A 57,671-nucleotide genomic window follows, 5' to 3' on the forward strand; every position below is an offset into this window, starting at 1 on the left:
TCAAGGGTTCGAGTAGCGGTTTCAAGGACAAATTATCTTATCAATCATCGCACTTATTAAAGTGCGATGCCGATATCATCTAAGACATTTACAATTTAACTTAATCAATTAAAAAGTATGGATTTTTCGCAAATTTCCCACCTTGTGCTAATACTTAGATAACGCTTTTCTCAAATTGAGAATATTCAGCACTAGAGAGCACTAAGCCATATAACTCGCTCATCACGCCAAATACAAATAATAGTGCTGACAAAAATCATAAAAGTGAAACGAACTACGTTGGGATAGGACTATGAGACCAAGGGTGTTACTGGTAGAAGACTCTACTTCACTAGCCATACTTTATAAGCAGTATGTCAAAGACGAACCTTATGACATTTTTCATGTCGAAACAGGTCGCGAAGCAATTCAATTTATTGAAAGAAGCAAACCTCAGCTCATCATTCTCGATTTGAAACTGCCCGATATGTCTGGTGAAGACGTATTGGATTGGATCAACCAGAATGACATTCCTACCTCAGTTATTATTGCTACAGCGCACGGCAGCGTAGACTTAGCCGTTAACCTAATTCAAAAAGGTGCGGAAGATTTCTTAGAAAAACCTATTAACGCCGATCGCCTAAAAACTTCTGTTGCATTACACCTCAAACGCGCCAAATTGGAAGATTTAGTAGAAAACATTCAGTCCAAGTTTGATCGCCATAACTATCACGGATTTATCGGTTCAAGTCTCCCAATGCAGGCGGTATATAAAACCATTGATGCCGTTGCTCCAACATCTGCCAGTGTCTTTATTGTGGGTGAAAGCGGCACAGGTAAAGAAGTCTGTGCTGAAGCCGTGCACCGTCAGAGCGATCGTAAAGACAAGCCTTTTATTGCTATTAACTGCGGGGCTATCCCACGAGATTTAATGGAAAGTGAGATCTTTGGCCACGTTAAAGGCGCATTTACCGGAGCCACAACAGACCGAAAAGGTGCTGCGACGCTGGCTCACGGTGGTACGCTTTTTCTCGATGAACTGTGTGAAATGGAACTTGAGATGCAAAAGAAGTTGCTCCGTTTTCTTCAAACAGGAACCTACACACCGCTTGGTGGCACTCGAGAGATGAAGGTGGATGTTCGAATCATTTGTGCCACCAACCGAGATCCATTAACAGAAGTGGAAGAAGGTCGTTTTCGTGAAGATTTGTATTACCGCGTACACGTAATACCTATCGATATGCCCCCTCTGCGCGAGCGAGGAAGTGACATCGTCACGCTAGCCAAGCACTTTTTGACCACTTATGCCAAACAGGACAAAAAGAAATTCTCAACAATCGACAGCGAAGCTCAACATATCATCAAGCACTACGAATGGCCGGGTAATGTAAGGCAATTACAAAACATCATACGTAACATTGTGGTGCTTAATAATGACGAGAAAGTCACGGTGAATCACCTACCCGCTCAACTGACTAGAAAGTCTAAAACGGTGAGAACATCCACTCCCGCACATGTAACTCAAGAGCCAGCAAACCCTACAACAATAACATCCCAACCTGTGTATGTTGAGGAACAGTCGGCCCCCGCTAGAGAACCGTCAATACCGACACCGGAACCTAACATACAATCCTCAGCGGCTGCCTCGCCGTACTTTAACTCTGATGGAACCATTCGCCCTATGTGGCAAGTGGAACGTGAGGCGATTCAAAACGCAATCGCATACTGTGATGGCAACGTTCTCAATGCCGCCGTAATGCTGGAGCTAAGCCCATCTACGGTTTACCGAAAAAAGCAAGCGTGGGAAGCGGATGAAATTAATCTCGAACAATCTTAAGAAACCTGACGTTGGTGAAATTTGGATTTTTCTTGATAGCCGCCTGTTTGGCGGTATCGAAAGTCACGTCATAGAGCTTGCTCGTGGATTAATGACATTTGGGCACAAAGCACGTGTTGTCTTAACGACTGAGTACTCGCCACCAGCACAGATTGTAGAGAAAGCAGAAGAATCCACCATCCCTGTGAGTTACTTGAACCATTTGTCTGCTGAGCCACATAAGGCATTAAAGATCAAACACCTAACAAGCGCGGTCGCCAATCACCAACCATCGGTCATTCACTCCCACGGTTACAAAGCGTCAATCTTAGCGCGCTGTGCCAAGCTACTCACGCGCACATTTCCTCGCTTGATTTCAACTTATCATGCAGGAGAATCATCCTCGGGCAAACTGTGGCTCTATGATTGGCTTGATAGAAGTTCAGGCTACCTCTCTAACCACTGCTTTTCCGTCAGCCCAAGCATTCAGCGTAAAGTCATTTTCCCTTCGGAACTGCTGAATAACTTTGTGTCGATTCCCGATCGTAATCTCAACTATCAAGAAATCGCTTTCGTCGGCCGATTGAGCCAAGAAAAAGGGGCTGACCAATTTATCGAAATAGCTAAGCTCTGCCCAACACTGCATTTTAGTGTTTACGGTGATGGACCAGAAAGAGAATCACTCCCCCACATTGCCCCTTCAAATGTGACATTTTTCGGTCATCAAACTGAAATGGAGACCGTTTGGAAAAACATTGGCGTGCTGGTAATTTCTTCTCGCTATGAAGGCCTGCCTATGGCGGCGCTTGAAGCAATGGCTAGAGGAATAGTCGTGATGAGCCTACGCGTGGGTCGCTTGCCCGATATTATCCAAACTGGCGAAAATGGCTTTATTGTCGATGACGTCCCATCTCTCGCTCAATGCCTTAAACATTGGATGTCTCTCGATGAAGCGCAGCAATCTCTCATTCGTCAAAACGCTCGGCAGACCATTATTGATGATTTCTCGGCGCAAAGCGTTATTCCTGTATTGCTACGAAAATATCAAATTGAAACGGAGCAATAAGCCATATTGGTTCTCAATATGAGAATATTGCCTCTCCCCTTAAGTCCAAGCACAAATATCTAATAATATTCAAACACATAAACTAATGGCATATTTTGGCATCTCTGTTGCAACTCAGCAGTTAACACAAGTTAATGATGAGACAGAGGTGACTTATGACTACTCCAAAACGCATTCTATATGTTCATTATGGTGATAACTGGATTCGCGGCAGTGAAGTGGTACTTCTGGATCTCATCTCAGGGATTGACCGTGATAAGTTTGAGCCATTCGTGTGGTCAAACTGCCAGCCACTAATCGATAAGTGTCAATCGCTCGGAATTGAAGCGGAACATTCTGTTTTCAATCTCGTTGGTGGCTGGAGTGCACCTCGCTGGGATATTAGCGGATGGAACAGCCTTATCAAACAGGGCTCAGCACTGATCGAAAAACACAATATCGACTTGGTACACGTTAATAGCGGTGGTCCTTGTCAATGGATGTGTTTGGCTGCACGTATGAATCACATCCCACTTGTCACCCAACTTCATTGTCACTATACATTGCGAGATCGCTTCTCTCTTGGGCTACACCTCTCCCCAAAATTGATTTGCGTTAGTAAAGATGTCGGTCGTGAAATTATTCAGGACGGTTACCCAGAAGACCAACTTTATGTTGTGCACAACGGTGTATCGCTTCTGGACTCTGATACGCCCATTGATATCAAGGCTCACCTCGGAATACCTCCACAAGCGTTTACCTTTCTCTCGGTAGGTTCATTGATTAAAAGAAAAGGATTCGACCGCCTTATTCGCGCTATGCGCATGCACAATTACCATCACGATAATCCTCATCTTGTTATCGTTGGCGATGGCGAGGAAAGAGAAACATTGCAACAACTTGCTTCGGATCTCGGTATCCAAGACAGAGTCCACTTTGTCGGGGAAAAAAGCAATGCTGGTGCATGGATGTCTGGGAATGCAGACGCTTTTATTAGCGGCGCCTATGAAGAGGCCTTTGGTCTCGTGCTCGGGGAAGCGGCTTTAGCCCAATTACCTATCGTGGCTCCTAAAACGGGAGGTATTCCTGAGTTGTTCGAGCATAATAACTCTGCGCTACTGTACCAGAATCGCGGAATGGCAGGCTTATTAAACGCTATCCAACAAGTCATGCAAGATGTAGCTCTAAGAAACAAGCTAGCTGAAAACGCCTATCTTCATGCTAGCCAAAACCTCACGACTGCAGCATCCATAAGCGCCATTGAACGTATTTATGAAGGTGAGCTTGAGAACAACAGTATTACACCAATGCCAATGACTCACTGCATGAAGCCTCTTTCACGCTGGTTGAGCATCAATTGAGGAGGCCAGTCATGAAACGTGTATTAATGTTCGACGCAATCCCAATGCAAGGTGGTTCTAAAATTGCGAATGCAGAGCTCCTCAAACAGTGCGATAAACTGAACGTAATTGGTTATCTGCTGACCACGAATCCAGAGCATTGGGAGTCACTACTTAGCGATACGCCTCGTGTGCAGATTATCAAAATCAAACCATCACCACTGAGCTCCACTCATGGCCTCACTTACTGGTTAATGAACGCGTATTACTTTATCCAACTGATTTTTGCGTGCATGAAACTACCAAAGATAGATAGCTTTTTAGGTCTATCTTGCCCAAGTAATGATATGCCTTTGTACTTACTAAGATTAATCAGCAAAAAGCCTGTGGTACAAATGGTTCATGGTCCAATTGGTCGTTCAAGATCGTCCGGCTACTGCTTGGTAAAAGCATCCGCAATTTATTACTTGGCAAACACCCGAGAATCGATGCTAGAGGCCTTACAGGTTTACCTCAAAACCGAGAAGCCGGCCACTGAACGCTATTGGTGTGGTTTGAATGCTTCTACGTTTGTTAACGGACTATCGAGAGACCGCTGGCCAAAACAAGCAAATCCGATTTCAAACCGCGTCTTCTGGGCAGCTAGCTTACTAAAATGGAAGAACATCGATCTTTTTCTTGATGCTTTAACACTTGATAAGACACAAGAGATCAAATCTACCGTGTGTTACATCAAACCAAATGTGGCAGGTGTGGAATATTCAACACCAGACTTCACCACAAAAGGTGTTGAATGGCATGAATGCCCAGATAACCTCGATGACCTACGCTCTCAGTGTGGTGTGTTTGTTTCCACCAGTGTTAACGAACCTTTTGGGTTATCCATTTTAGAAGCTCTCGCAGCAGGCATGTGCATCGTCATCCCACATGATGATAGCTACTGGGATCGCGTATTAACGCACGGCCGCAATTGCATCAAGTACACACCAAACAATGTGGCGTCGTTACATAACGCAATTCGCCTTTTGAATGAGTCTCCATGGATGAAAGTGACAATGGGTATCGAAGCACTCAACGTTTCTCAACTTTATACGGCCGAACGTTGTTATCTGCCAATCGCTCAGCACCTTGCAGCAGAATCCGCACCGAATGGCGATTGTAAACTCAAAACACCGCGATACATCAAAGGATATGACCATGTCTAAAGCAATGACCAACATGTCGCTGTTCGCTATCGCGTTAGTGATAAACAAAAGCATCAGCTTAATCATGCTGCCTGTATTGCCCCACTTTCTCTCACCAGAACAAATGGGCAAGCTTGAACTGCTTACCACCTTTGGCGTTGTCACAACCTTATTCGTCAGTTTCGCTTTGCATGAAGCGCTGTATCGATTCGTCGGGGTTGAAAAGGATCATAATACGCGCACAAGCCTTCTAAACCAGCTGTACTCACTTGCTTTGTTCATCGCTGGTATCGTGGCTTTATGCCTACTCGCTATCATTATGCTCGCGCCTATTCCTGCACCTTTTACGCGAGTCGAGTTTGCTATTGTTATGTTTGCTATCGTTCTAGAAGGCAGTATCGCAATCGGCACAGCTTGGTTGAGAACACAGGACGACAAAGCAAGAACCCTACTTAACGTCATGGTGACTACCACTGTTTTTCAGGTTATTTTCATCATCACGGCGCTGTCTGTTCACCCACATGTTATTTCTGTTTTATGGGGTGGCTTGTTGGCTGCTATTACTCAGTTTGTCTGGCTGCACATCATTAACCGCTACAGCATGACTCTGCCAAATCTGACAGTGGCGAAACAATACCTAAATTACTGTCTGCCCATGATGATGGCTGGATTGGTTGCGTTCTGCCTCAATGGCGCTGAACGCTGGTTCATCGGTGCGAACGCATCACTTGCGACATTGGGGATTTACGCGATAGCCGTAAAATTTGCGGTTGGCATGTGTATTTTAGTTCAGCCATTTGGCATGTGGTGGATGCCACGTCGATTTAATTACCTAGAAGCGCGTAGGAGTACAGAAGCTGTGCGCATCACTCATCTAGGCATGATTTACATTACAGGTTTAAGTGTTGCAGTCGGCACATTAGCAATGGTGATGATCACTTACCTGTTACCAGAAACCTATCATGAGGCGGTACTGTTCAGCTTGTTCTTACTGCCTATCGCCATGCTAAAAGAGTGGAGCGAACTCATTAATATTTCCATTTTGTACAAGCGTCGTACTCGCTGGTTACTGGGTATTAATGTCGTCTCAGCATGCGTTGCAATTGCTTTGCTGTTTGGCCTATCGTCCCTGGGTATCTATGGGGTTTTCATTGCGCTTTATTACGCTCAACTGTGTAAGCTTGGCCTTACTTATGTGGTAGGCCAACAATGCATGCCGTTGCCTTTTCACCTAAGCCTGATGGTTTTATTGCAGATTATCTCCGGTGTGGCACTGTTCCTGCTTCACTCTTCACAATCAATAGGAATCGCCATCGCAATTTGCATTTTGACATGCACTTTGCTGGCAGGGATAGCCACTCGCTATATGAGTAAAGAGACGCTAAATGCGCTCACTCGATACATGGTGAAGTGGCGTGGACAGGTGAAGAGATACTCGTTATGACTGAAACCAAGGTGAGAAGAAAGCAGTCCATCGCAGCGCTGACGATTACCGTCTGTATCGGCCTGCTTTGGATTGTTATGCCTCACCCTATTTTGATTGTCGCACTATGTTTCGCCCCGCTGGCTTTACTGTTCGTTCTCAACCAAACGTTTTGGCTTGTCACGCTGTTCGTTATTTTTTCATTCTTCCGTATTCATGAAGCGTTTCCCGTTATCTATAACTTTAAGATCCCATTGCTACTATCATTGGGGGCTCTGGCCGCACTTGCTTTCCACCTTTTAATAAGTCGCCAGCTCACTGCTTTTTGGCACCCTTCATTAAAATGGCTGTGCATATTTTGGGGGCTGGTGATCATCGGCATCGTCTTTGCCTCCAGTCGTGACATTGCCATTACGGTTTTCAAAAATACCTATTGGAAAATCATCATTATGACATTGGCGATCACCTGGCTTATTACCAAACCGGCTCAGTTAGCACAAATGTCGAAAGCAATAATTTTCGCCGGATTGTTGATTGGTTTAGTCGCATTACAAAACGCAGCGAATGGCATTGATTTAGTCGAAGGGACGCGCGTATCGATTGGACGCTCCATAGGTTCAGTACTCGGCGATCCGAACGACTTGGCGCTGGTATTAATGTTTCCCCTCGCCTTTACCGTTAGTCAGTTAATGGAGAAACGTTCACCTAAGCATCTCCGACTCTTCGCACTTGTTACCTGTTTGGTGTTGTTTTTTGCGATTATTGAGACACAAAGCCGCGGGGGCTTGTTAGGCTCTCTATCGGTATTTGCGTACTTTGCCTTTAAGCACATCAAAAGCAAAACGTTAGTCTTAGTACTAGGCGCCGTCGCAGCCATCGTACTCTACGCATTTGCTGGTATCTCAGGGCGAGAATCGGGTGGCGCAGCCGAGGATGGTATAGATGCCTCTGCGATGGGACGACTTTACGCGTGGGAAGCCGCATTTAAAATGGCTCTCCACCATCCGTTAACTGGGGTTGGGCTTGATAATTTCTACTTCAATTACTATTTCTATAGCCCTCACTGGGATGGCATCAATCACGCCGTACACAGTACTTGGTTTGGCGTATTAGCAGAAACAGGGTTTGTTGGACTAGCTGTGTTCATTACATTGATTGTGTCATTGATTCGAACCTCTTTGCATTCTATTTCACTACTGACGCCAACATCGGATTACACCCTCTCTGTTGGAGCAAACGCAGTCTTAAGTGGGCTGATCGGGACCATCGTATCAGGCACTTTCCTCACTCAAGGTTTCACTTGGCCAATTTACATTCTGGCAGCATTAACGGTTGTCGTTAGCCGAATCGTTCAAAGTGATTGTCAAAATGAGAAATCCTAATTTCAAATACCAATAGAAAGTCCAATTACCTGTTTTATAACAAATAAATCCTTGGCACGTATTGTGATTACTCTCTTGATTAGTAATCAAATAACGAAGACTCAAGGAGAGCCACATGACAGACATCGTAGTATTTGGAGAAGATTTTGGTGGGTTACCCTCCTCCACTCAACACATTGTCAAACGACTAGCAACGAGCCACCGCATCCTTTGGGTTAACTCAATCGGTCTGCGTCAACCTAGGCTGACCGCTAAAGACATGCAACGTGCGTTAAACAAGCTCACTCGTGTATTTAATAACGCTGGATCGCATAAGCCAACGTTAGAGTCTGAAATAAACCCAAATATTCACACCATTAACCTACTCACTATTCCTGCTCCAAGTTCTGCGCTGGTAAGAAAAGTAGCGGCTAAGATGATGAAATACCAGCTCAATAAACAGTTACACGCTCTTGGTTTTGATAAGCCTATATTTTGGACATCGCTCCCGACGGCCGCAGATGTTTGTGCGGAAATGAATTCACGTGGGCTAATTTACTATTGTGGCGATGACTTTAGCGCTTTAGCTGGTGTTGACCACGACACGGTTGCCAAGCATGAACGTACACTGGTTAACGCGGCTGATGTGATTTTTACAGCAAGTGACAAACTCGCCACTCAATTTCCATCTGGTAAAACCGTCACTTTACTTCACGGTGTCGACTTTAGGCTGTTTTCTGAGCCAGCACCTAAGGCTGAAGATTTACCTAATAATGGTCGCAAAGTGCTGGGCTTTTATGGCAGTTTGTCTGAATGGTTAGACTACGACTTAATTGCCCAAGTCGCAGACCAAGCGCCTGACTGGGATCTCGTGTTCATCGGCCCCAACGAGTTCAGTGATAATCCACTTCCACAAAGAAGCAACATATACTACCTGGGCCCGAGAGCGCATCACACTCTGCCACGTTACTCTCAACACTGGGATGCCAGTTGGTTGCCCTTTGTTGATAACGCTCAAATCAAGGCATGTAATCCGCTTAAACTTCTTGAGTACTTGGCAACAGGAACCCCTGTTATCAGCACACCCTTTCCCGCATTAATGCCCTACAAACATATGCTCCATGTGGTTCAAGATGTCGAAGACGTGCGTGCCAGTCTCGATCACCTCCTACCGCCACCGACAGATTCAAAGTCATTTGTTCAACAGCAAAGCTGGGAAGCAAGAGCCAACCAAGTTGATAAATTAGTGAGGGCGCTATGAACGATTTAAGAGAAAACCTCAGTGTACTGTTACATGGAGCTTGGAGACGTCGCTACATGATCGTTATTCCTATGCTTGTATTGCCTGTGCTGGGTTTCATCGTAAGTAAACTGGTTCCGACGACTTATGTCGCTCATACAAGTATGCTTATCCAAGAGACAGCGAAAATGAACCCATTCCTTCAAGATCTTGCCGTCTCAACCATGCTGAAAGACCGATTGAGCGCACTCAGTACCTTGCTAAAAAGCCGACATGTTTTGTACTCAGTTGCCAAAGAACAAGCGCTGATTAGTGACGACATGAGTGCTAAAGAGCAAGAGTTCATCATTAAAGATCTCGCGTCGCGTTTGTCTGTTCAGCAGCTTGGTAAGGACTTCATTCAAATCCAACTACGAAGTGGCAAACCGAATGGCATGGAGTCGATGTTACTCTCCGTCAGCGAACATTTTGTCGAACAGCTTTTAGCTCCTGAACGATCTTCAATTAAAGATTCAAGTCACTTTTTAACCATCCATATTAATAAACGCAGAGAAGAGCTGGATAAAGCAGAGCAAGCGTTCGCGGAATACAAGAATACTTACTCTCACGCGACGCCTGAAATGCAAGCACAAAGCCTGACTCGTCTGGCAAGCCTTAAACAAACCTTGGCAGAAAAAGAAGCGGAGCTTGCTGGTGTTACCCGAAGCCTAGGTAGTTTGGACCAACAACTTTCTAAAACCAACCCGGTTATCGGTAAGCTTGAAGAACAAATCATCGACATTCGTAGTGAGCTCACTTTGCTTCGCGCCAAGTACACTGAGGCGCATAGCATGGTTCAAGGCAAGCTACGAGAGTTAAACCGCTTGGAGCAAGAGCGCTCAGTACTATTGAACTCTAAACAACCGGAATTAAACAGCGCCCAACTTTGGGATATCGCAAGCAATACCACCGTAAACAGTCTTGGAGAAGCTCAGCCTCTTCTGGTCTCTCAGCTTCACCAACTGCAAATTATGCGCGGACGCTTTGAAGCCCTCACAGAAGAAACAAATAGCTTACGAACAATGATTCAAGAGTTAGAAAGTAATGCGCATCGATTTGGTAGCACAGCAACAGAAATCAACCGCCTAGCTCGTGATGTCGCGGTAAAAAGAGAAATGTATGATGACCTTGTGGAGCGTTATGAAATGGCTCAATTAACTGGTTCACTTGGCGTATTTGAAGAGAATAAACGCGTGAAAATCATTGATGAACCTTTCACACCAACCATTCCGTCTAACTTACCTAGTGTTGTGTTTGTCATTTTAGGGTTTATCGGTGGCGCGGGTTTGGGCATTGGATTAGCGACGATACTTGAGTTAGCAGATAACTCTATCCGCTCTAAAAGAGCATTAGAAAAGCACCTTGGCGTTCCTGTGATCACCACCCTACCTAAAGTGGTATACGGAAGCTAACAGCCGTTAACACTCCATTACAAGCACTCGTTCAGCGAGTGCTTTTCTTTTTGTGCTTATTCTAACTCCGCATAAGGTTTCCACTAATATGAATCTCAAATTGAGAATAAACATCGCTCTTCATATGTATCGCCATTAGATTATTGTTTTTAAAGGCTTAATTTATTGGCACGCAGTCTGCTATTCCTTAATAAACAAAGAACTCAACGAGGGTTTGAGAATGGAATTCAGACAAAAACAAAATAGCAGTCAACGCAATAAAAAAGTGATATTACACGTCGTGCAGCACTTAGCTCCTGGCGGTTTGGAAACGCTCGTATTAGAGATGCTTCGTTTTGCGCAACCGAATCATTCCGTCTTTGTCGTAAGTTTAGAGGGAAGCAAAGAGCAAACACTGCAATGCTGGTCAAAACTCTCGGCCTACCAAGGCCAGCTGCACTTTCTCAATAAGAAACCTGGATTCAGCGGAAAAACCATCAGTACGCTGACTTCCATGCTCAAAGGACTTAAGCCTGATGTGGTCCACACTCACCATATCGGACCACTCTTATATGGTGGGATTGCGGCACGCTTAGCGCAGGTGCCAGTAATTATCCATACTGAGCACGACGCCTGGCATCTGAATAGCAGAAAGTCAGCTCGACTGCAGTCCCTACTGCTAAAAATGATTCGTCCACATGTGGTTGCCGATGCGAACTTTGTCGCCGAACAAATCCAGAAAAAACTGAATTACCGCAAAGTTTGCACCATACATAATGGAATCGATTGCCAGAAATTTCAAAGCGGTAATCAAGCAACCAAGAGAAACTTGTTTGGGCTTCCAGCCAACAAAACCGTAATTGGAGTAGCTGGACGTTTAGAAGCAGTTAAAGGCCATAAAGTGCTTATCGAAGCCTTCTCTCATCTTACGCCAAACACACACCTAGCCATTGCTGGAGATGGTTCTCAGAGAGCTCAATTGGAAGCACAAGTTAGAACGTTAAAACTTGAGGATCGCGTTACCTTTTTAGGCTTGGTCGACGATATGCCCAGCTTTTACCAAAGCCTCGATTTATTTTGTTTACCGTCGCTTCAAGAGGGTTTCCCCCTCTCAACACTAGAAGCTCAAGCATGTGACGTTCCTTGTGTCGCAACCGATGTTGGTGGCGTGAAAGAGACGCTCTGCCCGATTAACAGCACATTGGTTGAAGCCAACCGTGTGTTCTCTTTGGCGGAAGCTTTGTCGCTGCAATTGAAATCAACCCATGGTTCTCCTCGAACTTTTATTCTCAAACATTTTGATATCAGAGACATGGTGGGTCGCTACTCACGTTTGGCCAAGGAGGCTAGCTATGAATGATTTACTTTGGATTACAGGTTTTGGTTTATCCGCATTTTTGATTGTCTATCATCATGTTGGTTATCCATTGCTACTTAAATGGCTTCCTTTAAAACAGCAAAAAACCACAGCACCATTTGTAGAGCGAGCTTACAAAGCCTCTCAAACAGACAGTCAGTTACCATCTGTTACTGTCATCGTGCCCGCCTACAATGAAGAACAATGGATAGCAGAAAAGATCCGCAACCTTGCGAGCTTAGATTACCCAAGAGATAAATTGAAAGTGGTGATCGCATGTGATGGCTGCACAGATAACACAGCCGAGATTGCTCAAGCTACGATTCAAGAAGCGATCTGCTCCGATACACTGTTCATCATTAATGACCACCAAGTCAATCGCGGTAAAGTTGCCCTACTCAACGAAGAAATGGGTCATGTTAACTCGGACATTACCGCACTGAGTGATACATCGGCATTGATTTCTTGCGATTCTCTGTTGCTAGCTAGTCAGCATTATCAAAATGAGAAGGTTGGAGTGGTTAACGCGACATATCAAATAATGAGTACCGATAACCAAGGTGAAGCAGCGTACTGGCAATACCAGTCTCGAGTGAAGCACCAAGAATCCTTGCTGGGTTCAACGATTGGTTCTCACGGTGCGTTTTATACATTCAGAACCCACCTATTTGAACCACTTGAAGTCAGCACCATCAATGACGATTTTATTCTCCCTATGAGAATCGTTTTGCGAGGCTATAACGCTATCTACGAACCTAACATGCTAGCTCTTGAACTCGAACAAAGCTCAGACGACGCAGACTTCAAGCGACGCCTAAGAATTTCAGCGGGTAACATGCAGCAGCTCATGCAATTAAAGAAATTACTGCTACCTCGCTATCGTGGCACTGCCTTTGCATTTCTATCGGGAAAGGTTCTGCGCTTAGCAACACCCTATTTGATGATTGTTTGCTTGGTTTGTTCACTACTACTGGCACACAACCCGCTGTTTCAAATAATGCTGCTCGCTCAAGCCTGTGTTTATGGTATCGCACTTGTCACTTACTTGGTGCCTGCACTTAACACAGTCAAGCCTTTTAAACTGATTAGCTACATCGTCATTGGTCATCTCGCCAATTTCATCGGCGGTATGAAGTATTTGCTAGGAATGGAAAATGGACGTTGGACACGCGTCAACCAATAAGGAAAGCATCATGAAAAACTCACGCTACGATTCAAATGTATGCCACGCGAAAAGAACGTTTGATGTACTGGTTGCAATGTTTATTTTGCTCGTCACTGCACCACTATTCCCATTTATCGCGCTAGCTATAAAAATCACATCAAAAGGCCCAGTGATCTATCGTCAACTGCGTGTTGGGCGCTGTACACCAGAAAAAATGGATCTTTTTCAAATTATGAAGTTTCGCACCATGTATATTGATGCGGAGCAACGCTCCGGTGCAGTTTGGGCAACCGAAAATGATCCTCGAATCACACCAGTAGGACGTTTTTTACGTAAGACGCGTTTAGATGAGTTACCACAGCTGTTTAATGTGTTGAGAGGTGAAATGTCTATGATCGGGCCACGTCCAGAGCGCCCTGCTTTCTACCAAAAGTTGGAAGATGAAATCCCTTATTTTGTAGAACGCACATATGGCGTATTACCAGGAATTACAGGCCTAGCGCAAGTTAACCAAGGCTATGATGCATGCATTGAAGATGTAAGACGTAAAGTTGGTTTTGACCACAGTTACGCACTAAGCTTAGGTTCGTTCTACTCTTGGATTTCAATGGACCTTTCAATCATGAGTAAAACATTCGTTGTAATGATTGATGGACGAGGCCAGTAGTTTCTCGATTCTGGTAACGATCACTCTTGCCACTGGCGTCGCATCTTTTCGATGGTCGCTGGTGGCACATCATGAATGCTTTGATACGTTCCGCGACACACCTTAACTTCCACCTCAATGCGCATCTTCACGCAGTAGTCCAAGTAACGCTTCATCTCCCAGTGCCGAACAAACGTATTACTCACAATCACGACTTTCCCTTTGTTCAACCACTTTCGAGTTTGCTGAAAACACCATTCATGCGCTTGGGGTAACTCAGTTGGGTTAAAGTGATAATCACCTTCATCATTTTCAAAATACATGTCAGCTTCAAAATGCTTAGCACCAAGCTCTATCGCCAATTGCTTTGCTAAGGTTGTTTTACCTGAACCTGGAAGTCCACGAATAAGAATGAGTTTAGCCAGTGACATAATGCTGTTAAATGAGGTGGGAATAAGCCCAAACTGTAACGGAATTATTGAAAAAGAAAAGTAGAAATAAAAAATGCCGAACGCATTAGGCTCGGCATTTAAATTCAATAGTGGATAGTGTTTATTTGTAAGCTGACAGTTCGGTTCTTAACCCTTTAACCAAGCTTACACACATCAACAACAGAACAAAGGTAAACGGTAATCCCGTTGCAACCACACCGGACTGCAATGCTTGCAAGGCTTCTTTGCCACCAACCCAAAGCATAACGGCTGCAATTGCACCTTCAATACAAGCCCAGAAAATACGCTGTGGAATTGGTGCATCAATCTTACCACCCGCAGTGATACTATCGATAACCAGTGAGCCAGAGTCTGATGATGTAATAAAGAACACCAGAATCAGCACGATAGAAAGCACTGAAATCACTGAGCTATACGGAAGCGCATCGTAAACATGGAACAGAGTCAGTGAAATATCAGTTAGACCATTTGCACCTAGCTCACCAACTTTATTCACCACTTGGTCAAGCGCGATACCACCGAATACAGACATCCAAATCAAGGTAACGACAGTAGGAATAACGATCACTGCGAACAGGAATTCTCGAACCGTACGACCTTTAGACACACGCGCGATAAACATACCAACAAACGGTGACCAAGATACCCACCAAGCCCAGTAGAATACCGTCCAGCCGTGCATCCAAGTTTCATCTTCACGACCGTGAGGGTTGCTCAACGGGATAATATTTTCAATGTAAGCCATTGTTGTGTCGCGTAGCGAACCCCACGCCGTATCAAACGTGATAAAGGTAATGAAAATAAGCAGGGCAAACGCAACCACCATATTGACGTTACTCAGTAGCTTAACACCACCATCAATACCACGAATTACTGATAGCACCGCGATAAAGGTAACAAAGGTGATCACAATCATTTGTGTACCAATGCCGCCTTCTAGACCAAAGACATGGTTAATACCACTGGTCGCCTGCTGAGCACCGAGACCCAGCGACGTTGCAAGACCAAACAGCGTGGATAAAACGGCAAGAATGTCGATAACATGTCCTAACCAACCCCATGCTCGGTCACCAAAAATTGGATAAAACGCCGCGCGCAATGAAAGCGGTAAACCCTTGTTAAAAGCAAAAAACGCAAGTGCTAGTGCAACGAGTGCGTAAATACTCCAACCATGCACACCCCAGTGGAACATGGTGGCACCCATCGCTAGAGATTTCGCTTCTTCTGTGTATGGCACTGCGTTCAGTGGCATTCCCCACCAATCAGTGAAGTACGCGGTCGGCTCCGCCACACTCCAGAACAGAAGACCAATACCCATACCAGCTGCAAAGAGCATCGACAACCAAGAAACGGTTGAGTGATCCGGCGTTGCTTCTTTGCCACCTAAGCGGATTTTACCCAACGGAGAAAAAAGAAGAGCAACAGCGAATAATAAGAAGAAGTTTGTCGACCACATAAAGAACGCATCAAACTGTTCGATAATTCCGTTTTTCAGACCGTTTAATACATCACGAGCAGTGGTTGGCTCAACAAGAAGAAGTGAAATTAGACAGAAAACAACGAGACCCGCACTGATGCCAAAAACGGGGTTATGTATGTCGAATCCCCACTTTTGAACGTTGTCCTGTCCAACCTGATAGTCTGTTGTGTCGATACTATATTTTTTAAATGCATTATCCATAAATACAAATTTAACGTGAATTTGAAACGCCCCTCAGGTGAGAAGAACTCCAATACCGCCCTCCATTAATTTGAACTCTAAAGTTTTAAAGCGGGGCGAAGTTTAGCAGTAATCACATATTTTTGCAAAAAATCGCCATTTATTGCATTTTTGGCTCAGTTAAAGGCAGATGAGAACAAAGTAATATCAACACAAAAATTATGAGGTCTAACGATTGATTTTATCGTAATTTGATCGTTCGAAAAGCACTGGAAATACTTGCGCTCTGTGGCTTTATCATTGATGGACGCGTAAATTGAGATAAGTAACACTGACTTGGTTTCAAAGCTAGCGATGAAACCATGTCAGTAAAGTTTTCATATAGATTGAGTATTATAGGAAATGGAAGGTAATATTCCCCGTCACACTGCTCACGGTGTCACTATCGCTGTCAATATCCACGCCAAACGCTTGATAGCTTGCCCCAATAGAAACATTATCGAGCAAGAAGTATTCGGCACCGACACCATACATGTAGGAGACACCATCATCTTTATCTAAATTTCTCAGTCCGCCGTCATAATCAACATTGAATGCATTGATGCCACCTTTGGCATAGACATGAAGCGGCCCAAAGTCGATGCTTGGTTTCGCTGCTAAATAGAATGAATCAAAATCAGCACTACCCCTGCTGCCACTCAGTGATAAATCCACCTTGCCGTGGTTAAAGTAACCTGCCTCAATGCCAATGAATGGCAAAATACCAGTACCTACATGAATACCGTAGGTTGTATCGTTTTCGCTATCGATATCAGATTGACCGATTTGACCGCCAGCGTAAATCCATGAGTCTGCCATTGCTGATGTTGAGCACAACGTTAGAGCTAATAACGAGAGTGTTTTTTTCATACTATCCCTTCCTGAGCGATTCCTAAGCGAAACATTACGCAAATATGCGCATTTAATCGCCACTATATATTGGAAAGCATGAGCATTTTAAGATCCAAAAGTGAATAATTTATGTTCAACTTTTGTTTTGTGACTTCCAGACAAAAAAACACCGACATAAAGTCGGTGTTTTTCATATGGGTGTTAGAAAGCTAGACGCTTATAGGAAATGCAGTGTTGCGTTAACAGAGAACGTGCCGATATCGTCTTTACCCGCCGTGTAGTTCATGTAGCTAGCACCAACAGACATCGGACCAAAAATGAAGTACTCAGCACCTACACCGTACATTAGATCCAAATCGTCATCGTCTTTGCCGCCTTTCACTTCTTTGTCCCACTGGTGGAAGCCACCTTTTGCATACACATGCAGTGGACCAAAGTCGATGCTTGGCTTAAGTGCTGCGTAGTAAGACGTTAGCTTAGTGTCTTGACCATTTACGTTAAATTCACCGTGTTGCGTCACACCTGCTTCAATACCAATGATAGGTAGGATGCCTGTACCAACGTGAACAGAGTATGATGTATCCGTCTCACCTTTGTAGTCAGACTGACCTACTGTTGCACCACCGTAAATCCAAGAATCTGCCATTGCCGCAGAAGATGCGCCAAGTAGCGCCACTGCTAATAGAGTTTTTTTCATCATCTACCTTTACTCTTTATTATTCCCACGTCTGCATAACTCAGTCGTTGGTACTACAAATAAAGGGAGGCGAACCATTGCCTCCCAGAACTAAAAAATAACGCTTATTGAGTTACTAGCAATTAGTGTACCAGTAACCTCATACGCGATAATTGCAAATCTGACGCTATTTTACTGGTTGATTAGCAAGCATCAATCGCGTTTTTGACTCGTTTATCAGAAACAGGATAAGGAGTGCCTAATTGTTGAGCAAAGTAACTCACGCGAAGCTCTTCAATCATCCAACGCACTTCTTTTACGTTTTCAGGAATGGCCACGCCTTTCGGGATCTTATTCAGCAACTCTTTATAGTCTTGAGTCACAGATTCAATCTTCAGCATATGTAAACGATCTTTGTTTGGATCGATTGGCAACTTCTCCATACGACGCTCTATCGCACGCATGTAGCGAAGAATATCCGGCAAGCGCTTCCAGCCACATTCCGTCGCAAAGCCTTTGAAGATCAAGCCTTCAATTTGTGCTTTGATATCTGACAGAGCAAATGCCATTGTGAAGTCGATTTTGCCTTTTAGCTTCTTATTGATGCTAAACGCCGTGGTCAGAATAGTCTCAACCTGTTGAGCGATCTCTACGACGGTATCACCCAGTTCAGCACGAACGTGTTCTTTCAACGCTTCGAACTTCTCTGGCTCCCAAACTAAGCCACCCTGCTCTTCAATAAGCTTATCGACACCACAGGCGATACAGTCATCGATCAGATCAAGCACTTTGCCGTAAGGGTTAAAATACAAACCCAACTTCGATTTGTTCGGTAAGTTAGCGTGCAAGTATTTAATTGGAGACGGCACATTCAACAAAATCAAACGACGCTGACCAGCACGCATTGCCGTTATCTGCTCGTACTCCGTTTCGTAGAGTTTGATTTCAACGCTGTCTTTACTATCAACAAGTGCTGGATACGCTTTTACATCGTAGCCACCACGTTTTTGTTGATACACTTTCGGCAATTCACCGAAGCTCCACGTATGCAGACCTTGCTGTTCAATATCGTCATCCGCCACTTTAGAAAGCGTTTCTTGAACTTTGTCTTTCAAGCTCTCTTTCAATTCGTGAAGGTCTTTATGTTCCTTCAGTTTGCGATTTCGATGATCAACCGCGCGGAACGTGACTTTCAAGTGCTCAGGCACCTGTTCCAAGTTCCAGTCTTCACGCAACACTTCTACACCCGTCATGCGGCGCAACTCTTTCTCCAATGAATCTAGCAGCGGCGCTTCCATTGGCGTGACGCGAGCTAAGAATGCATCGGCATAGTTTGGCGCAGGCACAAAGTTCTTACGAATCGTCTTCGGCAGCGATTTAATCAAGCTAACCACAAGCTCATGACGTAAACCTGGGATCTGCCAATCAAAGCCCGCTGGTTCAACTTGGTTTAAAATCGGCAACGGCAAATGCACTGTGACACCGTCACTATCATCGCCTGGTTCAAATTGGTAACTCAACTTGAGCTTCAAACCATTTTGATGCCAGAAGTTCGGGTAATCCAAGTCGGTGACATGACTAGCATCGCCCTTGAACAGCATCTCTTTTTCAAAGTTCAGCAGTTCAGGATCTTCTTTCGATGCTTTTTTCCACCACGTATCGAAATGTTTACCAGACACCACTTCGGTACCAATACGTTGGTCATAGAACTCAAACAGCTCATCATCATCCACCAAGATGTCACGACGACGAGATTTGTGTTCAAGCTCTTCCACTTCTTGCAGAAGCTTACGGTTTTGCTTAAAGAACGCGTGTTTGGTTTCCCACTCACCTTCAACCAATGCACTACGAATAAAGATTTCGCGGCTAACGGTCGGATCGATACTGCCGTAGTTGACCAAACGCTTCGGTACGATTGGTACGCCGTAAAGCATGACTTTTTCATGCGCCATCACCGCCGCGCGTTTCTTCGACCAATGCGGTTCGCTGTAACTGCGCTTGATAAGATGTTTGGCTAATGGCTCAATCCATTCCGGCTGAATCTTGGCAATGATACGGCCCCAAAGTTTCGAGGTTTCCACCAACTCGGCTGACATTATCCACTTAGGTTGTTTCTTAAATAGACCCGATGCAGGGAAGATATGGAAACGAGCGTTGCGCGCGCCTTGATATTCATTCTTTTCTTGGTCTTTCATACCGATGTGCGACAACAAACCAACCAAGATCGCACTGTGTACGCCATGGTAAGACGCAGGCTCATCGTTCAGTTTGAATTCCATTTCACGCATCGACTGGTGAATTTGGAAGTACACATCTTGCCACTCACGCACGCGCAAGTAGTTCAAATAGTCTTGCTTACATTGCTTGCGGAACTGGTTGCTAGACAACGCTTTTTGCTGCTTTTGGATGTATTCCCACAAATTTACAAACGTCAGGAAGTCCGACTCTTCATGGAAGAAACGACGGTGCTTATCATCTGATGATTGTTGTTTGTCTGAAGGACGCTCGCGTGGATCTTGAATCGACAAGGCCGCTGCAATGATCATCACTTCTTTAAGCGCACCATATTTTGACGCTTCCAAAACCATACGCGCCAAGCGTGGATCGATTGGCAAACGCGCTAATTGGCGACCAATGGAAGTTAGGCGTTTTTTCGGGTCTTTTACCTCAGAATTAATCGCGCCAAGCTCTTCCAGCAAACGAACACCATCTTGGATGTTACGTTTGTCCGGCGCTTCTACAAATGGGAAGGCTTGAATGTCGCCCAAGCCAAGTGCCGTCATCTGTAAGATAACCGATGCTAGGTTGGTACGCAGGATCTCGGGATCGGTAAACTCTGGGCGCGACTCAAAATCTTCCTCTGAGTACAGACGGATACAGATACCCTCTTCCACACGACCACAACGACCTTTACGTTGGTTCGCACTCGCCTGAGAAACCGGCTCAATTGGAAGACGCTGAACCTTAGTTCGGTAACTGTAGCGGCTAATGCGCGCCGTGCCCGGGTCGATAACATACTTGATGCCCGGAACGGTTAGCGAGGTTTCTGCCACGTTGGTTGCCAGTACAATTCGGCGACCAGCATGAGGTTGGAAAATCTTGTTCTGCTCGCCCGCCGACAAACGCGCGTAAAGCGGCACAATTTCGGTGCTCTTCAGATTGCGTTTAGACAGTGCATCTGCGGTATCACGAATTTCACGCTCACCGTTCATGAAGATCAGGATGTCACCTAAACCTTCATCGCACAATTCGTCGACCGCTTCGAAGATGCCTTCAAGTTGGTCACGATCATTGTCGTCATCACCGCTTAATGGGCGGTAACGAGTTTCTACTGGGTAAGTACGACCTGACACTTCAATAATTGGTGCATTATTGAAGTGTTTTGAGAAGCGCTCTGGGTCAATGGTTGCCGACGTGATGATCACTTTCAAATCAGGACGACGTGGTAGCAACTCTTTCAAGTAACCTAAGATGAAATCGATGTTAAGGCTGCGCTCGTGCGCTTCATCGATAATAATGGTGTCGTATTGATTCAAGAAACGGTCATGCTGAATTTCAGCCAGCAAGATACCGTCCGTCATCAATTTGATTTGGGTATTTTCAGAGATCTGATCGTTGAATCGAACCTTGTAACCAACAAACTCACCCAACTTAGTTTCCATCTCTTCGGCAATACGGTTCGCAACCGAACGCGCCGCAAGACGACGAGGCTGAGTATGGCCAATCAAACCGTACTTACCGCGACCAAGCTCAGCACAGATTTTTGGCAGCTGAGTGGTTTTACCAGAACCGGTTTCACCCGCGACGATAACCACTTGGTTTTCTTCAATCGCTTTAGCGATGTCGTCGCGCTTTTGGCTGACGGGCAGAATTTCTGGGTATTCAATCGTTGGTTTGTAGTTGCTGCGTTGTTCCGCAACCATCATCGATTTAGCAATGTCGAGTGCAATTTCATCAAACACAGCATTACGTGCTGCATCTTTCTTAATTTTGCTCGCACCAGAAATGCGTTTACTTAAACGGAAGCGGTCACGCATCATGCACTGGCTTAACGCTTTGCGTAGAGACGCCGCGCTATTCACTTGAGCCTGAGGTGCTTTATCTTGTTTCGCTGTCGCCTTTTGCACACCATTTGACGGTGTCGCTTGCTCTTCAGCGGGATTCTTTTTTGGGGGCTGTGACGAAGTCAAAGCGTTTCCTATTCTTTTCATTACAAAAACTGCGCGGATTGTATCACACAAGATCTGCAACAAGATAACCGAAACCACATTCAAATTTTTCGAACATGTTCAGCGAATCCCTATACTTTTTAACCAACGTGCCTCGCTTATAATGGCTCCCATAGTCAAAAGCACTTATTTAAGGAATAACCATTATGTCTCGTGTACTAGCTCTAAAATCAAGCATCCTTGGCGATTACTCTCAATCAAACAAACTGGTTGAAGACTTCATCAAAAATGTAGACCAAGACAAGCTAACTGTTCGTGATTTGGCTGCCAACCCATTACCAGTTTTGGACTTCGCCGTTGCCACTGCACTTCGCGCAACGGAAGATCTTTCACAAGAACAACAAGAGGTTGTCGAACTGTCGGATACCCTTATTGAAGAAGTAAAAGCCGCAGACACTTTGGTTATTGCCGCACCAATGTATAACTTTACAATTCCAACTCAGCTTAAAAACTGGATTGATTTGATTGCTCGTGCTGGCGTGACATTCAAATACACTGAAAACGGCGTTCAAGGCCTGATCGAAGGTAAGAAAGCGATTGTCATCACGACTCGCGGTGGTATCCATAAAGATTCACCAACTGACAACGTCACACCATACCTGCGTACCGTGCTAGGTTTCGTTGGTATCACTGATGTGGAATTTGTTTATGCGGAAGCGCTAAACATGGGTGAAGATTTCGCTGCGAAAGGCATTTCTGAAGCGCAGAGCCAACTTGCAGCGATAGCGTAAATTGGCCTAAGTTCAAGAACAAGTAGAATACAAATAACAAGGGATTGGTTCGCGCCAATCCCTTGTCGATCAAAATACCCTAATCGTGTTTAGAAGTTATCTTATTTCTCCCAGAGCGATTCACTTTCTCTAAGTTGTGTAGCGCTTCGTGATAGAGCTTTTCCAAAGACTGCTCAGCTTCGTTTATCATATTCTCAATCATCGCATCAAACGCGACATCACTCGGAATTTCGAGATCGTCTCCAACGTCAACCTCAAGAGAATTGACGTACAACACTAACCATTCGTCACCCTCTAAATGTCCTTCCCCGTGGACGACAAAAAAGCGCTTGGCAAATTCATCGTTGGTACAGTTTATCGCCTCAATTTGAATATTGAATGAGGAGTCGATACTCATGGTGCTCATGCCATCCGATTCATCAGATGCATCACAAACAGCCTTAACTTTGGCACGATACACGAAGGTTCGCGTTGAAAGCAGCATTGTATTATTCATCATTACTCATAATGGGCGATAAAGAAGTCAGTTGCAAATCCGACCTATATGCATCTTACGATACTCTAAAACTCGAACTGGAAGTAAATGGTATTGTAGTTGCTCCCGCCTTTAATGCGCCCAAACTGGGACGCACTTTCGAAAATTGCTGAGCGGTGATGCAATGAATAACCCACCCACATATTTTCCCAGTTTTTTTGGTTGAATAAGTCACCTATATTTACATCAAACGAGAAGTCTAAGTAGTTCAGTAGCTTACTTGGTGTATAACCCTTGTCTTCCATTTCGGTTCCTTCGATGTAGGTAATGTTGTCGACGTATGACATACCTTCCGCAACACCAAATCGCCAAGTCGTTGGCCAATTAACGGTATAATAAGCCTTAATCGCCATCACGTATTCTGTGCTCGCGGACTGAACACTGGACGACCAGTGATGAACCAAACCTGGCGTTAAATAAATATCAAGAGGAAAGCCAAACAACTCGTCCGTTAGCGGGTGCCCATAAAACAATGAAGTAAGTTGATTGTCGTATGGGTCTTTTTCTCTCTCAAAGCTAAATATTTCACCAATATTTGAAGGTGTCGCCCAACCATGCGCGATACGTAGATATGGTTTATTACTCAGTGTTGATTTCGGAGCTTTGCCTTTATCGTTGAAAAAGCCAAAACCGACAAACACTTCACCTTGATATCGGTCTTCTACAAGCTGGCTGTTGTAGGCATTATCATCTAAGCGAGTGACACTCGTCTCCCCCAATAAATACAAGTTGGAAGTCACATGATAACGCGCTTTGATGCCGAGGTTGGCGTCAAGTCCTGCTCCAATTCTTTCCCCAGTAACATCTTTAAACGCATAATATTCACTGTTGAAGTCAGCGTCTTTGTATCGAATCGTGATAGATGGCTCTAACTCCCAATCACCAAACGCATAATTAGCGGCAAGGCGATAATTAGAGTGAAACTGGAGTTCATCGTCCGTCATTAGTTCTACTTCCGCGCGCCAGTTGTCGTTAATGCTATAACGAACTTGACCACCAAAGTCGACTCTGTCCCCTTCATTGGCATTTTGTAGCGACATGGGAATATCAACAAATCTCAATCGCATGATCGCACTCGCGCGCCAGTCAGAATCACTCTCGTCATACAGAAAAACGCCGCCTTCAATGCCATTGATATACAAATGCTCGTTTTCAAAGAACATCATTGGTACAAATGTACTCACCGTCGAGTCATTATCGGCGGTATAAAACGGAATCGATGCGGTGCGATACATCGCTGCAATTCCCCACGTTTGCTCTTCTACACCATACGCAGAAGAAGCCATCGCAGCTAAAGGCAAAGTGAGTGTTGTTAGAATTAATCTCTTCATGAGTTCGAAAAATGTTGGTTGAGAAGCAGGCAAACATCAATGATTTGCCATTTAAAGCTTATGTTCTTCTGATGATAGCCGTTACAATGACAAATGTTGTCATCCTCGTGACAGTTTGAGTCCCAAGATTATATTAATATTGCACGACTAGATGAGCTTATTTGTGAATATTTTTACTATCGTAACAAGCTCTTAAAACTCTAGCTTAGTTCCAAATCAAACATAATGAAGTAAAAAGTGAAAGCATCAGAACTTATCTCTACCTTGAATCATATACCCGCAGACACGGACCCAGACATTGTGATGGGAGAAGCATGGCTGCCTGAAAGGTTGATAGGGACTCAACTTGATGGGGACATGTTATTTTTGCACTTTGATAATGCTCCAGAAGATGGTCAGGGAGACGAGGAGGGACGCGGCTTCGTCGAGCACGAAATAGATCTAATCAGAACGCGACTTCAGCAGATTTTGGATGAAGACAGTGATAACGCGTCAAAAGCCGATGCCATGCTAGGTTTATTCCTTATGGGACATGAACTTAGCAGTTCACAAGTTATCGAAATATTAGAAGAAGAAGCTGACACATAAGGAGCCGTTTTGCCAGCATTGATGAACACGACTGAAACATCTTCACTTCCTCTTATCGTTGCAGGTCCGATTTTGCGCAAAGTGACCGCAACTGAAATCAATATTTGGCTAGTCACCACCCAACGCTTGGAGGGTATGGTGCAAATTACGGATGAAAACGCCTCCGTCATTCATCAAGCCCCCTTAAGTGAGCAAAAAGAACAGCTTCAAATCGGTCTCAATGCGTGGTGCTGTTTGTTGCAATTAAAGGGCGAGTTTCCGACCCATCAAACGTTACGCTATCAAATACAAACGCAACACGGCTCAGTAACGGAACTGCTTCCTCATCTGACTTATGAACGAGATAACTGTCCAAATTTGGGCGTTGAGTTCCTAATCAGCGAAAAAGCAGATTATGTTCTGCATGGCTCGTGCCGGAATCCCCACCACTTCAGTAAAGATACATTGGTCGCTGCGGATCATAAAATCGCATCTCAAACCATCGAAGAAAGACCAGATATGCTCATCATGAGTGGTGACCAAATCTACGCAGACCATGTTGCAGGCCCTACTCTGGACGCCATCGAACAAGTCATTGCCCTACTCGGTTTACCGGACGAAGAATTCGAGCAAGCGCCGATAAAAAATACCAATGCCCTCTACCAGCACTCAGCTTGTTATTATGGTCGGGACAAATTGTTGCCTCATTATGTGAATGATGGCAGTTTACTGAGTACGTTTTTCCCGCACAGAGGGACGCCAATATTCAGCGCCAAAGAGTGTGAAAACCATCTAATAAGCTTTGCCGAATGCTTTGCAATGTACTTATTGGTTTGGTCTCCGACCTTATGGAAGCTTATTCGGACAGATCGCTTATTAGAAAATGAGTTTACTGTCGGCGGAGCAACTCTCGACCCCAAATGGCAACAGCAATGGCGAGAAGAAAAAGCTCAAATAGATAAATTCGTCTCAGGTCTAGATAATGTTCAACGCCTACTTGCTCACATTCCAACCTACATGATCTTTGATGATCACGATGTCACCGACGATTGGAACCTTACCATAGGCTGGGAACAAGCCGCGTACAGCAACGCCTTTGCGAAACGTATTATCGGGAACAGCCTGATTGCCTACTGGCTTTGCCAAGGCTGGGGAAACGCGCCAGAAAAATTCAATGATGAGTTTATGAGTACCGCTCAACGCTTTTTCAACGAGCGTTCCTCACAAACTCAAGATGCATTTATTCAATATTTGTATCGCTTTGAGAATTGGCATTACACCATTCCGACGACGCCAAAAGTTGTCGTGCTAGATACGCGAACCAGACGCTGGCGTTCTGAGTCTAAAATGAACAAGCCCTCTGGGTTAATGGACTGGGAAGCAATGATTGAGTTCCACCAAGAACTTGTTCATCAAGACAAAGTTATCATTGTTTCTGCCGCGCCAATGTTCGGAGTGAAATTTATCGAAGCACTGCAGCGAGTAGTAACGATGCTTGGTAAACCATTAATGGTCGATGCTGAAAACTGGATGGCGCACCCCGGAAGTGCGAATACGCTTATTAGTATTTTTACACATACTAAGACGCCGACCAATTTCGTTATTCTCTCTGGCGACGTGCACTACTCTTTTGCATACGACATTAAACTTCGCTACCGAAAAAATAGTCCGAATATCTATCAAATCACCTGTAGCGGGATTAAAAATCAGTTCCCAACCCAATTGCTCAATATTTGTGATGGTCTAGATAGGCTTCTATATAGCCCTCGTTCGCCTTTAAACTGGTTCACAAAACGTAAGCGGCTAAAGATCTACAAACGCGCACCAAGTTCGCACAATTTTTATCGCTTAGTTAACCACAGCGCCATTGGTGAGCTGCGTCTTGATGACGAAGGAAAGCCGAGCCAAATTAGCATTCTAACGAGCGATGGCGAAGAGGTACATTTTCCACCAACTCGTGCAGAAGGCTAAATCTCGCTCCCAAAATGACTTGCCCTTTCTTGAAGACAAGTCATTTTTGACTGAACTAAAAAGTACGAGGGATTTGGGTAGATGAGCAAAGCTCTTGACTGTCAACGGCGTGCTAAATTTGATACCACACCTTGAGATCTACCGTATTTATGACCATGTTAACCAAATAAACAATAGCTCGGTGTTCAATATGTTTAACTCTCTTACCTCATTATTTAAACAGCTCATTGAAGGCTCTGATTTAAGCCAAACCAACACACTCTCTCCGAATATGGCTATCGCGTGCTTGCTGTGTGAAGTATCTGGCGCAGACCATAACGTCGATGATAAAGAGCAAGAAACAAAGCGTTCATTATTGATGAAGCTTCTGTCATTAAATGAAGAAGAATCAAATGCTTTGTTAGAGCAAGCGCAACAGAAAATAAAAGACTCCGCGTCTCTGTACGATTTTACTTCTCAACTGAGAGAATTGACTCAAGAAACACGCTACAACTTAATCAAAAGCATGTGGGAAGTGGCGTATGCCGATGGCGAAATTGATCCACTAGAAGATGCAGTGATCCGCAAAACAGCAGAACTACTCTACGTTGATCACAGTGAGTTCATTCGAGCAAAGTTGCAATCTCAGTAAGGAAACAAGGTAAACATGTAAGTCGCGCAAGCTATTTCAAGTCTACCGTGAAATGATGGCGAAGATTGAGTTCTATAGCCATAAAAAACGCGCATTACGCGCGTTTTTTCGATAAGCCAACGACATTGTTATTAAAATACTGGTCAAGATATGAATATGTTTGACGAGCTCTACACTAAACAGATTCCATGACAAAACAACAATGGTTGAATGACGATTTGATTACAAGTTTGCCGATCTATATCGGACCATTAAAGCATAGTCAGAGCAAGCTTCGCTAAATTGTACGCATCCACATAACCAGAATGTTGGCGCCCTTCCCAATCAATGCCTTTTGCTTCTTGAGCGGCTCGGTGACCAATACGCTTATCCTTAAGACGATTTTGAATGCGATAAAGCGTCGCTAAGTTGATGAACTCCGTAAATGGCGCTTCAATACCTTTTTGCTTACACTCTTCAAGCAGGATGAGGTCATCTCGGCCCCATGATGCATAAATCTTGTTACGACCACCGAAGTTCTTAACCATGGATTTAAGCACTTCTTCTAATGGGCGTCCTTGTTTTTCAATTTTACGTGGCGTAATACCTGTTAGCTCGGCACAAAACAGCGAAACTTCATCATGTTCAGGTTTTACGTAGTATTGAGCTCGCTTGACTATCTCGCCTCTAGACAAATCTATTTCAGCCAACCCAACTTCGATAATTTCACCCGTGCTGCCGACACCATTTTCGTTCCAGCAACACATTTCTAAATCGAAGCATACAATACGGTTATGGTTCATAGTTTGTCTTGATTCCTAACATAAAATTTTAAAGCGTGCGATTCTACCGTAACACGGTGGAAAACTCGAATTTGCGCGCCCATTTAATCGCCAATCGACACATTATTACGACCGTTTTTTTTACTCAAATAAAGTTGATTATCCATTTTGTGATACAGGCTTTCAGGATCTTCATCTTTATGGACAGCCGCGCCGATACTTAACGTGCAAATGATTGAAGCATCGCCATAGTCAAAAGCCGTACTTGCCACGATGCTCCGCAACTTTTCCAGATAAGCTTCCAGTGCTTCTTTATCAATGACTTTAGAAATAATACAGAACTCATCACCACCAGCACGATAAAATCGGTCTCCAGGCTTTAGATTCGCACTGACTAGCTTAGTCACATGCTGCAATGCTTCATCTCCCCCTAAATGACCGTGCTTGTCATTGATAATTTTGAAGTGGTCGATATCAAAACCAACCAATGCGAAGCTAACACCTTTGTTTATCTGGCTAAGCAAATGATCGTTAAACGCTCGGCGATTGAGTAACTGAGTTAGAGGGTCACGCTCAGCCATCCTTTTCAATTCGACGGTTTTAAGCTCTAACATGACCGCCAAGCGCTCTTTTTCTCGTGACTGTAAATTCACAATCCAACTAATCAAAAAGGCGATTACCAACCCGGCTAATGTCGTGCCCGCTAAAATAGAACGCTCCCAAGCAGAGACGGCATCAGAAAGTTTAAAATCAATCCGCCACTCACGATTGGGCAGCTGAATGGTACGGCTTATAACCGTTCCTCGAATGTTATCCCAGTTTGAACTTTGGAAGAGAACGGGGTCATCTGCTGCGTCAAAGCCTAAATCTTCTACGCGCACCGACATATCTAGCTCGGTCGCGGTTTTCGTGATCAAATCCTCAAAGTAAACCGTACTTCGAATCACCCCTGTCACTACACCTAATAAATGTTTATCCTCGAAGTCAAACACTGGATGGAACACTAGCAGCCCAGTTTTAGGGATGGACTTGTCATACCCATCTTGCAGTAAGCGAACTTTATCCGAGACATTCGCTCGCCCATTTGTGGATATATCATCCAAGATGAGATCGAAGCGTTTACGTGAAAAATAGAAACCTAATAGAGAAAGGTTTTCTGGTGTTCTTGGATAAATATCCGATGCGATAAAAATTGGCTCTTTGTGTTCAAAAATGTATCCGTAGGTTTTAGGGCCATCTTTAGGAACGGTAAACGGTTGGAAATCAGGAAATGTTTGACGGGTCTTTAAAATATGCTCATCAAGGTCGTCGAATTCGACCTTTTGCATCCATTGAAGTCCAATTAGACTTCGCGAGCTATTGATTACTTGTTCCGCATACATTGGGAACGAAGACCAATAGGTGCGTTCAATCGAATGAAAAAAGTTTGCACCTGCACCAATGAACTTTAAATCATTTTCGACGTTTGCTTTCAGTGATTCTGCTTGTCGGTCAGCTAAAGTATCAAACGTCGTCTGCGTATACCGTTGCTGCATCGTATAAGCAGCACCGACCACACCAGCAGTGACACACAACGTCGCTGCAAAAGCTAGAATAGAATCTGAATGTCGTTTGATAACGCTCTTGTGAGCGGTGCTTTGTGTCATATCGTAATTTTGATACTTCCGTAAGTTAAACTTCGGGATCTATTGAAATACTGCGTTAGCAACGCACAAACATCAAGCAACAACCTATGCTGGGCAGTCCGATCGTCGATTTTTCACGCTGTTCGTACGGTATAGTCACGAATTATTACAGCCTTAAGCCTTGAATATGCTACCATCCGTCATCATTTTAATGTCTAAACTTGGTGCAAGATCGCAAAGACGATCGTTTTAGTGAACACATATGAGCCAATACTGAGCACCAATAATCAATAGAAAGAGAAAAAACGTCATGAACATTGATTTGAACCTAATTCCTCAAACGTTCGATATGCTTCACGCTGGCCTAACCGCATCGAGCGTTTTGCTTCTTTTAGTCGCGGTCTCTCGCAAATCAAAAGTGGTTGAGAAAGTCGTAGAAAAACCGGTCGAGAAAATCGTCGAAGTTGAGAAGCCAGTTGAGAAGATCGTCGAAGTAGAAAAAGTCGTTGAAGTTGAGAAAGTCGTTGAAAAAGTGGTTGAAGTTGAATCGAAACTTGCAACAGCATCAACGGACTCTGCAATGCAGCTGCTTTCTATCATGCAGCAAGAAGCTCGTCTGATCGACTTCCTACAAGAAGACCTAACGTCATTCTCTGATGAAGAAGTCGGCGCAGCAGCTCGCGTAATTCATACTGGTGGCCAGAAAGTATTGAACGATTACGTAACACTTGCGCACGTTCGCAACGAAGATGAAGAAACTCGTATTACGGTTGAAGAAGGCTTCAACCCACAAGAAATCCGCCTTACTGGCAACGTGACAGGCAGCGCGCCATTCCAAGGCACGTTAGTGCACAAAGGCTGGAAGGCAACATCGATGAACCTTCCTAAGCTGGCTGAAAACTACGATGCATCTGTGATTGCTCCAGCCGAGGTTGAGCTGTAATGGAACACATGAACCAAGAAAATCATTCTCAAGAAACGAATAACCAAGCGTTTGCTCAAGAACAACAGACGCCTAAATTCAGCGTCGGTATCGACTTAGGTACAACACACTGTGTCATGTCTTTTGTTGATACACACGACGAAGACGCTCACGTAGAAGTGATGCCTATCCCGCAGCTGACTGCACCAGGCACGGTAGAGACTCGTAGCCAATTAGGCTCTTTCCTATACCAACCACACGAACACGAAATGAACCCGCAATCACGCGTTCTTCCGTGGTCGAGCGAGCCAAAAGCTCTGGTTGGTGCTATCGCGCGTAACCTAGGTTCAAAAACACCAATTCGTCTTGTTGCAAGTGCGAAATCTTGGCTTTGCCACGGTGGTGTAAACCGTCGTGACGCATTCCTACCAGCGGGTAGCCCAGAAGAAGTGGAAAAAGTATCCCCTCTTCGCGCAACCGAGCTATACCTTGAGCACTTAAAAGATGCTTGGAATCACGCAAACCCAAATCACAATCTTGCCGATCAAGACGTTACCATTACGGTTCCGGCTTCTTTCGATCCTGCTGCTCGTGATCTAACTGCAGAAGCAGCACGCAACGTTGGTTTTGTGCACCTAACGCTTCTAGAAGAGCCACAAGCTGCACTTTACAACTGGATTGATAACAGCAACGACAAATGGCGCGACGAAGTTGAAGTTGGCGACATCGTGCTTGTGGTCGATATCGGTGGTGGTACAACTGACCTTTCTTTGGTTGAAGTAACTGAAGACGACGGCAACCTAACTTTGAACCGCATCGCGGTAGGTGAACACATCCTACTTGGCGGTGACAACATGGACCTTGCACTTGCGTACCGCTTGAAGATGAAGCTAGCGCAAGAAGGCAAAGAGCTACAGCCATGGCAAGTTCAGGCGATGACGCACGCATGTCGCGATGCGAAAGAAGCGCTCTTGAACGACAGCGAACTTCAGTCAGTGCCAATCGTAGTACCAAGCCGCGGTTCTAAACTGCTTGGCGCAACACTGAAAACAGAACTAACTCAAGAAGAAGTACAACAAACATTGGTTGACGGCTTCTTCCCTCAAGTTGCGATTACGGACCACCCTGTTCAACGTAACCGTGGTGCACTAACGCAAATGGGCCTGCCTTACGCACAAGATGCGGGTATTACTCGCCACATTGCAGCATTCTTGTCTAAGCAAGCACACGCGCAAAGCGGTGTTGAATCAGCGCAAGCTCAAGATTTCAACCCATTTGCAAACATGCCAGGTATGCCAGGGGCGGATGCAGCGCAATCGGCTGACTTCATCAAACCAACGGCAATCCTATTCAACGGTGGTGTGCTGAAATCAAAACTTCTAGCCACTCGTCTAGAAGACACGATCAACGAATGGCTAATTGAAGCAGACGCAGAAATGGCGAAACGCCTAACAGGTGTGGATCTAGACCTTGCAGTTGCTAGCGGTGCGGCTTACTACGGCTCTGTGCGTCGTGGTCAAGGCGTTCGTATCCGCGGCGGTATTGCTTCGGCGTACTACGTGGGTATCGAAAGTGCGATGCCTGCGATTCCGGGCATGGCGCCTCCAATGGAAGCACTGTGTGTAGCACCATTTGGTATGGAAGAAGGCTCAAGCGTTGACGTACCAAGTCAAGAGTTTGGTTTGATCATCGGCCAGCCAGTTAACTTCCAATTCTTCGGCTCAACCGTTCGTCGTGACGACCTAGCAGGTACTCACCTTGACTACTGGGCACCAGAAGAGCTTGAAGAGCTACCAGAAATCCAAGTAACGCTGCCTGTATCTGAAGGTCGTCGTGAAGGTGAAGTGGTTCCAGTTACCCTAGCTTCTCGCGTAACAGAGCTTGGTACGCTTTACTTAGAAGCCATTGCCGCTGATAACGGGCAAAAATGGCATGTTGAGTTCGATGTGCGCGAAGACGCGAAAAGTGACTCAAACGAAGAACAATAATTAGAAGTCAAACGGCATCCAATCGGGTGCCGTTTTTAAATACACGAAGGTTTGGTTTTGTATGGCATCTCCTCGTTTCCTTGTTGGTATTGACCTCGGCACCACAAACACTGTGGTGGCCTACTGTGAAATCACCGACAACCTTGAACAATCCGAAGTATCCCTATTTGACATCGACCAACTGATTGGTCCGGGCGAAGTCGTTCGTAAACCACTTCTGCCCTCTTTCCGCTATCATCCAGCTGTAGGTCAAATCTCCCATTCTGACCTCACTCTTCCTTGGGACAACGAACCTGTTGCTGGCGACATTAACAATGTCATCGTTGGTGAATGGGCTCGCGAATTAGGCGCGAAGGTGGAAGGACGTCAGGTATCCAGTGCAAAAAGCTGGCTATCGCACCAAGCGGTAGATCGTAGCTCAGACATTCTCCCTTGGGCTGGCGCGCAAGACGTAGATAAAGTCTCGCCCGTCATTGCCAGCGCAAGCTACCTTAACCACATTCGCCAAGCATGGAACTACCGACATCCTAGTAACAAGCTAGAAGACCAAGATGTGGTTGTGACCGTTCCAGCGTCGTTCGATGAAACCGCTCGTAAGCTCACGCTTGAAGCCGCAGAGTTGGCAGGTTTAAAGAAAATCGTCCTGCTCGAAGAGCCACAAGCCGTATGTTACGACTGGTACGCACGCCATCAGAAAACCGCAGCTGATGAGCTCAAAGAGTTACCGCTGATTCTGGTGTGCGATGTGGGCGGTGGTACCACCGACTTAAGCTTGATTGAAGCAAGTTTCTCTTCTCAAGATGAGCTAGCCCTTGATCGTATTGGCGTTGGCGAACACTTAATGCTGGGTGGTGATAACCTCGACTTAGCATTAGCACACCTTGCGGAAAGCCGCTTCAATCAAAGTAAGAAGCTCACTGCAGCAAGCCTGACTAAACTGATTCAGCAAACTCGCAAGGCGAAAGAAAACCTGCTTTCAGCGAGCGCACCTGACGAAGTGAAGATCACCATGTTAGGTAGCGGCTCTAAGCTACTTGGGGGCACAAAGAGTATTGCTCTAAGCAAACAAGAAGTGCACCAAATCGCATTAGATGGCTTCTTCCCGCTTTCTGATTTCAGTGACGTACCAGACAAACGTCGTAGCGCGGTTGTCGAGTTTGGCCTTCCATACGTTGCTGACCCAGCGGTGAGCAAGCACGTTGCCGAGTTCTTAACTCAGCACCAGCAAGTCGCTCGTGCCGCTCTTGGCATTGAAGACGATAAACAAAACGCGATTCCAGTTGGCGTGTTGTTGAACGGAGGCGTGTTTAACAGTGATCTGGTGACTGAACGTGTCACCGCCCTACTTTCTGACTGGCGCGGCGCACCAGTTACGGTATTAGATAACCCACATCCAGATTGGTCTGTTGCATTAGGTGCTGTAGCATTTGGTAAAGCGCGTCGTGGCGCACAACTGAAAATTGGTGGTGGTGCAGCGCGTTCTTACTTCTTGCATCTTCAAGAAAAAAACAAAATGGGTAAAGCCCTCTGTTTACTTGCAAAAGGAACAGAAGAAGGCCATGAGATCCGTTTAAGCGGTCGTCGTTTCTCGCTCACTCTTGGAGAGCCAGTCCGCTTTAACCTGCTGACTTCTACCCACGATACCTTAACCAATAACACCGCCATTCAAAATGGCGTGATGGTTGATGTTGACCCAGACTTGTTTGCTCCGCTACCGCCTTACATCACGACACTTGAAGGTGAAGGCGCAGAGTTACAAGCTAACCAGAAAGAACGTGTCGAAGTGCAATTGGCTTGTCAACTAACAGAAGTTGGCACTCTTAAGATGGAGTGTGTCAGTGCAGAAGACGACAACAAACGTTGGGAGCTGGAATTCGAAGTCCGTAACAAGCAAACCGACGACAGTGAACAAGTTAAGCTTCACCCTAAACTGAACGAATGTAAGGAGCTGATCGCTCGCCTATACAGCGGTAACAAAAAAAGCGCAGAAGGCAAAGAGATCAAAACCTTAGCCAAAGATCTTGAGAAGAAGCTCGGCAAACGTGACGAGTGGGATTTCACTACCCTACGTCAACTGTTTGATACCTTTGCACAAGGTCGTAAACGTCGCCGTCGTTCTGAACAGCACGAGAAAAACTGGCTTCGTTTGGCGGGCTTTGCACTGCGTCCGGGCTTTGGCGATCCAACAGACTCTTGGCGTATTGAGCAAGTTTGGGGACTGTATCAACAAAATATTCAGTTCAAAAACCATCAAGGCTGGACAGACTGGTGGGTATTCTGGCGACGTATCGCGGGCGGTCTAAGCCAAGAACAACAAGAAACCATTTTGGCAGACATCGCAAAATATCTGCATCCCGGCGCGATGAAAAACCCACAATCCGCCAAAGCGGCACAAGACATGGGTTACGAATCCATGGTGCGTCTTTCAGCCTCTCTAGAGCATCTAGAAGTGGAAGATAAAGTTCTATTGGCAACGTGGTTCTTGAGTAAAGCGATCAACCAAAACCAGTTTGAACAAGCGCACTGGTGGGCGATGGGACGTTTGGCTTCTCGCACACCACTTTATGGCAGCCAGCACAACGTCATTCCTCGTGAACAAGCAGAACAGTGGTTGCCTAAGCTGTTAGAGCAGAACTGGCAGAAAGAGCCAATGATCGCGTTCGCAGCCGTAATGATTTGTCGTAAGACGGGTGACCGCCTGTTTGATATTTCTGACGATTACCGAGAGCAAGTTCTAACGAAGCTGAAACAAAGTAAAGTGCCCGAATCTTGGGTATCACTAGTTAAAGAAGTGAAAGAGCTTTCAGAAAGCGAATCAAAACGCGTCTTCGGTGATGCTCTACCAAGCGGTTTAACGCTGGTTCATCATTAAACCCACTCTACACAAGAAGACGAGTTAGACGTACAAAGCCCTTCCGACGAAGGGCTTTGTTGTATCGCATTCTTTTGGTTTTGGTCGTGTACAACGCGCTAATTCATTTCTGTCGTAATTACTACATCGCGCGTTTCGTTATCCATATCGCTAATACCGACCACCGACACTTCTCTGTCCGATAGAGTCTCAATTAAGCTGTCTTCTAATCCGCCATCAGCCAGCCAAGTATAAAATTTATCCGCGATACGCTCCGAACCTTCCCCGACAAACGTTAGTGTGACCTTCTTCATTTGTGACACTCCATCAATTTACGATTCAGCCACTTAAGCGTAGTATGTTTCGCAAATATCGACATAAACTAGGACTAACTTCTTTTATGAATATCGAAAAATTTGACGCGATTTATCAACGTGCTGCTGAGCGAAAAGGCGGAGAAGATCAGCTTGAAGCGCTATTGTCTCACCCATTAAGTAAAGAGGAATTAGCAGCGATTCCCGATGACCGTTGGCTCGCCGCTTTTTCGATGAAGGTGTTCCAAAGTGGGATTTCGTGGAGCGTGGTTCGCAACAAGTGGCCGAACTTCGAAGAAGTGTTCTTCGGATTTAAGATTGAGCCGCTATTGATGCTGTCTGACGAACAATGGGAAACCAAAGCAACGGACAAACGCATTATTCGCCACCTCACAAAAGTCATGTCGATTCCGGCCAACGCTCGCATGATCCATGAAGCAAGAATCGAATATGGCTCGTTCAGTAACATGATTGCTGAATGGCCTCGGGAAAAGATCACGGATCTATGGGGCTACTTGAAGAAGCATGGTAGTCGTCTGGGTGGAAATACAGGCCCTTACACTTTACGCCAAATGGGCGTTGATACCTTTATCTTGTCTAGCGACGTAGAGGCTTACCTGCACAATTGCAAGATCATTGAAGGTGGCAAAGACACGAAAAAGTCCTTGGACTCTGCTAATAAAGCCTTTATTCAGTGGCAGCAAGAAAGTGGAAGAAGCTTGACCGAAATCAGTCAAATTATCGCGTTTAGTACTGGTGACAACCGAATTTAAACAAGCACTTTGTAGCTCTGGGGGGCGAAATTCCGGCCCCCCTATAACGCATGATATTTGCGCGAATCACTCTACTTTAGCTCTTACTGATATTACTACTTTCTCGATTCCTCCAAAAAATCCCTCCTTAAAGTGGCAAAATCCCCCTTCAAATCACAAAAAGTTATCATATCGACAAATTATTTTTCTTGTTCAATATTTTTATTTATCAATTATTTAATTACAAGTGCCCAGTTTTAAGGCACTAAATATTGATGACGCTCAATTGCATTGCGCTGACAAACTGACTAGGATACACGCCCTTCCTGAGTGAACTATCAGAAACTTGATCGAGGAATTTATTCAAATTTCTCAACACTTCGTGAGCACTCACAACAATTGCACTCACTTTATAGATTTAAGGATCAACAGATCCGTTAATACAAATTCGACAGCGCAATAGAGTGCTGACTAGAACAACCATGACGCGATGTCACATGAGTGACTATTTTCGTGGTTTTGTGCTGGAAGTTATTTATTACATCAAGGCTGGTTAAAAGGATGAGCCCCTTGAACGCATTTACTGGAGGACAAGAAATGCCAAAAGGTCTAATGCTGACTGACTTAGCCATCGCTGGCTTACTATTAATTGCAGCAAAAGTAATTCGTGTACATATGCCTTTACTACAACGCATGTACATTCCATCTGCTGTATTGGCTGGGTTATTTGGTCTTATTTTTGGCCCAGCTCTGCTTAACGTATTACCTTGGACAGATACCTTTACCGCAAACGCAAGCCTCTTAACTGCTGCACTTTTTTCTGCGTTGGGTTTAGCAACAGATGTCCCGTCACCAAAAGTGGTTGCTCAACGAGCAGGCTCATTGTGGGCGTTTAACCAAATTGCATCCGTGTCGCAATGGCTGTTTGCAGCAATGTTTGGTTTAGTACTTACCACCTTCTTTTGGCCTGACATTAATCCTGGATTTGGCGTAACCATGTCCGCGGGATTCATGGGCGGACATGGTTCAGCATCTGTAGTCGGTGAAATCTTCACGGGACTTGGTTGGGAAGATGGTTTTACACTTGGTTTAACGTTCGCCACGGTTGGGATCTTTATTTCAATCTCGGTGGGCATGTTAATGCTTCAGTTTGCGTTGAAAATGGGCTGGATTCGTAGCTTTACGACATTCGACAGCATGGACGAACACGAACGCAAAGGCTTAGTGAAACCTGACGATCAAGAACCTGTGATGAAAGATACGATGTCATCATTGTCAGTCGATTCTTTCGCGATTCACGCGGCGCTGGTTGTAGTGGTAACCGCTTTCTCTTATGTAGCAGCCAACTACTTATCTTCTTTCCACGATAAGGTACAAATTCCGACTTTCGTTACTGGCTTTCTGGGCGGTATGTTAGTTCGAATCATCGCTAAGCAAACCAAGGCATCTCATTACCTATGTGACGGCGCGTTCAAACACGCAGCGGGTATTAGTACGGATTACCTGATCATCTTTGGTATCTCAGCGATTAAGATCACGGTTCTAGCGCAGTATTTAATGCCAATGGTAGTGCTCGCAATTGGTGGTATCGCGTTCACGCTATGGCTTATCTTTTGGGTTGCACCTCGCATCATGGGAGATGACTGGTTTGAGAAAGGCATTTTCTCTTGGGGATGGTTAACAGGTACAGTCGCTATGGGTATCGCGTTATTACGCATTGTCGACCCCAAAATGCGCAGTAAAGTGTTAGACGACTATGCTATCGCTTATGTTCCAGGCTCAATTACGGACATTTTCATCATCTCGCTTATGCCAATCGCAATGTATAACGGCATGCACTGGCAAGCGTTAGGTGTTGGTCTAACCTATATCGCCGTTGTCTTATTTATTTGGCGATTTGTGTTTAAGCGTAGCGGTCAAGCCGTCGCAAATGAGTCTTAATTGCTCATTTCGGGAGGTATTTTATCCTCCCGAATTTAACTCTCTCCCCTTATTCGATAGCCGCCTCCCACCAGCATGCAACAAATAAGCAACTTGTTTTATATTTAAGATCTGCAAGCTTGGTCACCCCTTCCCATCCTTTTTTAATACTTGACCTACGCATTTTTATATCAAAATAGCGGCCAAACTATTCATGACTCATGGAGAAAAGGCAGTGCATCGCTCTCAAGGATTTACCCTCATTGAACTCATTGTGTGCATCATTATCCTTGGTGTCGTTAGTGTTATTGCCCTTCCTAAATTTCTTGGTCTGCAAAAAGATGCCCGAGTGGCAGTACTATATGGCGCGAGGGAAGCGCTCATGACTGCAAACAACTTTGTGTACACTAAAGCCGTTATTCAATCTCAAGAGACGATAGATGGCGGCAAACAATATAACATTGATCTAGATAATGACGGCAATAACGACCTAATTGGTTACTTTGGATTTATTAAGAATGTCATTCCCGCAAAAGAGCTGGCAGGTTTCGACCCTCAACTCACTATCAATACTTGGTACGGGGTAGACAGCCCGGACGAACCCTATTTCCTTATCGGCTTTGCAAACAAACCTGTTGGTCCAGACCATATGTGTTATGTCGAAGTTTACTACCCAGAAACTCCAGGTGGCCAAGTCAGCTACAAAATACAAACTGACGACTGCTAGTTCTCCTAGTGAGTGAAAGTGACAGTTGCACTTTTGGTGCTTTCATCGCTTTTAGCAGAATACTGGCCCCAAAATCCATTATTAACAACTATTTCACATAATGTTGTTTCATAGTTAGCTTGCAGCGAGAAAACAAGTAATTCGCGACCGCACGCGCCCGTAATCGAAACAATCTATCGTTTTTCCGACCGCCAATAATTTGTGCTTGTAAACTCATCATTTCGCTCAATAATAGTTCTATAACAAATTCAATAATTTAAAGCGGGAGGCATGATGAGAATATTCTGGCAGTTACGTTGGTATTTCCAACAAAAGTGGAAGCATTATGTCGGATCGATTTTGCTTTTCGCTGTGATATCAACTCTACAACTTGTTCCTCCTAAAGCGGTCGGTATCATCGTTGATGGGGTCGTAGATAACACGTTAAATACAAATACGCTGATTCTGTGGCTCTTGGGACTCACTGCACTGATCTTTGCCATTTATGGATGCCGTATCTTATGGCGAATTTGGCTTTTCGGCGCAAGCTGGGAACTCGGAACCATTCTACGTAATCGTCTCTATAGGCACTTATCGACACAACCACCCCGATTTTTCGAACGTTATAAGACCGGTGATCTGATGGCGCGTGGTACTAATGATGTACGTAACATCGTAATGACAGCCGGCGAAGGGGTTTTAACGGCAGCCGATTCCTTGATCACGGGTATTGCAGTTTTAATCATCATGGTAACGCAAGTTAGCTGGAAGCTCACCGTTATGGCACTTCTTCCAATGCCGTTTCTTGCAATCATCATCTTTTTTATCGTCCGTATACTGCATCAACGTTTCCGCATTGCTCAGGAAGCCTTTTCTACCATGTCAGACATGACGCAAGAGTCACTTAACGGCGTGCGAATGTTGCGAGCTTTTGGGTTAGAGAATCAAGAACAACAGCGCTTTGACGATGTAGTCGATGATACCGGTCAGAAAAATATCGCCGTCGCTAGAGTCGACGCGAGATTTGATCCAGCTATCCAACTCACCATCGGCCTCTCTTTCCTTCTCAGTGTCGCTGCTGGTGCTTACCTTGTCGATAAGGGAGAGATCACGCTTGGTGATCTAACAGCCTTTACGATGTATTTAGGGTTAATGATATGGCCTATGCTGGCCTTCGCTTTCTTATTTAATATTTTAGAGCGAGGCTCCGCAGCATGGAATCGCCTACAAGAGATCTTTGATGAAACACCAGAGATTGTCAGTGGAAATAAACCATTAGAAGATAAACCACTGCCATTAAAAATTGATATCGATGCTTTCCACTGGTCCAGTGATTTACCACCAGCTCTAGCCGAAATAAAAATCGAACTTGAACCCGGTAAAATGTTGGGAGTAGCTGGCCCTGTCGGAAGCGGAAAATCAACCCTGCTAACGCTGCTTTTGCGTCAGCACGACCTAACAAACGGTTCAATTACATTCGGGGATGTTGAGATTAAAGATGCCCTACTTCCTCAGTGGCGCAACCGCTTTGCCGTGGTTAATCAAAGCCCGTTTCTATTTTCAAAATCTATCTTTGACAATATTGCCTTAGGCAACCCTAACGCGGGAAAGGAAGAAGTCTACAGAGCAGCAAAGTTAGCCTGTATACATGACGATATTGAGAAGTTTCCTGAAGGCTACCAAACAGAAGTCGGTGAAAAAGGCATTACACTCTCCGGCGGGCAAAAACAACGTATTGCGATAGCACGCGCTATGCTGTTGAATGCCCAAGTGTTGGTTTTGGACGATGCACTTTCCGCTGTTGATGGACGGACCGAACATCAAATCCTTAAGAATTTGGAAACGCACTACCGTGATCAAGCCCTAATCGTTATTGCGCACCGCCTCACCGCATTGGAAGCAGCAGACGAGATCATTGTATTGAATCACGGACACATTACTGAACGTGGCCAACATAGCGCTTTATTAGCGCATAAAGGCTGGTACGCCGAAATGTTCGAGTACCAAAAACTAGAACAGGCGATGGAGGAATAATGAATGAAGCAGACCAGTACGTTTAAACGGTTAATGTCTTACCCATTATCTCAACCAAAGCCAATGATTAAAGGACTCGCCTTGCTGTTTATTGCAGCGTTAGCCAGCGCCGGCGGCCCTTGGTTAATTCAATATTTCATTGATGAGCACATCGCTAAAGGTGACTATTCACAAAATATTCTGATTTCGCTAGCAGTAGGTTATATCGCTCTTCAGATCGTATCGGCAACATTCCAGTATTTTCAGTCATTGCAATTTAGCATTGTCGCGGCTAACACGATCAAAGCGATTCGTAAGCAAGTATTTTCTGGCGTGATTAAGCAGCCGTTATCTGCGTTTGATTACACTCCTGCGGGGAAATTGGTATCGCGAATCACCAACGATACGGAATCTCTACAGCAATTTTATGAGCTCTTGATCGCGACCGTGGTGAAAAACGTGGTCATGATTGTGGTGATGCTTGGCGTTATGTTTTTCATGAGCTGGAAACTCACACTTGTTGTGCTTGTATTGCTACCGATCGTCATCGGCTTTATGTACTTGTTTAAGCAGCTAAGTACAGAAAGCTACCGAAAGATGCGTGACCTATTGACTGATATAAATGCGAATCTGAGTGAATCCATTCAAGGGATGAGTGTCATTCAATTAATGCAACAAGAAGAGCGTTTTAATAAACAGTTCAACGAGCTAACCGCAGAGCATTTGGTGGCATCTAAACGAGTGATTCGGCTAAACGGCTATCTGCTAAGACCATTGATGGACTTGCTCGCTGGCCTCGCGTTACTTTGCTTGGTTGCGATCTTTGGCTTTAACGGTATTGAGTTGATTGGTGTGGGGGTACTGTATGCGTTTATCAGTTATCTTGCACGCGTTACTGAGCCATTAATTGAAATGACTCAGCAGCTTGCTCTACTTCAGCAAGCGTTAGTATCAAGCGAACGTGTGTTTGAATTGATTGATGCGAAAGAACAAACTTATGGGGACGATCATCAGCCATTAAGGTCAGGTGCTATCGAACTTAAAGACCTCACATTTAGCTACGATGGTAAACAGGACGTCCTAAAAGACATGTCGTTGAAGGCCAATCACCAAGACTTTATCGCGCTTGTCGGGCATACAGGAAGCGGTAAAAGCACATTAGCGTCACTGTTAATGGGCTTTTATCCAACGCAATGTGGTGAACTGCTCATCGATGGCCGTCCACTTAAAACACTAGGGAAAGACGTCCTTCGCAAAGATGTGGCAATGGTTCAGCAAGATCCGCACATTCTCCCTGCTTCAGTCAGAGAAAACATCTCTCTTGGTCGAGCGGTTGACGATACTCAAATATGGGATGCGTTAGACAAGGTAGGTTTGGCAGAGCAAATTCACCGTTATCCTAATGGGCTAGACACGCAGTTAGGTCAAGGTGAAACCAATCTATCTGCTGGACAAAAACAGCTCTTAGCGTTAGCGCGTGTGCTTGTGGTAAAACCTAAAATATTGATATTAGATGAAGCAACGGCCAATATTGACTCAGGAACAGAAGCTTTAATACAAAAGAGCTTGGCAGTACTCAGACAAGACATGACACTAGTCGTTATCGCTCATCGACTTTCAACTATTTTGGATGCGGACCAAATCATTGTTCTTCATCATGGGGAGTTAGTAGAGAAAGGCACACACAAAACACTGTTGAAACAAAATGGTCGTTATGCCCAAATGTATCAATTACAGCAAGCAAACCGACATTTACAGCAGATTGAAGAAGAAACCAAGCAACTCGAAGAAGCGGTGTGATGTTTATACCCATGCCTTCTTTTTATTTGGTAGGCATGGGCATAATCGGCCCAACTTCAAAAGTTAGCCTGATTAGCTTCCAATTTCTTCATAATGTGAACTAATTTTCTATTTCTTACCTATTATTGACATAACCCCTCGCTATATCACGCAAGGTCGTTGTAAAATCGTACGGTACTTCAGTCTGGCGCCCTTTGCACTAGACTGTTTTCACTTTCTAATAATGCATATTAATCTCATGACACAAGTCCATGGACAAAGATAAGTTTACTAACATCTATCGCTTGCCTGGTTCGATTCAAATTCGTATCGGTAAATGGCAAAAAACGTTCCGCGGTACCTCTGATTTGATTTTACATCAGGCGCTAATGGAGCGTAATAAGCAGTTTAAGAAGCCAGACTTTTTACCTAAAGGCTGGTGCGTCACTCCTATTGACGAAAAAGATATTACTGTCACGCACCACGGTAAATATATCCAAACCGTCATGCGCACAATGTTGGACAGAAAGGTCTCGTACAAGCGATTATTCCTATCTCGAATGAGTGCGGAAGAAGGTGAAAAAGTGCTCCACAATTACAAACTGGAGTGGGTAAGAAAACATAACCAGATCGCCAAAAAGTACAATCAAATTAAGAAGAAACAGTACATGAACTTTGCAAGAGAAGAAGAGGAAACCCTCTACCCTTCGATTCCAAAGGGTGTGTTTGACAAAACGTTATGGAACAAGCTCGTCGTATCATCGTTTGGTCCGCAGAAAAAGTACAAAAACCCACATTTTGTCCGCAAAGCCGATTTCTAAATAAACACCCCTACACTAGGGGTGTTTATTTATCCGTTAAATCACCAATCGTAAGTTAAACTTGCAATAACATTTTGTCGATCACCATACCAACAAAAACCATCACATGTCGCTATGTACTCTTTATCAGTGATATTTTTGGCTGCGACTTGTAGCTTGTAATCTCCAATGCGATAGCTGACCGTCGCATCCATTAAAAAGTAACTTGGTACTTTTAGTCTCTCTTCATTATCTCCGTATGACTCACCTGTATAGCGCGCACCTAAGCCAACCGCAAAGCCATCAAAAGGTCCATCAAAGAAACGATAATGTGCCCAAGCTGATGATACGGTATTCGCCACTTGGGAAGGTGTTTTGCCAACCCATTCGTTATTAACGTCTTCTTTTATCTCAGCGTCAACATAGGCTATGTTTCCGATTAATGTTAAAGAAGGTGTCACATTGGCTACAGCTTCAAACTCAACGCCGTTATTTTCTATTTTTCCTATTTGCGTCAATTCACTCAAGTAGATACGAGCCAAGTTTTCTTTTGTTGCTCGATACGTTGCTATATTGAAATAGCCATCGAATGAATCCGGTTGGTATTTTACACCGATTTCAATTTGATCACCGCTTTCCGGTTTCGCTGGCTTACCATTGCTATCTTCTTGAATTATTGGGTCAAAGTACTGAGAGTAACTAAAGTATGGTGTGAAGCCAGAATCAGAAATATAAGCCGTTCCCACGCTAAACGTCCACTCTCCATTATCGACTTTCGTGCGAGCACCCGTGGTAACATTATGTACTTCGTTACTTGTATCGTCGTAACGAGCACCCAATAACATTGTCCATTTATCGTTGATCAGCATATGATCTTGAAAGTAGACGCCAAGCTGCCGATTATCGATTTTCGTTCTTTGCTTATCGGTTTCGCTCAATGGTTGTAGCGTATTCGGATCGAGTAACATTATGTTATCCGAATAAGTAGGATTAAATACATTAAACCTAGGGTCAGGCAAAGCTCCCATTGGTGTGTTTAATAATGCATTACCATCAGCAACGATAGGGTCATTGGCAAAATCTTTACCATCGATACTGATCATTTGAAAATCTATGCCCAACATCAAGTTATGCTCAACGCTTCCCCAATTTACTTGGTGCATCAAACGATTATCGATATTAAAAGCATCAGATGACCCATCTTCTGTTGAAGCGCCCCGAAGTATGGTTTTGCGTTCATTTGATGGGTCCAAAGCCGGCCCCAACGCAGGCACATCAGCCGAGTAAACGTACGAATACATTTGTCTTAGCTTAACATCCATTTCGCTGTAACGAGCTGCTTGAACAAATGAAGTGGTATCATTAAACGCATGAGAAAACTCATAGCCTAAAGACACCTGCTCACGCTCAAAGGTCTCCCAGTTAGGGTTACCTATCGCTAAACTATCACTGATCTTTCCATTTTTGTTTGGCGTTAACGTTCCTTCAACTGGCAAAAATTGCAGATAAGGATCTGAGTCGTCTTTTTGATAGCTCGTTAGAAAGGTAATTCCAGACATCTCATTAAATTTGTACGTCATTGATGGAGAGAGAAGAATGCGCTCTGCTTCTACCCCACTAATTCTCGTCCCATTTTTTCTCGCTAACCCTTGAAAGCGGAAAGCTAACTGCTCACTCACCTCAGAGTTTACGTCAAGAGAAAGTTGTTTACGGTCTTCAGAACCGTACTCCAAAGATACAAGCCCTGAGCCCCCATCAAATTGAGGTCGCTTACTGACGACATTGATGACCCCACCAGGAGGGTTTTGCCCATAAAGAACAGACGCTGCACCACGTAAAACTTCAACCCTTTCCAAAGCAAACGGATCTATTTGCCAACTATAAAAACCAGAAGAATATAAACGGGTACCATCTTGATACAGCCCGCTGTTCGCCTGTTTAAAACCACGAATAATAAACCAATCTTGCTTGTTATCTTCGCCGAAATAATTAGTTTGAATACTTGGTGTGTACTGTAGTGCGTCAGAAATGCTAATAGAGGCACGATCATCCATTTGTTCTCGCGTAACAACAGACACCGCTCTTGGAGTCTCATTGATGGCAATATCAGTTTTCGTCGCTGCCCGACTCTTCGCTCCAAGATAACTAAAATCAGGACCAACTGCACTGTCTTGCTGCTGTCCAATCACAACTATATTTTCATCTTCCTGAGCCAAGACATTTGGCGTTGATAACGCTAATACAACCGCCATTGACGTTGGTGTCAGCATAAACTGCCGAGTCATATTATTCTCCTTTTTTGTCGGCAGCCAAACCAACCCTTCATGACTTCAGCGATCGCTGAAAGAAAAGCGAGTTACGGCATCGCCAGTTGTTTCCATAAAAGACAAACCAGAGGTTTTGCATAAAGCACTCGCATAGGTTGCGAATGCCACTGCGAGAGCTTGTTTGTATAATTACTTTCTTGGTTGAGGCGTAGCTCGTATCTACAAACGGCGTAATCCCCACATCAGATACAAACCGCCAATGAGAGATGCCATCAGCCCTGTTGGTATTTCTTGTGGGTAAAGAACTTGTCGTCCCAACCAATCGGCCAACAACATCACGCCGGAACCCAATATCGCGGCGCATAACATGTGTTGTGACGCTTTGTTAAAGCCAAATAAGCGAGCTAAATGCGGAGCCAGTAACCCAACAAAACTAATAGGACCAACAACCAATGTCGCACTGACCGTGAGACAAGCAACTAAAAGCAGCAGTATCGCGCGCGAACGATCAACGCGAATCCCAAGTGCTTTAGAGGAAGCGGCGCCAACAGGAAGAATATCTAGCCATCTTACGCAAAGAAAACTCAACCCTATAAAGACAAGCGCAGATAAAGACAATGGGAGTAACGTTTCAACCGAAACATAGTAGGTAGACCCAGACAACCAAGCCAATGCTTGATAACTTCTTGGGTCACCAGTGGCTAGAATAAAGCTCTGTATTGCATTCATCAGTGCGGTAATAGCAATACCAGTCAACAAAATGCGCTCCGGCTGAAAGCCTGACTTACGGTTTAGCAACACAATGACTAATACCGTCGCTAATGCGCCTACGAGCCCGCCTAGAGAAAGAGTGAAAATTGACGAACCAAACCCAGTAAACATCGCGATAATCAACCCCATCGCTGTCCCTGAACTGATACCGATCACTTCAGGACTTGCCATTGGGTTTCCACTTAGGCGTTGAATCATGGTCCCAGCAATCGCCAACATTGCCCCCGCAATTGCTGCTGCAAATAATCTAGGTGCGCGCCATTCCAAAAAAATCCAATTTTGGCTAGCAAACAAGTTTGTCCACCCTTCATTTTGCACAGCAACCGTGGCAAAAAGAACAACGGAAATTAATGTGCCGATCAACGCCAATGAGATCGCTTTAGGGTTTAGCTTGTAAACATGTTGACGATGTCGAGTTAACACCGTTTGAGTATGACCCTGCGTCTTTTGTGATAAGCGAGGTAGCAGCCATAACAGTAGCGGAGCGCCCAGTGCAGCGGTTGCTGCTCCCGTTGGTATAAAACTCGCCATTAGCCCTGGCAGTTGCTGAATAACCAAATCGGTTAAAGTCAATAACATGGCACCAATCAGCATCGATACCCAAAGCTTATGCTGGATTTTATTGATACCTATCAATCGAGTAATCGCTGGCGCTGCTAATCCGATGAAACCGATGATTCCTACTGCAGAAACGACCCAAGAAGTGATTAACACCGCAAGCCCAAGACAGACAAAGCGCAGTTTGGCTAGCGAGACACCTAAACTCTTGGCACCTTGCTCGGAGAGTTCTAACAGACTTAACGGCTTTGCAAACACAAATGCGATAACCGTAGCAAGTGCGATTCGAGGTGCAAGATACGAGAAATCACCCCATCCGCTCTGAACAAGCGAGCCCGCTCCCCATATCATTAATCCATTCAGCTTTTCGGTATTCATCATCAGAATAACCGTACTTAATGATGCAAAGTACAGGTTTATCACTAACCCAGAAACGACGACGACCGTTGGAGATAACGCTCGTCGCCATGACAACAGCATCACCAACCCCATCGATGTCACACCGCCGATGAGAGCAACCAAATTAGGTGCTATATCCAACATCCAAGGGGCAAATAGCGTAGCTAACATCAAAGCAAAACTTGAACCGCTCGCCACACCTAATGTTGTTGGCGAAGCAAGAGGATTGCGCAGAACTTGTTGCATTAATACCCCAGCAACCGCTAATCCGGCACCAGAAATAATCGTGGTGAAGACTCGTGGCCACCAGCTAAAGTGAAGTAAGACGGAATCGATAGATTGAAAGTTAGGTTTCCATAAACTGCTAAGAGCCAGTGAGAATGAACTTGCTTGATACAATTGGAAAGCACCAATAGAAAAGGTAAATGCCGAAAGTAACACCACAAGGCTTAAAGGCATGGTTTTCATTGTTCTAACTCCTCGACCTTACTCGCCGTAACTAACTCCGCGAACCGAAGCGCTGAAGGCATAGAACCAAAACTCCAAACAGGCGCGACTTGCATGACCTTCTCACCAGATTGTTGAACAACGTATTGCCAAAACGGATCTTGAGAGAGCCGCTTTTCGCCACCGTGAGGCAATGGCTCAACGATAACAATTTGGGCTCTTATACCTGCTAACTTATCGATGCCGACTAAGCTGAAGCCCCAGCTATTTGTCTCTTCGTTCCACGCATTACTCAGCCCAATCTTTTCGATAGCCTGAGAGTAAAGGCTATTCTGACCAAAAACACGAACGTGCTTCGTATCCATAAACTGAATCATTAAAAGCGGCGGCTGGCCTTTGTTTATGCGCTGTTTTAGTAAAGAGAAACGTTCTTCATATTGTTGGATAAGTGCCTCAGCCTCCGCTTCTCTTCCTAGCTCTTCACCAAACCTCCGAGTGAAACGAGTAAGTACCGACCAATCTGTAATCCCGCTTTCATATAAGTCAATCGTGGTAACGGGGGCAATATCGACTAAGCGATGCTTCATTGAGGAGAAATACGGGGCAATAAAAATACGGTCAGGTCTGAGCTCGTAAATACGCTCTATATTGGGTTGAGTTCTTAACCCTACATCCTTAGTTTGAGGTGGTAACGGTGGCGATTTTACCCAAGCATCGTAATCTTGCCCTTGAGCGACGCCTACGGGCACGACCCCTAACGCCAACATCGTTTCAGTTTGTGTCCAATCAACCGACATCACCCGAGGTGACGCCTCAGCTACTGCTTGAAAGGAACTGACCAAAAGCGCACTAAGTGAGAGAGCGAAAGAGAAATGCTTAAGTCGAGTGTTTGTACTGCTCATTATTCAACCTCTAGCTTGGCATCGCCACCGGATAACCCGCAGGGTGGTCAGAGATCTTCATCTCTATCCCGTATATGTCCCTTAGCTTAGGTTCAGTAAACACCTGTTCAACATTGCCTTGTGCAATCAAATCTCCTTGATGTAATGCAACGATATGATCGCAAAAGCGCGCCGCTAAGTTGATGTCGTGCAATACGATAATAACGCCCAAACCCAACTCTTTACTGAGTTTAGAGATGAGCTTCAACATATCGACTTGATGGCTAATATCTAACGCAGACAAAGGCTCATCAAGAAGCAAGTACTCGGTTTTTTGCGCTAATAGCATGGCTAGCCACACTCGTTGGCGCTCCCCTCCAGATAGCGTATCAACTAAGCGATCTGCGTATTTTAGTGTTCCTGTCATCGCCATTGATTCTTCAACAATGTCATGATCTTTCTTGCTCAAACGACCAAGTAAACCATGCCATGGGTAACGACCAAAACCGACTAAATCTCGACCTAAAATACTGTCGGTCACCGGAAGATGCTGAGGCAAGTAGGCAATGTGTTGGGCGAATTTTTTCGCTGAGAGATCGTTAATGCTCGTTCCATGCAGAACCACGTCACCAGCGGTGTATGGCTGTTGCTGTGCCAGCAACTTTAACAATGTGGATTTTCCTGAACCATTGTGTCCAACAAGAGCGTATGTTTTTCCGGGTTCAAATGTCACATCAAACGCTTTTAGCAATGACTTGCCTTCAATCTCAAACTGGAGTGCTTTAGCTTCCAACATCCCTACTTCACCTAATAGCCATTCACAAATGAAAGCTAATCAATCGCTTTCATTCGTTCATCACGTTTGCCGTTCTTATTCAACAGAACGATTAATAAGGGAGGTTTTATATAACAACAAAGATACAAATGCAAACCGTTGTCATTATCATTACATCAGCAAGATCATTGAGAGAATTACTAAGCGTTAATGATTATTTGTTGCGGATGACTTCATTAGTGGATTGTCGGCAGGTCAACGAGAGCAGCGGTCTACCACTGCCCTCGCATAAATTTAAATGAATACTGCGGCGCATGAAGAAATGAGAAATGCCGCAGTGAATAAATTAATGACGAGCGTCAGCGCCAAACTCTACTTCTTTATAGATATCGGCCAGCGACTTTTTACCTTGTTTGTCTTTGGCTGAACGCTTTTTCTTCGTTTGATAATGGTATTCTTGCTCCTGAAGTGCTTGTTCGTGCTCTTTTGCTGACTCAACAAACTCAGGATTTGCAAGTGCTTGTTGGCGTAAGCGGTTTACTCTTTCAAGGGTTTCCCACAACATACTTCACCTCCAAACTTATCACTGTATATAAAAACAGTATTGTTTAAATATTCCTCCTCGTCAACATTTCAACTTTGTTACTGCTCTTCACATTAACCCCAAGCCTGTATAGTGCTCCGGATATTTGTGGATGATTTTCTTTATATAACCTTGATGCTCTCGCAGAGCATTAACACATTCTCGAGATAACCATCCCTGATATACCCATTTTTCAAGTTCTAACAATGCGTATGGGATGGACCACGCTTGTCTGTACGGATGGTGCGTCGTCATAAAATCAAAGGCATTCGCGACAGCCGTAATTTGCGCGGCGATTGGTATATCGTCAGTGGTTAAACCATACGGATAACCAGTACCATTTAAGTTTTCGTATTGATAAGTAACCATCTGCAAAAACAAAGTCACACTCGGGTGAACCGGATTTCCGATACGAGCCACTATGTCATCGGCCGAGTCGATGCAACGCTCAATATGTTGCATCAATATCGCCTCTTGTTCTTGAGTATAATTTGTTCGGCGACTAGCAATTTCAACTGGCAGCTGAATATCACTGAGCGCATGGAATTGAGCAAAAATACCAATATCTTCGACCATTTCATCATTCAGGTGATAACGATCCGCTAACTGCGTTGCGATGACTTGGCTGTAGTACTTCATTCGTTTGGTATGCGCGTAAAACTCAGGGGAGTAGCCTGGCATCATACATTGCATTCGGTTCGCCAACGTTTCTATCGCGCTAACGACGTGGTCTTCTGATTCAACCGCAAATTGAATCATTTCGAAATAAGGTTTGAGACTATTCAACGCTTCTAAGCTAAACGCATTGGGCTGAGTAGAATTTAAAAACACAAAGCCAGTAAATGCTTTATTGTCGTAACAAGGAATCGCAACCGATGACTGGTATCCGTGTTTGAGTAAGGTTTGAACCCGAGGACAGTGATTAATATCGTGAAGGTCTTCGACGATACGAGGAATCGCGTTTTTGGAGGCAATATTGAGGTGGTGGAGCTTACGGAATGCTGACTCATGGTGGGCTAAACACCAAGTGTCGAACTCACTTTCTGCAAATGATTTGAGCACATCTTGGTCTGGGTGATATTTAGCAAATGACACCCTATCAATACACGGCAAGTGCGCCTGCATCCTGCCCTTTAGCGTTTGCAGTTGCTCATTAAGCGGTTTTGCAAACGGGTAAAAACTCCGGTGCGCCATACTTCACCTCCACACCCAAGCAGAGAAACAAGAGAAGCTCATTGTGTTGTAAATTCAATGGTATTTTGAGCGGTTTTCTCCACTTAAATTATCGATATACCACAACTTAAGTGTACGAAATAAAAGCACATTTCTACCAATTCTTTCACCGAATATCTTACGGTAATTTGATCCAGATTAAAAAAGCCAACGAGCGAAACTCGTTGGCTTAACAATACTGATTGATTACGATGGATTCAGTAACTAGAGGTTATTCAGAGAACGTTCTAAACAACTAGCCCAGAGCAGGAAGCACACCCAGCGTAATTAACAGCTGAGCTAATACAATACCTGTGCCAGCTATACCCGTTATCACTAATGCGCCTTGGCCACCAGCTACTCGGTACTCTCCTGTAAAATCATCCGATTTACGAACCTTGATCACCATAACCAGAGGTAAAAAGATGGCTAAAATCGCTAAGGCAATCGCTGCATAGCCCAAAGCCATAATAAAGCCTTGAGGGTAAAAAAGTGCGAAGCCCAGCGGTGGGGTAAACGTCACGAGTGCCGCAACCAAGCGATTAGGCTTATTGTTGCTCCCTTTGATGGTATCACCCAAAAACTCGAATAGACCTAAACTCACACCAAGAAATGACGTTAACAGTGCCAAATCAGCAAATACACCGACAATGTTGCCTAAGTTTGATTGGTGCACCGTCTGCGATAGTTGACCAATAAGCGCGCTCAATCCACCGTTTTCAATAAGTGTATTTTGGCTAACCACACCCAATGTCACGATCTGCCAAAAGATGTAAATCACGAGCGGGATCGTCGAGCCAATAATAACGGCTTTGCGCAAAGAAGAAGTATCGCCATCTAAGTAATTCACAATTGCCGGAATACTTCCGTGAAAACCAAACGAAGTAAAGATAACAGGAATCGCCGCTACAATAAGACCTTGCTCAATCGGCATACTCAATAAGTAAGATTCCGTAACGTTTGGAGCAAGAAAAGAAAGCACAGCAACCATCGCAACAAGTTTCATCGCGAACAACACGCGGTTAACTTTATCGACCGTACCTGTACCCACTGTCACAACTAAAGTCACAATCAAGGTAAAGATTATCGTTGATGTAGACCCTGAAATATCAAGGTCAAACCATTGTGCGAGGCGATCTCCGAACTGAGCACCACCGCCAGCGATGTATGCTGCACACAATGAGTAGAAAAGAAACAGCATCGCAAAACTTGCCACCCACTTGCCTTTTTGGCCTAGGATCTGTTTCGCTAAAGTATGAAGAGTTGCACTACTTTCTGCATGCTGATGAAGCTCTAGCATGAGTAAGGCAGTGAAAGCCATCAGAGCCCATAAACTGAGCATGATGATGATTGAAGTTGAAAAACCAATGCCGGCAGAGGCAAGTGGAAGGGCTAGCATGCCAGCACCTATTGTAGTTCCCGCGATAATTAGAGTACTACCGAATACTTTAGAACGACTCATTGTATATTTATCTTTACACTTTATTAGGAATTATCGGTATTAGATCGGGCAACGGCGTACCGAAACCAACACCATATTTGTAATGCTGTCGATATTGTAGGATCTTCAGCAGAAGATCAAGCAAAGTGTAAGGATAAAAAACCACAAGTGTAAATTAAAACTTACACAGTACTAATATCCAACAATAGCTGAGTACATTCTTCCCTGCTCATGAACTTAGGGACAGGGTAATTCCAGTGCGCCTCTTTCAGAATTAAATCTACAAGCGCATCAGCATCTTCGCGCTTAATGAGTGCACTTTTCTGCTTAATATCAATGCTTGCAAACAAAGACTCCACGTGCGTCAAAAAGTGTTGAGCACTCGCCTCACCTGACTGCCCTTCGGCCGTCAACGCATCGAGTTTTCTTAGTTGAGGCTCTATCTCTGATAATGAAAAGCGCAGCACAGGTAATAAGGCTAGTCCGTTTGCCATGCCATGAGGTATTCCATATTTCGCACCGAATGTGTGAGCAAACGCATGAACATAACCCAAACTCGCTTTCGTAAATGCTAAACCTGCATAGTAGGATGCCATGGCCATTTTATGTCGAGCTTCAACATCATCCCCTTGCGCTACGACCCGAGGAAGATGCTTAAAAATTAACTTAATGGCGGCAACAGAGTAAGCCCTAGTTTCTTGAGTAGCATTTCTCGACACATACGCCTCAATAGCGTGAGTTAATGCATCAACGCCAGTATCAGCCGTGATCTTAGGAGGTAAACCAATCATTAAGTTCGCATCTAAAGCTGCCATTAGTGGCACCAACTTTGGATCCATCAAAGGGGTTTTAATGTGTGAGGAGGGATCTGATACGACCGCGGCGATGGTGACCTCACTTCCTGTTCCTGCGGTCGTTGGAATAGCAAACAGAGGCGCTGGCATTCGCCATACTTTCAATAGTCCAGCTAACTTTTTTATTGGCCGTTTATTGGTAACTTTCGCAGCAATGACCTTTGCGCAGTCCATTGCCGAGCCACCACCCAAAGCTAATATGCCCTCACAATGAAAACGATGGTAAGCCTCTAGACCGCTTTCTACCTGATCATAGGTAGGATCGGGCTGCACTTTCGAGAAAACATCTAACTGTAAATCGAGTTGTGCTGCCGCCTTGAGCACCTTATCGACAATACCGACTTGGACTAACCCTTCGTCGGTAACTAATAAGACGCGCTTAAATCCCAGTTCGGTCATCGATTCTAATAGCTCATTCATCGAACCAGGGCCGGAAAACAAGGTTGGTCTCGGCATAGGAAGGATAAGAGCTGCTATTTTTAGCCCTGCGGTGTAAGTCCGATATAAGCGATGCTTCAACATACGAAATCCTTTTCATTTAGAGCTATCATTCTAGCTACTTTTATCACCTATGCTTACTTTGCAATCACACATTTTTTAATTAAGTCATTTCATCAACACATAAATGCCGCTGAGGGAGCAATACCGTTATCTTGATCTCCCCACACCACATGAGCTGTAGAGAAAATTATTTTTTATGATTTTCCATTAGCGTTACCTTAATAACTCACCCTTCTTCGGCTTTGCCGATCATAAAGTGGTTATTGAAGGTGCCTTATCATTCATACAAACTCAAAAATATGGATTCTACTTAATCACATAACGGTACGGTATATCAGTAATCTAATCCGAACATCACTTATAAAAATACAAATAAGAATGCGTTACATCATGATTTATTGTCGTTTTCAAATAAGTCAATAAAAGCAACAATAATCTTTCAAAACTAATACTTAGTTCAAATAACTGACTCTTAATCATGAGCTTCAGGTGATATTGTTATGCAACTAGGATTATTATCCGCCCCATAATTAAAACTACGTCTAAACGCCCACCTTTTTGGGGTCTATTCGCTGTCGTACCCAATTTTCCTATCACCTTCTGATTTGGGTTTCGCGTGGGCTAATTAGCAATGTCGGTATAAATCATGAATCATTCTTGCCATTCCCATACGGACACGGGCTTTGAAGTCGATCTAAAACAAGCACTTATCTGGGTTGCTCGAGCACTTGATTATGTCGGTGTTGACGATACTCACCACAGCCATCGTGTCGCTTATATCGCTTACCAATGTGCTCGCGTCATGGGTTGGGAGCCAGAAAAAGCGGAGTTTTGTTACTTCGCAGGTATGATCCACGACTGTGGAGTCTCCGAAACACAAGAACATAAAATGTTACTTGGAGAGCTGGTGCCACAAGACGTGAAAACACACTGCTTAAGAGGGTACCGAAGCCTCAAGCAGTGTCGTTTGTTGCGCCAATTTGCGACACCAGTTCTCTACCATCATACACATTGGAGCGAACTAAAAGAGCTCGATTTACCGCCTTTTGAAAAAGAGGTGGCCGCCCTGCTCTACTTATCGGACCGCCTTGATTTTATGCGCTCAAAATACGTCATGAACTGCCACTGTGACATTGTCACGCTTCATGAAGAATTGATTGCTGAGTGCATCATGGCAAACGTTGGAACCTTGTTTAATCCAAGTATGGCCGAAGCAATGGTTAAACTCGTCATGACCGACGCGTTTTGGTTCGCGATGGAGTCGGAAAATATTGAAACCATAGGCCTAAATTTTAAAAGCATTGATTGGCTTCAAAAACAATTAACCATCCAAGATATGAACAGTTTGGGAATGTTTATCGCTCAAATTGTTGATGCAAAGAGCCCATTCACTTATCAACATTCACAAAAAGTGGCGGAATTGTCTCGGTATCTCGCGATTAAGCTTGGGCTAAACGAGCACGACCAAGAGATGTTATATATTGCAGGGCTGGTGCATGATATTGGAAAGTTAAAAACACCAGATGAAATCCTTCACAAAGAAGGCTCACTGAACAAACAAGAGTACACGCGCATTAAACGCCATACCATTGATACTCAGCTCGCATTGCATAAGGTCTTCCCTAACGCGAAAATAGCGGAGTGGGCTTCCAATCATCATGAGCGTTTAGACGGCTCGGGCTATCCCTATCACAAAACAGGCGACGAGCTCGATGTACCATCGCGTATTATTGCTGTCGCGGATGTCTTCCAAGCCCTGTCTCAAGATCGCCCTTATCGAGGACGAATGACTCAAACACAGATCGCCGACATTATGGGTGAGCAAATAGCCAAAGAGGAGCTTTGCTCTGACGTTTATGCGGTATTAGAACAAAACATGACAGAATGTTACGAACTCTCAACCGACGTTTAATCAAAACAGGGGCGAACACACGCCCCCCTTTTTTAGGATGATAAGACTAGGCAGATAATAAATAGCTACCTAGCAATATCAAGTAAATTATCTCGCACACCATTGATTCTGAACCAACCAGCGATACTAAAACGCTCGGCATTGGTTGGTAACACCTCATGTGGGAACTGCTCTGATAAGAATACGAACAAACGCCCTGAGCGTGGGGGAATGGTTGCAATTTTATTGTCATTCAAATCGTATACTACTAATTCACCCGCGTCTTCTTCCGTCCAGGATTCGTTCATATAAAAAACGGTCGTCAATCGACGGTTTTCGTTACCTTTGAAACAATCTAAATGTTTTTGGTAGAAGTCCCCTTTCTCGTACTTGGCAAAATGAGCTTCGTACTCAAAAAGTCCGAGAAACAAGTGACGGTTCACTTCTTGGCGGATCTCTTCCATTTTATCCAAGTAAGAAGTAACAGCATGCCCCATATTTGGCGATAACCATTGAATCTTGTCACTACGAATAGATTCAATACGAGTCACATCATCGTTACGACCAATACGTGCTTTTTTCCAGTTGCTTGGAATGCAATCTCGCAGTTGAGCCACCTCTTGTTCAGAAAGAAAATCATCCCAGATGTAGTAGCCATTGGTTGCTAACGCATCGATCATTTTATTCATTATTTTCGTTCACTCGTGTTAGTTGGGCGCTCTATATAAAAAATCTGCGACACAACAACAAATGCGATTTTTTATCGAGACGACAACGGAGCAAAACGAGAATTAAAATAGACGATACAAGATACAAAAATGCCGCTCATGTGAGCGGCAATGTCGTTTGTTATTGACGAGCTTCTAATCTCGTTGCTCTAATTCGCAACGGACGAAGACGCTTAATGCTAGGGCGCTGTTTGTTTTTTAGCTGGATATGACACAGTTCCAGAATCAAACCAAATGCCATCGCAAAGTACACATAACCTTTATTGATATGA

At 44.5% G+C, this 57,671-nt stretch carries 46 protein-coding genes (2 of these 46 running past the window's edge); 26 read left to right on the forward strand and 20 right to left on the reverse strand.

Annotated elements, in window-relative coordinates; genetic code table 11:
• From J8Z23_RS08230 to J8Z23_RS08285, 12 genes are all read left to right on the forward strand, one after another.
• Window positions 1-16: the 3' portion of an Hpt domain-containing protein gene (locus J8Z23_RS08230; protein WP_434632917.1), read on the forward strand. It extends 365 nt beyond the left edge of the window; the window shows 16 of its 381 coding nt (coding positions 366-381); its start codon lies beyond the left edge, outside the window; its stop codon occupies window positions 14-16.
• A gap of 276 nt (window positions 17-292) precedes the next feature.
• Window positions 293-1,816, forward strand: a complete 1,524-nt coding sequence (locus tag J8Z23_RS08235; protein WP_053807394.1) for a sigma-54-dependent transcriptional regulator — start codon at window positions 293-295, stop codon at window positions 1,814-1,816.
• A complete protein-coding gene (locus tag J8Z23_RS08240) occupies window positions 1,791-2,861 on the forward strand; it encodes a glycosyltransferase family 4 protein (protein WP_395220463.1) in 1,071 nt (356 codons plus the stop codon). The genes J8Z23_RS08235 and J8Z23_RS08240 overlap by 26 nt, the downstream gene beginning before the upstream one ends.
• 155 nt (window positions 2,862-3,016) lie before the next feature.
• On the forward strand, window positions 3,017-4,201 hold the full coding sequence (locus J8Z23_RS08245; RefSeq protein WP_434632921.1) for a glycosyltransferase: 1,185 nt from the start codon (window positions 3,017-3,019) through the stop codon (window positions 4,199-4,201).
• A gap of 11 nt (window positions 4,202-4,212) precedes the next feature.
• Entirely contained in the window at window positions 4,213-5,385 is a 1,173-nt protein-coding gene (locus J8Z23_RS08250; RefSeq protein ID WP_374081319.1) for a glycosyltransferase family 4 protein, read from the forward strand.
• Window positions 5,378-6,808: a lipopolysaccharide biosynthesis protein gene (locus J8Z23_RS08255; protein WP_395217008.1), complete on the forward strand. Its 1,431-nt coding sequence runs from the start codon at window positions 5,378-5,380 to the stop codon at window positions 6,806-6,808. The genes J8Z23_RS08250 and J8Z23_RS08255 overlap by 8 nt, the downstream gene beginning before the upstream one ends.
• Window positions 6,805-8,169, forward strand: a complete 1,365-nt coding sequence (locus J8Z23_RS08260; RefSeq protein WP_167394154.1) for an O-antigen ligase family protein — start codon at window positions 6,805-6,807, stop codon at window positions 8,167-8,169. Before J8Z23_RS08255 ends, J8Z23_RS08260 begins: the two co-directional genes overlap by 4 nt.
• A gap of 115 nt (window positions 8,170-8,284) precedes the next feature.
• Window positions 8,285-9,409, forward strand: coding sequence for a glycosyltransferase (locus J8Z23_RS08265; RefSeq protein ID WP_434632924.1), 1,125 nt, complete (start codon window positions 8,285-8,287; stop codon window positions 9,407-9,409).
• Entirely contained in the window at window positions 9,406-10,839 is a 1,434-nt protein-coding gene (locus J8Z23_RS08270; protein ID WP_434632926.1) for a GumC family protein, read from the forward strand. The genes J8Z23_RS08265 and J8Z23_RS08270 overlap by 4 nt, the downstream gene beginning before the upstream one ends.
• A gap of 220 nt (window positions 10,840-11,059) precedes the next feature.
• A complete protein-coding gene (locus tag J8Z23_RS08275; RefSeq protein ID WP_301608139.1) occupies window positions 11,060-12,178 on the forward strand; it encodes a glycosyltransferase in 1,119 nt (372 codons plus the stop codon).
• On the forward strand, window positions 12,171-13,358 hold the full coding sequence (locus J8Z23_RS08280) for a glycosyltransferase family 2 protein (RefSeq protein WP_434632929.1): 1,188 nt from the start codon (window positions 12,171-12,173) through the stop codon (window positions 13,356-13,358). Before J8Z23_RS08275 ends, J8Z23_RS08280 begins: the two co-directional genes overlap by 8 nt.
• Window positions 13,359-13,368: 10 nt before the next feature.
• Complete coding sequence (locus tag J8Z23_RS08285) at window positions 13,369-14,007, forward strand: sugar transferase (protein ID WP_005394228.1); 639 nt, start codon at window positions 13,369-13,371, stop codon at window positions 14,005-14,007.
• Between the two features lie 20 nt (window positions 14,008-14,027).
• Here J8Z23_RS08285 and J8Z23_RS08290 read toward each other — a convergent pair whose 3' ends face one another.
• From J8Z23_RS08290 to hrpA, 5 genes are all read right to left on the reverse strand, one after another.
• A complete protein-coding gene (locus J8Z23_RS08290) occupies window positions 14,028-14,417 on the reverse strand; it encodes an ATP-binding protein (RefSeq protein WP_203346362.1) in 390 nt (129 codons plus the stop codon).
• A 121-nt stretch (window positions 14,418-14,538) separates the two neighbouring features.
• Window positions 14,539-16,119, reverse strand: coding sequence for a BCCT family transporter (locus tag J8Z23_RS08295; RefSeq protein ID WP_203343589.1), 1,581 nt, complete (start codon window positions 16,117-16,119; stop codon window positions 14,539-14,541).
• Window positions 16,120-16,491: 372 nt separating this feature from the next.
• Window positions 16,492-17,007 carry an outer membrane beta-barrel protein gene (locus J8Z23_RS08300; RefSeq protein ID WP_005394222.1) on the reverse strand — a complete coding sequence of 172 codons (516 nt, stop codon included), beginning with the start codon at window positions 17,005-17,007 and terminating at the stop codon, window positions 16,492-16,494.
• Window positions 17,008-17,206: 199 nt separating this feature from the next.
• Entirely contained in the window at window positions 17,207-17,686 is a 480-nt protein-coding gene (locus J8Z23_RS08305; RefSeq protein WP_005394221.1) for an outer membrane beta-barrel protein, read from the reverse strand.
• A 182-nt stretch (window positions 17,687-17,868) separates the two neighbouring features.
• The gene (gene hrpA, locus J8Z23_RS08310; protein ID WP_434635293.1) at window positions 17,869-21,705 is read right to left on the reverse strand and encodes an ATP-dependent RNA helicase HrpA; all 3,837 of its coding nucleotides are present in this window, start codon (window positions 21,703-21,705) and stop codon (window positions 17,869-17,871) included.
• A 335-nt stretch (window positions 21,706-22,040) separates the two neighbouring features.
• Here hrpA and J8Z23_RS08315 point away from each other — a divergent pair, with 335 nt between their 5' ends.
• The gene (locus J8Z23_RS08315) at window positions 22,041-22,625 is read left to right on the forward strand and encodes an FMN-dependent NADH-azoreductase (protein ID WP_167426600.1); all 585 of its coding nucleotides are present in this window, start codon (window positions 22,041-22,043) and stop codon (window positions 22,623-22,625) included.
• Between the two features lie 79 nt (window positions 22,626-22,704).
• Here J8Z23_RS08315 and J8Z23_RS08320 read toward each other — a convergent pair whose 3' ends face one another.
• Together J8Z23_RS08320 and J8Z23_RS08325 are read right to left on the reverse strand one after the other, a co-directional pair.
• A complete protein-coding gene (locus tag J8Z23_RS08320; RefSeq protein WP_226977493.1) occupies window positions 22,705-23,124 on the reverse strand; it encodes a hypothetical protein in 420 nt (139 codons plus the stop codon).
• Window positions 23,125-23,186: 62 nt separating this feature from the next.
• Window positions 23,187-24,491 (reverse strand): MipA/OmpV family protein, encoded by a 1,305-nt coding sequence (locus J8Z23_RS08325; RefSeq protein WP_074191483.1) that lies wholly within the window; start codon window positions 24,489-24,491, stop codon window positions 23,187-23,189.
• Between the two features lie 237 nt (window positions 24,492-24,728).
• Here J8Z23_RS08325 and J8Z23_RS08330 point away from each other — a divergent pair, with 237 nt between their 5' ends.
• The 3 genes from J8Z23_RS08330 to J8Z23_RS08340 all read left to right on the forward strand — a co-directional run bounded on the left by J8Z23_RS08330 (window position 24,729) and on the right by J8Z23_RS08340 (window position 27,660).
• On the forward strand, window positions 24,729-25,079 hold the full coding sequence (locus J8Z23_RS08330) for a hypothetical protein (protein ID WP_182036576.1): 351 nt from the start codon (window positions 24,729-24,731) through the stop codon (window positions 25,077-25,079).
• A gap of 9 nt (window positions 25,080-25,088) precedes the next feature.
• On the forward strand, window positions 25,089-27,029 hold the full coding sequence (locus tag J8Z23_RS08335; RefSeq protein WP_434632934.1) for an alkaline phosphatase D family protein: 1,941 nt from the start codon (window positions 25,089-25,091) through the stop codon (window positions 27,027-27,029).
• Between the two features lie 190 nt (window positions 27,030-27,219).
• Window positions 27,220-27,660: a TerB family tellurite resistance protein gene (locus tag J8Z23_RS08340; RefSeq protein WP_005394215.1), complete on the forward strand. Its 441-nt coding sequence runs from the start codon at window positions 27,220-27,222 to the stop codon at window positions 27,658-27,660.
• Between the two features lie 251 nt (window positions 27,661-27,911).
• Here the strand turns inward: J8Z23_RS08340 and J8Z23_RS08345 are convergent, their stop codons facing one another.
• Together J8Z23_RS08345 and J8Z23_RS08350 are read right to left on the reverse strand one after the other, a co-directional pair.
• Complete coding sequence (locus tag J8Z23_RS08345; protein WP_005394213.1) at window positions 27,912-28,442, reverse strand: 3'-5' exonuclease; 531 nt, start codon at window positions 28,440-28,442, stop codon at window positions 27,912-27,914.
• Window positions 28,443-28,525: 83 nt separating this feature from the next.
• Complete coding sequence (locus tag J8Z23_RS08350) at window positions 28,526-30,067, reverse strand: sensor domain-containing diguanylate cyclase (protein WP_301659380.1); 1,542 nt, start codon at window positions 30,065-30,067, stop codon at window positions 28,526-28,528.
• Between the two features lie 289 nt (window positions 30,068-30,356).
• Here J8Z23_RS08350 and J8Z23_RS08355 point away from each other — a divergent pair, with 289 nt between their 5' ends.
• From J8Z23_RS08355 to J8Z23_RS08365, 3 genes are all read left to right on the forward strand, one after another.
• A complete protein-coding gene (locus J8Z23_RS08355) occupies window positions 30,357-30,989 on the forward strand; it encodes a DUF2760 domain-containing protein (RefSeq protein ID WP_005394205.1) in 633 nt (210 codons plus the stop codon).
• A complete protein-coding gene (locus tag J8Z23_RS08360; RefSeq protein ID WP_434632939.1) occupies window positions 30,989-32,956 on the forward strand; it encodes an Hsp70 family protein in 1,968 nt (655 codons plus the stop codon). The genes J8Z23_RS08355 and J8Z23_RS08360 overlap by 1 nt, the downstream gene beginning before the upstream one ends.
• A 61-nt stretch (window positions 32,957-33,017) precedes the next feature.
• Entirely contained in the window at window positions 33,018-35,828 is a 2,811-nt protein-coding gene (locus J8Z23_RS08365; protein ID WP_301659382.1) for an Hsp70 family protein, read from the forward strand.
• 98 nt (window positions 35,829-35,926) lie between these two features.
• Here J8Z23_RS08365 and J8Z23_RS08370 read toward each other — a convergent pair whose 3' ends face one another.
• Window positions 35,927-36,121 carry a hypothetical protein gene (locus J8Z23_RS08370; protein ID WP_005394200.1) on the reverse strand — a complete coding sequence of 65 codons (195 nt, stop codon included), beginning with the start codon at window positions 36,119-36,121 and terminating at the stop codon, window positions 35,927-35,929.
• Between the two features lie 86 nt (window positions 36,122-36,207).
• Here J8Z23_RS08370 and J8Z23_RS08375 point away from each other — a divergent pair, with 86 nt between their 5' ends.
• From J8Z23_RS08375 to J8Z23_RS08400, 6 genes are all read left to right on the forward strand, one after another.
• Complete coding sequence (locus J8Z23_RS08375) at window positions 36,208-36,894, forward strand: DNA-3-methyladenine glycosylase I (protein ID WP_301659383.1); 687 nt, start codon at window positions 36,208-36,210, stop codon at window positions 36,892-36,894.
• A 576-nt stretch (window positions 36,895-37,470) separates the two neighbouring features.
• Complete coding sequence (locus J8Z23_RS08380) at window positions 37,471-38,814, forward strand: sodium/glutamate symporter (RefSeq protein WP_041852964.1); 1,344 nt, start codon at window positions 37,471-37,473, stop codon at window positions 38,812-38,814.
• A 193-nt stretch (window positions 38,815-39,007) separates the two neighbouring features.
• Window positions 39,008-39,520, forward strand: a complete 513-nt coding sequence (locus J8Z23_RS08385; protein ID WP_054867094.1) for a prepilin-type N-terminal cleavage/methylation domain-containing protein — start codon at window positions 39,008-39,010, stop codon at window positions 39,518-39,520.
• A 273-nt stretch (window positions 39,521-39,793) separates the two neighbouring features.
• On the forward strand, window positions 39,794-41,533 hold the full coding sequence (locus J8Z23_RS08390; protein WP_301659410.1) for an ABC transporter transmembrane domain-containing protein: 1,740 nt from the start codon (window positions 39,794-39,796) through the stop codon (window positions 41,531-41,533).
• A gap of 3 nt (window positions 41,534-41,536) precedes the next feature.
• On the forward strand, window positions 41,537-43,312 hold the full coding sequence (locus J8Z23_RS08395) for an ABC transporter transmembrane domain-containing protein (RefSeq protein ID WP_301659384.1): 1,776 nt from the start codon (window positions 41,537-41,539) through the stop codon (window positions 43,310-43,312).
• A 251-nt stretch (window positions 43,313-43,563) separates the two neighbouring features.
• Complete coding sequence (locus J8Z23_RS08400; protein ID WP_301659385.1) at window positions 43,564-44,112, forward strand: hypothetical protein; 549 nt, start codon at window positions 43,564-43,566, stop codon at window positions 44,110-44,112.
• 41 nt (window positions 44,113-44,153) lie between these two features.
• Here J8Z23_RS08400 and J8Z23_RS08405 read toward each other — a convergent pair whose 3' ends face one another.
• The 8 genes from J8Z23_RS08405 to J8Z23_RS08440 all read right to left on the reverse strand — a co-directional run bounded on the left by J8Z23_RS08405 (window position 44,154) and on the right by J8Z23_RS08440 (window position 54,801).
• Entirely contained in the window at window positions 44,154-46,376 is a 2,223-nt protein-coding gene (locus tag J8Z23_RS08405; protein WP_301659386.1) for a TonB-dependent siderophore receptor, read from the reverse strand.
• Window positions 46,377-46,577: 201 nt separating this feature from the next.
• On the reverse strand, window positions 46,578-48,554 hold the full coding sequence (gene fhuB / locus J8Z23_RS08410) for a Fe(3+)-hydroxamate ABC transporter permease FhuB (protein WP_272165095.1): 1,977 nt from the start codon (window positions 48,552-48,554) through the stop codon (window positions 46,578-46,580).
• Window positions 48,551-49,435, reverse strand: a complete 885-nt coding sequence (locus J8Z23_RS08415) for an ABC transporter substrate-binding protein (protein WP_104969484.1) — start codon at window positions 49,433-49,435, stop codon at window positions 48,551-48,553. Before J8Z23_RS08415 ends, fhuB begins: the two co-directional genes overlap by 4 nt.
• A gap of 10 nt (window positions 49,436-49,445) precedes the next feature.
• Window positions 49,446-50,210, reverse strand: coding sequence for an ABC transporter ATP-binding protein (locus J8Z23_RS08420; RefSeq protein WP_005394180.1), 765 nt, complete (start codon window positions 50,208-50,210; stop codon window positions 49,446-49,448).
• 325 nt (window positions 50,211-50,535) lie between these two features.
• Window positions 50,536-50,754, reverse strand: a complete 219-nt coding sequence (locus J8Z23_RS08425) for a hypothetical protein (protein ID WP_005377723.1) — start codon at window positions 50,752-50,754, stop codon at window positions 50,536-50,538.
• A gap of 87 nt (window positions 50,755-50,841) precedes the next feature.
• Complete coding sequence (locus J8Z23_RS08430) at window positions 50,842-51,966, reverse strand: HD-GYP domain-containing protein (RefSeq protein WP_301659388.1); 1,125 nt, start codon at window positions 51,964-51,966, stop codon at window positions 50,842-50,844.
• Window positions 51,967-52,240: 274 nt separating this feature from the next.
• Window positions 52,241-53,446 (reverse strand): aromatic amino acid transport family protein, encoded by a 1,206-nt coding sequence (locus J8Z23_RS08435; protein ID WP_301659389.1) that lies wholly within the window; start codon window positions 53,444-53,446, stop codon window positions 52,241-52,243.
• 161 nt (window positions 53,447-53,607) lie between these two features.
• Window positions 53,608-54,801, reverse strand: coding sequence for an iron-containing alcohol dehydrogenase (locus tag J8Z23_RS08440; RefSeq protein WP_257897403.1), 1,194 nt, complete (start codon window positions 54,799-54,801; stop codon window positions 53,608-53,610).
• Between the two features lie 625 nt (window positions 54,802-55,426).
• On the opposite strand from J8Z23_RS08440, the gene J8Z23_RS08445 reads away from it, so the two are divergent.
• Window positions 55,427-56,692, forward strand: a complete 1,266-nt coding sequence (locus J8Z23_RS08445; RefSeq protein ID WP_258685344.1) for an HD domain-containing phosphohydrolase — start codon at window positions 55,427-55,429, stop codon at window positions 56,690-56,692.
• A 65-nt stretch (window positions 56,693-56,757) separates the two neighbouring features.
• Here J8Z23_RS08445 and J8Z23_RS08450 read toward each other — a convergent pair whose 3' ends face one another.
• Both J8Z23_RS08450 and J8Z23_RS08455 read right to left on the reverse strand, forming a co-directional pair.
• A complete protein-coding gene (locus J8Z23_RS08450) occupies window positions 56,758-57,360 on the reverse strand; it encodes a 2OG-Fe(II) oxygenase (protein WP_047008737.1) in 603 nt (200 codons plus the stop codon).
• Window positions 57,361-57,520: 160 nt separating this feature from the next.
• On the reverse strand, window positions 57,521-57,671 hold the 3' end of the coding sequence (locus J8Z23_RS08455) for a TerC family protein (protein WP_047008736.1). The gene runs 620 nt beyond the window's last position; the window shows 151 of its 771 coding nt (coding positions 621-771); its start codon lies off the right edge, out of view — the gene reads right to left on this strand; its stop codon occupies window positions 57,521-57,523.

This window comes from Vibrio sp. SCSIO 43086 (assembly GCF_051132235.1).
In the GTDB taxonomy this organism is placed as follows: Bacteria; Pseudomonadota; Gammaproteobacteria; order Enterobacterales; family Vibrionaceae; genus Vibrio; species Vibrio diabolicus.

Excerpts from the sequence above, each read along its gene's own strand:
- J8Z23_RS08235 (WP_053807394.1), top strand. The coding sequence starts at position 293 with ATGAGACCAAGGGTGTTACTGGTAGAAGACTCTACTTCACTAGCCATA.
- J8Z23_RS08240 (WP_395220463.1), top strand. The coding sequence starts at position 1,791 with ATGAAATTAATCTCGAACAATCTTAAGAAACCTGACGTTGGTGAAATT.
- J8Z23_RS08245 (WP_434632921.1), top strand. The coding sequence starts at position 3,017 with ATGACTACTCCAAAACGCATTCTATATGTTCATTATGGTGATAACTGG.
- J8Z23_RS08250 (WP_374081319.1), top strand. The coding sequence starts at position 4,213 with ATGAAACGTGTATTAATGTTCGACGCAATCCCAATGCAAGGTGGTTCT.
- J8Z23_RS08255 (WP_395217008.1), top strand. The coding sequence starts at position 5,378 with ATGTCTAAAGCAATGACCAACATGTCGCTGTTCGCTATCGCGTTAGTG.
- J8Z23_RS08260 (WP_167394154.1), top strand. The coding sequence starts at position 6,805 with ATGACTGAAACCAAGGTGAGAAGAAAGCAGTCCATCGCAGCGCTGACG.
- J8Z23_RS08265 (WP_434632924.1), top strand. The coding sequence starts at position 8,285 with ATGACAGACATCGTAGTATTTGGAGAAGATTTTGGTGGGTTACCCTCC.
- J8Z23_RS08270 (WP_434632926.1), top strand. The coding sequence starts at position 9,406 with ATGAACGATTTAAGAGAAAACCTCAGTGTACTGTTACATGGAGCTTGG.
- J8Z23_RS08275 (WP_301608139.1), top strand. The coding sequence starts at position 11,060 with ATGGAATTCAGACAAAAACAAAATAGCAGTCAACGCAATAAAAAAGTG.
- J8Z23_RS08280 (WP_434632929.1), top strand. The coding sequence starts at position 12,171 with ATGAATGATTTACTTTGGATTACAGGTTTTGGTTTATCCGCATTTTTG.
- J8Z23_RS08285 (WP_005394228.1), top strand. The coding sequence starts at position 13,369 with ATGAAAAACTCACGCTACGATTCAAATGTATGCCACGCGAAAAGAACG.
- J8Z23_RS08290 (WP_203346362.1), bottom strand. The coding sequence starts at position 14,417 with ATGTCACTGGCTAAACTCATTCTTATTCGTGGACTTCCAGGTTCAGGT.
- J8Z23_RS08295 (WP_203343589.1), bottom strand. The coding sequence starts at position 16,119 with ATGGATAATGCATTTAAAAAATATAGTATCGACACAACAGACTATCAG.
- J8Z23_RS08300 (WP_005394222.1), bottom strand. The coding sequence starts at position 17,007 with ATGAAAAAAACACTCTCGTTATTAGCTCTAACGTTGTGCTCAACATCA.
- J8Z23_RS08305 (WP_005394221.1), bottom strand. The coding sequence starts at position 17,686 with ATGAAAAAAACTCTATTAGCAGTGGCGCTACTTGGCGCATCTTCTGCG.
- hrpA (WP_434635293.1), bottom strand. The coding sequence starts at position 21,705 with ATGATGCGTGACCGCTTCCGTTTAAGTAAACGCATTTCTGGTGCGAGC.
- J8Z23_RS08315 (WP_167426600.1), top strand. The coding sequence starts at position 22,041 with ATGTCTCGTGTACTAGCTCTAAAATCAAGCATCCTTGGCGATTACTCT.
- J8Z23_RS08320 (WP_226977493.1), bottom strand. The coding sequence starts at position 23,124 with ATGATGAATAATACAATGCTGCTTTCAACGCGAACCTTCGTGTATCGT.
- J8Z23_RS08325 (WP_074191483.1), bottom strand. The coding sequence starts at position 24,491 with ATGAAGAGATTAATTCTAACAACACTCACTTTGCCTTTAGCTGCGATG.
- J8Z23_RS08340 (WP_005394215.1), top strand. The coding sequence starts at position 27,220 with ATGTTTAACTCTCTTACCTCATTATTTAAACAGCTCATTGAAGGCTCT.
- J8Z23_RS08345 (WP_005394213.1), bottom strand. The coding sequence starts at position 28,442 with ATGAACCATAACCGTATTGTATGCTTCGATTTAGAAATGTGTTGCTGG.
- J8Z23_RS08350 (WP_301659380.1), bottom strand. The coding sequence starts at position 30,067 with ATGACACAAAGCACCGCTCACAAGAGCGTTATCAAACGACATTCAGAT.
- J8Z23_RS08355 (WP_005394205.1), top strand. The coding sequence starts at position 30,357 with ATGAACATTGATTTGAACCTAATTCCTCAAACGTTCGATATGCTTCAC.
- J8Z23_RS08360 (WP_434632939.1), top strand. The coding sequence starts at position 30,989 with ATGGAACACATGAACCAAGAAAATCATTCTCAAGAAACGAATAACCAA.
- J8Z23_RS08365 (WP_301659382.1), top strand. The coding sequence starts at position 33,018 with ATGGCATCTCCTCGTTTCCTTGTTGGTATTGACCTCGGCACCACAAAC.
- J8Z23_RS08370 (WP_005394200.1), bottom strand. The coding sequence starts at position 36,121 with ATGAAGAAGGTCACACTAACGTTTGTCGGGGAAGGTTCGGAGCGTATC.
- J8Z23_RS08375 (WP_301659383.1), top strand. The coding sequence starts at position 36,208 with ATGAATATCGAAAAATTTGACGCGATTTATCAACGTGCTGCTGAGCGA.
- J8Z23_RS08380 (WP_041852964.1), top strand. The coding sequence starts at position 37,471 with ATGCCAAAAGGTCTAATGCTGACTGACTTAGCCATCGCTGGCTTACTA.
- J8Z23_RS08385 (WP_054867094.1), top strand. The coding sequence starts at position 39,008 with ATGACTCATGGAGAAAAGGCAGTGCATCGCTCTCAAGGATTTACCCTC.
- J8Z23_RS08390 (WP_301659410.1), top strand. The coding sequence starts at position 39,794 with ATGAGAATATTCTGGCAGTTACGTTGGTATTTCCAACAAAAGTGGAAG.
- J8Z23_RS08395 (WP_301659384.1), top strand. The coding sequence starts at position 41,537 with ATGAAGCAGACCAGTACGTTTAAACGGTTAATGTCTTACCCATTATCT.
- J8Z23_RS08400 (WP_301659385.1), top strand. The coding sequence starts at position 43,564 with ATGGACAAAGATAAGTTTACTAACATCTATCGCTTGCCTGGTTCGATT.
- J8Z23_RS08405 (WP_301659386.1), bottom strand. The coding sequence starts at position 46,376 with ATGACTCGGCAGTTTATGCTGACACCAACGTCAATGGCGGTTGTATTA.
- fhuB (WP_272165095.1), bottom strand. The coding sequence starts at position 48,554 with ATGAAAACCATGCCTTTAAGCCTTGTGGTGTTACTTTCGGCATTTACC.
- J8Z23_RS08415 (WP_104969484.1), bottom strand. The coding sequence starts at position 49,435 with ATGAGCAGTACAAACACTCGACTTAAGCATTTCTCTTTCGCTCTCTCA.
- J8Z23_RS08420 (WP_005394180.1), bottom strand. The coding sequence starts at position 50,210 with ATGTTGGAAGCTAAAGCACTCCAGTTTGAGATTGAAGGCAAGTCATTG.
- J8Z23_RS08425 (WP_005377723.1), bottom strand. The coding sequence starts at position 50,754 with ATGTTGTGGGAAACCCTTGAAAGAGTAAACCGCTTACGCCAACAAGCA.
- J8Z23_RS08430 (WP_301659388.1), bottom strand. The coding sequence starts at position 51,966 with ATGGCGCACCGGAGTTTTTACCCGTTTGCAAAACCGCTTAATGAGCAA.
- J8Z23_RS08435 (WP_301659389.1), bottom strand. The coding sequence starts at position 53,446 with ATGAGTCGTTCTAAAGTATTCGGTAGTACTCTAATTATCGCGGGAACT.
- J8Z23_RS08440 (WP_257897403.1), bottom strand. The coding sequence starts at position 54,801 with ATGTTGAAGCATCGCTTATATCGGACTTACACCGCAGGGCTAAAAATA.
- J8Z23_RS08445 (WP_258685344.1), top strand. The coding sequence starts at position 55,427 with ATGAATCATTCTTGCCATTCCCATACGGACACGGGCTTTGAAGTCGAT.
- J8Z23_RS08450 (WP_047008737.1), bottom strand. The coding sequence starts at position 57,360 with ATGAATAAAATGATCGATGCGTTAGCAACCAATGGCTACTACATCTGG.